The sequence below is a fragment of the Burkholderia sp. Bmkn7 genome, from assembly GCF_041103175.1.
Taxonomy (GTDB): Bacteria; Pseudomonadota; Gammaproteobacteria; order Burkholderiales; family Burkholderiaceae; genus Burkholderia; species Burkholderia cepacia.
Map to the genome: position 1 here is coordinate 396,721 of NZ_JBGCUH010000003.1, position 55,617 is coordinate 452,337.

At 67.5% G+C, this 55,617-nt stretch carries 56 protein-coding genes, 1 tRNA gene, 1 pseudogene and 1 riboswitch (2 of these 59 cut by a window edge); of the genes and pseudogenes, 41 read left to right on the forward strand and 17 right to left on the reverse strand.

Features of this window, described 5'->3' with window-relative positions:
- Nucleotides 1–127 carry the 5' end (the start) of a glycosyltransferase family 4 protein gene (locus tag AB3K92_RS23205; protein WP_021162850.1) on the reverse strand. The gene continues 938 nt to the left of window position 1, outside the view, so only the first 127 of its 1,065 coding nucleotides appear in the window; the start codon lies at nt 125–127; the stop codon falls past the left edge of the window.
- Nucleotides 128–789: 662 nt separating this feature from the next.
- On the opposite strand from AB3K92_RS23205, the gene flhD reads away from it, so the two are divergent.
- The 16 genes from flhD (at nt 790) to AB3K92_RS23285 (ending at nt 15,869) form a co-directional block, all read left to right on the forward strand.
- The gene (gene flhD, locus AB3K92_RS23210; protein WP_027788649.1) at nt 790–1,110 is read left to right on the forward strand and encodes a flagellar transcriptional regulator FlhD; all 321 of its coding nucleotides are present in this window, start codon (nt 790–792) and stop codon (nt 1,108–1,110) included.
- Between the two features lie 96 nt (nt 1,111–1,206).
- Nucleotides 1,207–1,761 carry a flagellar transcriptional regulator FlhC gene (gene flhC, locus AB3K92_RS23215; protein ID WP_011350591.1) on the forward strand — a complete coding sequence of 185 codons (555 nt, stop codon included), beginning with the start codon at nt 1,207–1,209 and terminating at the stop codon, nt 1,759–1,761.
- A gap of 179 nt (nt 1,762–1,940) precedes the next feature.
- Nucleotides 1,941–2,801, forward strand: a complete 861-nt coding sequence (gene motA / locus AB3K92_RS23220) for a flagellar motor stator protein MotA (RefSeq protein ID WP_011350592.1) — start codon at nt 1,941–1,943, stop codon at nt 2,799–2,801.
- A gap of 13 nt (nt 2,802–2,814) precedes the next feature.
- On the forward strand, nt 2,815–3,834 hold the full coding sequence (motB, locus tag AB3K92_RS23225; RefSeq protein ID WP_048025309.1) for a flagellar motor protein MotB: 1,020 nt from the start codon (nt 2,815–2,817) through the stop codon (nt 3,832–3,834).
- Between the two features lie 24 nt (nt 3,835–3,858).
- The gene (locus tag AB3K92_RS23230) at nt 3,859–4,236 is read left to right on the forward strand and encodes a response regulator (protein WP_021164383.1); all 378 of its coding nucleotides are present in this window, start codon (nt 3,859–3,861) and stop codon (nt 4,234–4,236) included.
- A 33-nt stretch (nt 4,237–4,269) separates the two neighbouring features.
- Nucleotides 4,270–6,543 (forward strand): chemotaxis protein CheA, encoded by a 2,274-nt coding sequence (gene cheA, locus AB3K92_RS23235; RefSeq protein ID WP_369465890.1) that lies wholly within the window; start codon nt 4,270–4,272, stop codon nt 6,541–6,543.
- Nucleotides 6,544–6,594: 51 nt separating this feature from the next.
- Nucleotides 6,595–7,110, forward strand: coding sequence for a chemotaxis protein CheW (cheW, locus tag AB3K92_RS23240; RefSeq protein ID WP_021164320.1), 516 nt, complete (start codon nt 6,595–6,597; stop codon nt 7,108–7,110).
- A gap of 37 nt (nt 7,111–7,147) precedes the next feature.
- Entirely contained in the window at nt 7,148–9,115 is a 1,968-nt protein-coding gene (locus AB3K92_RS23245) for a methyl-accepting chemotaxis protein (protein ID WP_059490246.1), read from the forward strand.
- A 3-nt stretch (nt 9,116–9,118) separates the two neighbouring features.
- Entirely contained in the window at nt 9,119–10,111 is a 993-nt protein-coding gene (locus AB3K92_RS23250; RefSeq protein ID WP_369465893.1) for a CheR family methyltransferase, read from the forward strand.
- On the forward strand, nt 10,108–10,887 hold the full coding sequence (gene cheD / locus AB3K92_RS23255) for a chemoreceptor glutamine deamidase CheD (protein WP_059587977.1): 780 nt from the start codon (nt 10,108–10,110) through the stop codon (nt 10,885–10,887). Before AB3K92_RS23250 ends, cheD begins: the two co-directional genes overlap by 4 nt.
- Complete coding sequence (locus AB3K92_RS23260; protein WP_027788644.1) at nt 10,884–11,975, forward strand: chemotaxis response regulator protein-glutamate methylesterase; 1,092 nt, start codon at nt 10,884–10,886, stop codon at nt 11,973–11,975. Before cheD ends, AB3K92_RS23260 begins: the two co-directional genes overlap by 4 nt.
- Nucleotides 11,976–12,042: 67 nt before the next feature.
- Complete coding sequence (cheY, locus tag AB3K92_RS23265; protein ID WP_006485893.1) at nt 12,043–12,438, forward strand: chemotaxis response regulator CheY; 396 nt, start codon at nt 12,043–12,045, stop codon at nt 12,436–12,438.
- 1 nt (nt 12,439) lies between these two features.
- Nucleotides 12,440–13,171 carry a protein phosphatase CheZ gene (gene cheZ / locus AB3K92_RS23270; RefSeq protein WP_021162684.1) on the forward strand — a complete coding sequence of 244 codons (732 nt, stop codon included), beginning with the start codon at nt 12,440–12,442 and terminating at the stop codon, nt 13,169–13,171.
- Nucleotides 13,172–13,439: 268 nt separating this feature from the next.
- Nucleotides 13,440–13,943 (forward strand): DUF2844 domain-containing protein, encoded by a 504-nt coding sequence (locus AB3K92_RS23275; protein WP_048025314.1) that lies wholly within the window; start codon nt 13,440–13,442, stop codon nt 13,941–13,943.
- A gap of 16 nt (nt 13,944–13,959) precedes the next feature.
- Nucleotides 13,960–15,201, forward strand: a complete 1,242-nt coding sequence (locus tag AB3K92_RS23280) for a DUF3443 family protein (protein ID WP_059490240.1) — start codon at nt 13,960–13,962, stop codon at nt 15,199–15,201.
- A gap of 170 nt (nt 15,202–15,371) precedes the next feature.
- On the forward strand, nt 15,372–15,869 hold the full coding sequence (locus AB3K92_RS23285; RefSeq protein ID WP_021162681.1) for a VOC family protein: 498 nt from the start codon (nt 15,372–15,374) through the stop codon (nt 15,867–15,869).
- Between the two features lie 95 nt (nt 15,870–15,964).
- On the opposite strand, the gene AB3K92_RS23290 is transcribed toward AB3K92_RS23285, so the two are convergent.
- Nucleotides 15,965–16,369 (reverse strand): hypothetical protein, encoded by a 405-nt coding sequence (locus AB3K92_RS23290; RefSeq protein WP_060343785.1) that lies wholly within the window; start codon nt 16,367–16,369, stop codon nt 15,965–15,967.
- A 375-nt stretch (nt 16,370–16,744) separates the two neighbouring features.
- Between AB3K92_RS23290 and AB3K92_RS23295 the strand changes: the two genes are divergently transcribed.
- From AB3K92_RS23295 to metF, 9 genes are all read left to right on the forward strand, one after another.
- The gene (locus AB3K92_RS23295; RefSeq protein WP_021162679.1) at nt 16,745–17,125 is read left to right on the forward strand and encodes a DUF805 domain-containing protein; all 381 of its coding nucleotides are present in this window, start codon (nt 16,745–16,747) and stop codon (nt 17,123–17,125) included.
- 372 nt (nt 17,126–17,497) lie between these two features.
- Nucleotides 17,498–18,694, forward strand: a complete 1,197-nt coding sequence (flhB, locus tag AB3K92_RS23300; RefSeq protein ID WP_021162677.1) for a flagellar biosynthesis protein FlhB — start codon at nt 17,498–17,500, stop codon at nt 18,692–18,694.
- The gene (flhA, locus tag AB3K92_RS23305; RefSeq protein WP_021162676.1) at nt 18,691–20,790 is read left to right on the forward strand and encodes a flagellar biosynthesis protein FlhA; all 2,100 of its coding nucleotides are present in this window, start codon (nt 18,691–18,693) and stop codon (nt 20,788–20,790) included. Before flhB ends, flhA begins: the two co-directional genes overlap by 4 nt.
- Nucleotides 20,787–22,562 (forward strand): flagellar biosynthesis protein FlhF, encoded by a 1,776-nt coding sequence (gene flhF / locus AB3K92_RS23310; RefSeq protein ID WP_369465900.1) that lies wholly within the window; start codon nt 20,787–20,789, stop codon nt 22,560–22,562. Before flhA ends, flhF begins: the two co-directional genes overlap by 4 nt.
- Nucleotides 22,555–23,373: a flagellar synthesis regulator FleN gene (locus tag AB3K92_RS23315; RefSeq protein WP_021163904.1), complete on the forward strand. Its 819-nt coding sequence runs from the start codon at nt 22,555–22,557 to the stop codon at nt 23,371–23,373. Before flhF ends, AB3K92_RS23315 begins: the two co-directional genes overlap by 8 nt.
- Before the next feature lie 22 nt (nt 23,374–23,395).
- On the forward strand, nt 23,396–24,130 hold the full coding sequence (locus AB3K92_RS23320) for an RNA polymerase sigma factor FliA (protein ID WP_006484033.1): 735 nt from the start codon (nt 23,396–23,398) through the stop codon (nt 24,128–24,130).
- Nucleotides 24,131–24,229: 99 nt separating this feature from the next.
- Nucleotides 24,230–24,355, forward strand: a riboswitch (S-adenosyl-L-homocysteine riboswitch).
- A gap of 32 nt (nt 24,356–24,387) precedes the next feature.
- Complete coding sequence (ahcY, locus tag AB3K92_RS23325; protein WP_021163903.1) at nt 24,388–25,806, forward strand: adenosylhomocysteinase; 1,419 nt, start codon at nt 24,388–24,390, stop codon at nt 25,804–25,806.
- 162 nt (nt 25,807–25,968) lie between these two features.
- Nucleotides 25,969–26,322: a phage holin family protein gene (locus tag AB3K92_RS23330; RefSeq protein ID WP_006477367.1), complete on the forward strand. Its 354-nt coding sequence runs from the start codon at nt 25,969–25,971 to the stop codon at nt 26,320–26,322.
- Between the two features lie 25 nt (nt 26,323–26,347).
- The gene (gene metF / locus AB3K92_RS23335) at nt 26,348–27,178 is read left to right on the forward strand and encodes a methylenetetrahydrofolate reductase [NAD(P)H] (RefSeq protein ID WP_021164275.1); all 831 of its coding nucleotides are present in this window, start codon (nt 26,348–26,350) and stop codon (nt 27,176–27,178) included.
- An 89-nt stretch (nt 27,179–27,267) separates the two neighbouring features.
- Here the strand turns inward: metF and AB3K92_RS23340 are convergent, their stop codons facing one another.
- Both AB3K92_RS23340 and AB3K92_RS23345 read right to left on the reverse strand, forming a co-directional pair.
- Nucleotides 27,268–28,746, reverse strand: a complete 1,479-nt coding sequence (locus AB3K92_RS23340; protein ID WP_059709501.1) for an amidase — start codon at nt 28,744–28,746, stop codon at nt 27,268–27,270.
- 81 nt (nt 28,747–28,827) lie between these two features.
- On the reverse strand, nt 28,828–29,520 hold the full coding sequence (locus tag AB3K92_RS23345; protein WP_059490231.1) for a dienelactone hydrolase family protein: 693 nt from the start codon (nt 29,518–29,520) through the stop codon (nt 28,828–28,830).
- Between the two features lie 280 nt (nt 29,521–29,800).
- On the opposite strand from AB3K92_RS23345, the gene AB3K92_RS23350 reads away from it, so the two are divergent.
- Complete coding sequence (locus AB3K92_RS23350; RefSeq protein WP_059678254.1) at nt 29,801–30,880, forward strand: nitronate monooxygenase family protein; 1,080 nt, start codon at nt 29,801–29,803, stop codon at nt 30,878–30,880.
- Nucleotides 30,881–31,295: 415 nt separating this feature from the next.
- Entirely contained in the window at nt 31,296–32,438 is a 1,143-nt protein-coding gene (locus AB3K92_RS23355; protein WP_027788629.1) for a branched-chain amino acid ABC transporter substrate-binding protein, read from the forward strand.
- 104 nt (nt 32,439–32,542) lie between these two features.
- Here AB3K92_RS23355 and AB3K92_RS23360 read toward each other — a convergent pair whose 3' ends face one another.
- Nucleotides 32,543–33,760 carry an MFS transporter gene (locus AB3K92_RS23360; protein ID WP_059493946.1) on the reverse strand — a complete coding sequence of 406 codons (1,218 nt, stop codon included), beginning with the start codon at nt 33,758–33,760 and terminating at the stop codon, nt 32,543–32,545.
- 240 nt (nt 33,761–34,000) lie between these two features.
- Here AB3K92_RS23360 and AB3K92_RS23365 point away from each other — a divergent pair, with 240 nt between their 5' ends.
- The 3 genes from AB3K92_RS23365 to AB3K92_RS23375 all read left to right on the forward strand — a co-directional run bounded on the left by AB3K92_RS23365 (nt 34,001) and on the right by AB3K92_RS23375 (nt 36,720).
- Nucleotides 34,001–34,660, forward strand: a complete 660-nt coding sequence (locus AB3K92_RS23365; protein ID WP_226168821.1) for a HugZ family protein — start codon at nt 34,001–34,003, stop codon at nt 34,658–34,660.
- 365 nt (nt 34,661–35,025) lie between these two features.
- Nucleotides 35,026–35,319 carry an H-NS family nucleoid-associated regulatory protein gene (locus AB3K92_RS23370; protein WP_006491875.1) on the forward strand — a complete coding sequence of 98 codons (294 nt, stop codon included), beginning with the start codon at nt 35,026–35,028 and terminating at the stop codon, nt 35,317–35,319.
- A 243-nt stretch (nt 35,320–35,562) separates the two neighbouring features.
- Nucleotides 35,563–36,720 carry a cation diffusion facilitator family transporter gene (locus AB3K92_RS23375; RefSeq protein WP_059649933.1) on the forward strand — a complete coding sequence of 386 codons (1,158 nt, stop codon included), beginning with the start codon at nt 35,563–35,565 and terminating at the stop codon, nt 36,718–36,720.
- A gap of 45 nt (nt 36,721–36,765) precedes the next feature.
- On the opposite strand, the gene AB3K92_RS23380 is transcribed toward AB3K92_RS23375, so the two are convergent.
- The 3 genes from AB3K92_RS23380 to AB3K92_RS23390 form a co-directional block, all read right to left on the reverse strand.
- Complete coding sequence (locus AB3K92_RS23380; protein WP_006477376.1) at nt 36,766–37,236, reverse strand: Lrp/AsnC family transcriptional regulator; 471 nt, start codon at nt 37,234–37,236, stop codon at nt 36,766–36,768.
- Nucleotides 37,237–37,315: 79 nt separating this feature from the next.
- The gene (locus AB3K92_RS23385; protein ID WP_021158625.1) at nt 37,316–37,975 is read right to left on the reverse strand and encodes a glycerol-3-phosphate ABC transporter permease UgpE; all 660 of its coding nucleotides are present in this window, start codon (nt 37,973–37,975) and stop codon (nt 37,316–37,318) included.
- Nucleotides 37,972–38,616, reverse strand: a complete 645-nt coding sequence (locus AB3K92_RS23390; protein ID WP_060229216.1) for an MBL fold metallo-hydrolase — start codon at nt 38,614–38,616, stop codon at nt 37,972–37,974. The genes AB3K92_RS23385 and AB3K92_RS23390 overlap by 4 nt, the downstream gene beginning before the upstream one ends.
- A gap of 657 nt (nt 38,617–39,273) precedes the next feature.
- Between AB3K92_RS23390 and AB3K92_RS23395 the strand changes: the two genes are divergently transcribed.
- On the forward strand, nt 39,274–39,885 hold the full coding sequence (locus tag AB3K92_RS23395) for a septal ring lytic transglycosylase RlpA family protein (RefSeq protein WP_027788623.1): 612 nt from the start codon (nt 39,274–39,276) through the stop codon (nt 39,883–39,885).
- A gap of 108 nt (nt 39,886–39,993) precedes the next feature.
- On the opposite strand, the gene rsmI is transcribed toward AB3K92_RS23395, so the two are convergent.
- Entirely contained in the window at nt 39,994–40,875 is an 882-nt protein-coding gene (gene rsmI / locus AB3K92_RS23400) for a 16S rRNA (cytidine(1402)-2'-O)-methyltransferase (RefSeq protein ID WP_369465911.1), read from the reverse strand.
- A 46-nt stretch (nt 40,876–40,921) separates the two neighbouring features.
- On the opposite strand from rsmI, the gene AB3K92_RS23405 reads away from it, so the two are divergent.
- The 5 genes from AB3K92_RS23405 (at nt 40,922) to AB3K92_RS23425 (ending at nt 43,377) form a co-directional block, all read left to right on the forward strand.
- Nucleotides 40,922–41,350 (forward strand): YraN family protein, encoded by a 429-nt coding sequence (locus AB3K92_RS23405; protein ID WP_042974155.1) that lies wholly within the window; start codon nt 40,922–40,924, stop codon nt 41,348–41,350.
- Nucleotides 41,351–41,476: 126 nt separating this feature from the next.
- Entirely contained in the window at nt 41,477–42,061 is a 585-nt protein-coding gene (locus AB3K92_RS23410) for an SIS domain-containing protein (protein ID WP_042974154.1), read from the forward strand.
- Between the two features lie 17 nt (nt 42,062–42,078).
- Entirely contained in the window at nt 42,079–42,876 is a 798-nt protein-coding gene (locus tag AB3K92_RS23415; RefSeq protein WP_027788619.1) for a BON domain-containing protein, read from the forward strand.
- Nucleotides 42,873–43,235, forward strand: coding sequence for a c-type cytochrome (locus tag AB3K92_RS23420; RefSeq protein ID WP_021158617.1), 363 nt, complete (start codon nt 42,873–42,875; stop codon nt 43,233–43,235). The genes AB3K92_RS23415 and AB3K92_RS23420 overlap by 4 nt, the downstream gene beginning before the upstream one ends.
- A gap of 66 nt (nt 43,236–43,301) precedes the next feature.
- A tRNA-Ala gene (locus tag AB3K92_RS23425) sits at nt 43,302–43,377 on the forward strand.
- A gap of 361 nt (nt 43,378–43,738) precedes the next feature.
- Here AB3K92_RS23425 and AB3K92_RS23430 read toward each other — a convergent pair.
- Nucleotides 43,739–44,236 carry a hypothetical protein gene (locus tag AB3K92_RS23430; RefSeq protein WP_146107316.1) on the reverse strand — a complete coding sequence of 166 codons (498 nt, stop codon included), beginning with the start codon at nt 44,234–44,236 and terminating at the stop codon, nt 43,739–43,741.
- A gap of 656 nt (nt 44,237–44,892) precedes the next feature.
- On the opposite strand from AB3K92_RS23430, the gene AB3K92_RS23435 reads away from it, so the two are divergent.
- Together AB3K92_RS23435 and AB3K92_RS23440 are read left to right on the forward strand one after the other, a co-directional pair.
- Nucleotides 44,893–46,359: a hypothetical protein gene (locus AB3K92_RS23435; protein ID WP_059587997.1), complete on the forward strand. Its 1,467-nt coding sequence runs from the start codon at nt 44,893–44,895 to the stop codon at nt 46,357–46,359.
- Between the two features lie 9 nt (nt 46,360–46,368).
- Nucleotides 46,369–46,626: a PAAR domain-containing protein gene (locus tag AB3K92_RS23440; RefSeq protein WP_081057209.1), complete on the forward strand. Its 258-nt coding sequence runs from the start codon at nt 46,369–46,371 to the stop codon at nt 46,624–46,626.
- 63 nt (nt 46,627–46,689) lie between these two features.
- Here AB3K92_RS23440 and AB3K92_RS23445 read toward each other — a convergent pair whose 3' ends face one another.
- The 3 genes from AB3K92_RS23445 to AB3K92_RS23455 all read right to left on the reverse strand — a co-directional run bounded on the left by AB3K92_RS23445 (nt 46,690) and on the right by AB3K92_RS23455 (nt 49,934).
- Nucleotides 46,690–47,001, reverse strand: coding sequence for a hypothetical protein (locus AB3K92_RS23445; protein WP_059490215.1), 312 nt, complete (start codon nt 46,999–47,001; stop codon nt 46,690–46,692).
- A gap of 126 nt (nt 47,002–47,127) precedes the next feature.
- Entirely contained in the window at nt 47,128–48,531 is a 1,404-nt protein-coding gene (locus AB3K92_RS23450; protein WP_369465916.1) for an enolase C-terminal domain-like protein, read from the reverse strand.
- Between the two features lie 62 nt (nt 48,532–48,593).
- Nucleotides 48,594–49,934 (reverse strand): MFS transporter, encoded by a 1,341-nt coding sequence (locus tag AB3K92_RS23455; protein ID WP_059649924.1) that lies wholly within the window; start codon nt 49,932–49,934, stop codon nt 48,594–48,596.
- Between the two features lie 199 nt (nt 49,935–50,133).
- Between AB3K92_RS23455 and AB3K92_RS23460 the strand changes: the two are divergent.
- From AB3K92_RS23460 to AB3K92_RS23470, 3 genes and pseudogenes are all read left to right on the forward strand, one after another.
- Nucleotides 50,134–50,313: pseudogene (locus tag AB3K92_RS23460) on the forward strand (glutathione S-transferase); the annotation flags it as partial.
- A gap of 123 nt (nt 50,314–50,436) precedes the next feature.
- Nucleotides 50,437–51,063 carry a DUF2239 family protein gene (locus AB3K92_RS23465; RefSeq protein ID WP_369465918.1) on the forward strand — a complete coding sequence of 209 codons (627 nt, stop codon included), beginning with the start codon at nt 50,437–50,439 and terminating at the stop codon, nt 51,061–51,063.
- A gap of 17 nt (nt 51,064–51,080) precedes the next feature.
- Nucleotides 51,081–52,412, forward strand: a complete 1,332-nt coding sequence (locus tag AB3K92_RS23470; RefSeq protein ID WP_369465920.1) for a carotenoid oxygenase family protein — start codon at nt 51,081–51,083, stop codon at nt 52,410–52,412.
- Nucleotides 52,413–52,431: 19 nt separating this feature from the next.
- Here the strand turns inward: AB3K92_RS23470 and AB3K92_RS23475 are convergent, their stop codons facing one another.
- The 4 genes in view from AB3K92_RS23475 to AB3K92_RS23490 are tightly spaced (at most 21 nt apart) and all read right to left on the reverse strand, a layout consistent with a single transcriptional unit that may run on beyond the window.
- Nucleotides 52,432–53,598: an ABC transporter permease gene (locus tag AB3K92_RS23475; protein WP_021158597.1), complete on the reverse strand. Its 1,167-nt coding sequence runs from the start codon at nt 53,596–53,598 to the stop codon at nt 52,432–52,434.
- A gap of 8 nt (nt 53,599–53,606) precedes the next feature.
- Nucleotides 53,607–54,761, reverse strand: coding sequence for an ABC transporter permease (locus AB3K92_RS23480; protein ID WP_124842731.1), 1,155 nt, complete (start codon nt 54,759–54,761; stop codon nt 53,607–53,609).
- A gap of 21 nt (nt 54,762–54,782) precedes the next feature.
- Nucleotides 54,783–55,481: an ABC transporter ATP-binding protein gene (locus AB3K92_RS23485; RefSeq protein WP_027788609.1), complete on the reverse strand. Its 699-nt coding sequence runs from the start codon at nt 55,479–55,481 to the stop codon at nt 54,783–54,785.
- A 7-nt stretch (nt 55,482–55,488) separates the two neighbouring features.
- On the reverse strand, nt 55,489–55,617 hold the 3' end of the coding sequence (locus AB3K92_RS23490) for an efflux RND transporter periplasmic adaptor subunit (protein ID WP_369465923.1). It continues 1,077 nt past the right edge of the window; 129 of the gene's 1,206 nt are visible here — the last part of the coding sequence; its start codon lies beyond the right edge, outside the window; its stop codon occupies nt 55,489–55,491.

The following is a 55,617-nucleotide window of genomic DNA, read 5'->3' on the forward strand; positions in this document are numbered from 1 at the left end:
CGAACAGCGTCACGTCGTGGCCGAGTTCGACGAGCGCCTCGGTGAGGTAGGACACGACACGCTCGGTGCCGCCGTAGAGTTTCGGCGGAACGGCTTCGTAAAGCGGCGCGATCTGGGCGATTCGCATGGGTGTTCTCCTGTTTGATCCGGGGGCACGGTGGTGCCGGTGCGGATCCCGTACAAGGTTGCGGAACTCGCCGACGCACGCGGTTGGCGGTACGTGGCCGTGCCCTGGGCGGGGTGCGCGGGGCGCCGGACGGCAAGCTGCGGGGCGGGCCGGCACGGCTCGCGCCGCCGCCCATTGGAGTCCATTATCGATATCGCCCTGAGGGGTTCGAGTGTTTTTTCAAACACTTAAGGCTTGTTACACGATGAAATACGCAAAAACCCCGAGAAAAAGGGCGCGGAATCAGGAATGGAGACAGATGCAACTATTGTTGCGTCATTGTGAAAAAGCACTATAATTTTTACCGATCCGATTGTCGGCAGCCTTGCCGGCAAGCCTTTCGTCATTGAACCGGGGCCATTGGATCCATCTCGGCCGAACCCGCGTCGGCACTTGCTTTCGCGATTGAAGCTTTCAATTCGCCTTGTCGGAAAAATTCCTACACGGTTTACAGACAAATCCTGCATGGCATACGCCACTTCGCTGATACCGGCATAAATGCCGTTTGGCCAAAATTCGCCCTGTAAGACTATAAACGAGCCGACCGAGCGCCCAGAGCGCTCCGAGCGAGCAAACGTTTTCATAACACGAATGGCCAAAGAAAGCTCTTTAACGGGGGAATCATGAGCGCTACCAGCGAAATGCTCAGTGAGATCAAAGAGGTCAACCTGTCGTACCTCCTCCTCGCGCAACGCCTGCTGCGGGAAGACAAGGCGATGGGCATGTTCCGCATGGGAATTTCCCAGGAACTGGCCGACGTGCTCGGGAACCTCACGCTCGCACAGACCGTGAAACTCGCCGCGTCCAACCAGATGCTGTGCCGCTTCCGCTTCGATGATCACGCGCTGCTGTCGTCGCTCGCCGACAAGGGCCGCAGCGATGTCGTCGCGCACGCCCACTCGGCCATCCTGATGGCCGGGCAGCAGGTCGAAGGCGTCCGCTGATCCATCACCCCGCCTTGCGTTGAGTCCCGGCGTGTCGCGCCGGCGGGCAGCGTACTGGCCATCCATCCGAATCACGTCAAGCGGACGGTTATCACCATGGCAAGCAAAAGCGTCGTGATCGAGGTGAAGGAAATCACCCTCGCCATCGAACTGATCGAACTGGGCGCCCGGCTGCAGTTGCTGGAAGCGGAGACGAGCCTGTCGCGGGATCGTCTGATCAAGCTGTACAAGGAACTGAAGGGCGTGTCGCCGCCGAAGGGGATGCTGCCGTTCTCGACCGACTGGTTCATGACGTGGCAGCCGAACATCCACTCGTCGCTGTTCTACAACATCTACCGGTTCATGCAGGACCACGGCCGCTGCGAGCCGATCCAGTCGATCGTGAAGGCGTACCGGCTCTACCAGGAGCACGTGAACCTGTCCGGCGACGAAGCCGCGCTGAGCCTCACGCGCGCGTGGACGCTCGTGCGTTTCTTCGATTCGGGGATGCTGCAGATGACCCCCTGCACGCGCTGCGGCGGCCACTTCGTCGCGCATGCGCATGATCCGCATCAAGGTTTCGTCTGCGGCCTTTGCCAGCCGCCGTCGCGCGCGGGCAAGACCCGCAAGGCCGCCGCCGCGCGCGCCGAACTGGCCGCCGCCGCGGCCTGAGCGCCGCCGGGCGGGCGCGAGCGGGCCGCGCCGGGCGGTGCGGATCGCCCGCTAATCGTCTGCGAATTGCTGGTAAACACCGTCGGGCCGCCGCCGGGCGGCCGCGAAAGTTTTCCTGCCGACTGCCGTAAACCTGTTTAACGGCGGTCTCCCCGCCGGTCATTCGTGAGGGACAGGCAGTGCTGATTATCGTGGGAACACTCGTGACGCTGTTGTCCGTCTTCGGCGGTTATGCGCTGGCAGGCGGGCATCTGGGCGCGTTGATCCAGCCCGTCGAGATCCTGATGATCGTGGGTGCCGGCGTCGGCGCATTCATCCTCGGCAACGGCGGCAAGACCATCAAGGCGACGCTGCGCGTGCTGCCGACGCTCTTCAAGGGCTCGAAATACACGAAGGATGTCTACATGGAGCTGATGGCGCTTCTCTACGTGCTGCTCGCGAAGGCACGCAAGGAAGGCACGCTCACGCTCGAGGCCGACATCGACGATCCGGAAAAGAGCCCGATCTTCACGCAATACCCGAAGATCCTCGCCGATCACCACATCGTCGAATTCCTGACCGACTACCTGCGCCTGATGGTGGGCGGCAACATGAACGCGTTCGAGATCGAGAGCCTGATGGACGAGGAGATCGAGACGCACCACGCGGAAGGCGAAGGCCCCGCGCATGCATTGATGCGCGTCGGCGACGCAATGCCGGCATTCGGCATCGTCGCGGCCGTGATGGGCGTCGTGCACACGATGGCGTCCGCCGACAAGCCGCCCGCGGTGCTCGGCGCGATGATCGCGCAGGCGCTGGTCGGCACGTTCCTCGGGATCCTGCTGTCGTACGGGCTGATCGGGCCGCTCGCGAGCCTCGCGGAGCAGCGCGTCGCCGAGTCGACCAAGATGTTCCAGTGCATCAAGGTGACGATCCTCGCGACGCTGAACGGTTATGCGCCGGCGATCGCGGTCGAGTTCGGCCGCAAGGTGCTGTTCTCGACCGAGCGCCCGTCGTTTTCCGAGCTCGAAGAGCACGTGCGCCGCGTGAAGGCGAAGTGACGCGGAGCCTCCGATGAGCAAGAGCAAGGATCGCGCAATCGTCGTCAAGCGGGTGGCCCCGGCGAAGAAGGGCCACCACGGCGGCGCATGGAAACTCGCGTACGCGGACTTCATGACCGCGATGATGGCGTTCTTCCTGCTGATGTGGCTGCTGAGCTCGGTCACGCCGGTGCAGCTGAAGGGGATCGCCGAATACTTCAACACGCCGCTGAAGGCCGCGCTGTTCGGCAGCGGCGACCGCAGCTCGCAGGATTCCAGCATCATCAACGGCGGCGGCCGCGACCTGTCGAGCGTCGACGCCGGCACGCTGCGCCGCACCGACGGCATGACGCAGCTCGCCGAGCGTCTCGCGAAAGCGGGCGACGAGAATTCCCGGTCGCAGGCGCAGGGTGCGCAGGACCGGCTCGAGCAGGCGCGCCTGCACGACCTGCAGATCAAGCTGATGGCCGCGATCGAGGCCAACCCGACGCTGCGGCAGTTCAAGCAGCAGATCCGCATCGATTCCACGCTGATGGGGCTGCGCATCGAGATCGTCGATTCGCAGAAGCGGCCGATGTTCGCGATGTCGAGCGACCACGTCGAGCCGTACATGCGCGACATCCTGCGCGAGATCGGCAAGACGCTGAACGACGTGCCGAACCGGATCATCGTCCAGGGCCATACCGACGCCGTGCCGTACGCGGGCGGCGAGGGCGGCTACAGCAACTGGGAACTGTCGGCCGACCGCGCGAATGCGTCGCGCCGCGAGCTGATCTCCGGCGGCATGGACGAGGCGAAGGTGCTGCGGGTGCTCGGCCTTGCGTCGACGCAGAACCTGAACAAGGCCGACCCGCTCGACCCGGAAAACCGCCGGATCAGCGTGATCGTGCTGAACCGCAAATCCGAAGAGGCGCTGATGCGCGACGATGCGACGACCACGACGCTGTCGGCCGATGCGGCCGGCTCGCAGCAGCTCGCGCAGCAGCTGGCCGGCCCGGCGCCGGCCGCGCGGCCGGCGCTCGCGGCGTCCGCCGTCGCCGTGCCGAAACCCTGACGCTTAAAAGATTCCGAGACAGACATGATCCGAACCATTCTCGCCATCGACGACTCCGCGACCATGCGTGCGCTGCTCCAGGCAACGCTGGCGCAGGCCGGCTACGACGTGACGGTGGCGCCGGACGGCGAGGCCGGCTTCGACCTGGCGGCCACCGTGCCGTACGACCTGGTGCTGACCGACCAGAACATGCCGCGCAAGAGCGGGCTCGAAGTGATCGCCGCGCTGCGCAAGCTGACCGCCTATACGGAAACACCGATCCTCGTGCTGACGACCGAAGGCAGCGACGCATTCAAGGACGCCGCGCGCGACGCGGGCGCGACCGGCTGGATCGAGAAGCCGATCGACCCCGCCGTGCTGGTCGACCTGGTCGCGACGCTGTCCGAACCGGCCGCCTCCTGACATTCACGCGACGCATTCAACCCGGGACCGGGCATGACTCTCGACATCACTCAGTTCTACCAGACATTTTTCGACGAAGCGGACGAGCTGCTCGCGCAGATGGAGCAGTTGCTGCTGAACCTCGACGTCGGTTCGCCCGACCCCGAGGATCTGGCCGCGATCTTCCGCGCCGCGCATTCGATCAAGGGCGGCGCCGCGACGTTCGGCTTTTCCGCGCTGACCGATACGACGCACATCCTCGAATCGCTGCTCGACCGCGCACGCAACCATGAGCTGACGCTGACCAAGGAAATGGTCGACGCGTTCCTCGAGACCAAGGACGTGCTGTCCGACCAGCTCGTCGACTACCGCGCGAGCGCGGAACCGGACGCGGCCGCCGCCGCGACGATCTGCGCGAAGCTCGAGCGACTGAAGGCCGAGAGCGGGGCGGATGCGCCGGCTGCCGCTGCCGCGCCGGTCGCCGCTGCCGCTGAACCGGCCGCTCCGGCTGCTCCGGCCGTGGACACGGCCGCCGGCGACGCTCGTGCGCCCGACCACGTGGTCGAGCAGGCTGTCGCGGCTGCGCATCCGGCAGCCGATGCCGGCGCGGACGAAGGCGGCCCGCACCTGAAGATCACGCTCGTGGGCGTCGACGCGAAGGACCAGGAGCTGCTGACCGAAGAGCTCGGCAACCTCGGCCGGATCGTGGGCCGCGAGCAAGCGGGCGCCGACCTGACGCTGTGGGTCGAATCGGACGTGCCGTCCGACGACATCGTCGCCGTGTGCTGCTTCGTGATCGACGAAAGCCAGATCCGTGTCGCGCGCGGCACGGCGCCGGCCGCACCGGCCGCCGCTCATGACGCCGCGGCATCCGCGGTGGAACCGGCCGCCGCTGCAGAACCGGCCGCCGCCGCGCAGCCGGTGCGCGCCGAGGTCTTCGCGCCGCAGGCCGCCGCGCAACCGGCCGCACCGGCATCGGCAGCGCCGCCCGCGCCCGCCGCGCCGGCCGCCGCCGCGCCCGCGCCGCAGCCGGCCCAGCCAGCGCACGCCGACCATGCGCCGCAGGCCGCCGCGCATCACGACGACAAGCGCGCGCGCCCGGCCGCCGCGGCCGCATCGGGCGCCGAAGGCAGCTCGATCCGCGTCGGCGTCGAGAAGGTCGACCAGCTGATCAACCTCGTCGGCGAACTCGTGATCACGCAGGCGATGCTCGCGGAAACCGCGAGCGCGTTCGATCCGGCGCTGCACGACCGCCTGTTCAACGGGATGGCGCAGCTCGAGCGCAACGCGCGCGACCTGCAGGAAGCGGTGATGTCGATCCGGATGATGCCGATGGACTACGTGTTCAGCCGCTTCCCGCGGCTCGTGCGCGACCTCGCCGGCAAGCTCGGCAAGCAGGTCGAGCTCGTCACGTTCGGCCAGGCGACCGAGCTCGACAAGAGCCTGATCGAACGGATCATCGATCCGCTCACCCACCTCGTGCGCAACAGCCTCGACCACGGGATCGAGACGGTCGACAAGCGCGTCGCCGCCGGCAAGGATGCGGTCGGCCAGCTCGTGCTGTCGGCCGCGCATCACGGCGGCAACATCGTGATCGAGGTGAGCGACGACGGCGCGGGCCTGAACCGCGAACGCATTCTCGCGAAGGCCGCGAAACAGGGCATGCAGGTGTCCGACAACATCAGCGACGACGAAGTCTGGCAACTGATCTTCGCGCCGGGCTTCTCGACCGCCGAGACGGTGACCGACGTGTCGGGCCGCGGCGTCGGGATGGACGTCGTGAAGCGCAACATCCAGTCGATGGGCGGTCACGTCGAGATCACGTCGCAGGCCGGCCGCGGCACGACCACGCGGATCGTGCTGCCGCTCACGCTCGCGATCCTCGACGGGATGTCGGTGAAGGTCGGCAACGAGATCTTCATCCTGCCGCTGAACTTCGTGATGGAGTCGCTGCAGCCGTCGAACGACGACATCTACACGGTCGGCAACGGCGAGCGCGTGGTGCGCGTGCGCGGCGAATACCTGCCGCTCGTCGCGCTGCACGAGGTGTTCTCGGTCGATGACGCGCGCACCGACCCGACGCAGGGGATCGTCACGATCATGGAAACCGAGGGGCGCCGCTTCGCGATGCTGATCGACGAACTGGTCGGCCAGCAGCAGGTGGTCGTGAAGAACCTCGAAACCAACTACCGCAAGGTGCACGGCATCTCGGCGGCGACCATCCTCGGCGACGGCAGCGTCGCGCTGATCGTCGACGTCGCGGCGCTGAACCGCGAAACCCGTGCGACGCACGGCGCCCGTGCCGGCGCCGAGCTCGCGATGTTCTGATGTCTCTCGCCATTCAACCGATTGGGGGCAAACGTGTCTGCTGAAGTCCAAATGATCAATCCGGCCGCGGCGAACGCGGCAACGAGCCGCCGCGACGCGGAACAAGGCGACGCGACGGGCCAGGAATTCCTCGTGTTCACGCTCGGCGACGAGGAATACGGGATCGACATCCTGAAGGTGCAGGAAATCCGCGGCTACGACAGCGTCACGCGCATCGCGAACGCGCCGGATTTCATCAAGGGCGTGATCAACCTGCGCGGGATCATCGTGCCGATCGTCGACATGCGGATCAAGTTCCATCTCGGCCGCGTCGAGTACGACCACCAGACGGTCGTGATCATCCTGAACGTCGCGCATCGCGTGGTCGGGATGGTGGTCGACGGCGTGTCGGACGTGCTGACGCTGCAGACCGACCAGATCATGCCGGCGCCGGAATTCGGCGCGACGCTGACGACCGAGTACCTGACGGGCCTCGGCACGGTCGACGGCCGGATGCTGATCCTGATGGACATCGAGAAGCTGATGTCGAGCCGTGAAATGGCGCTGATCGAGACGCTCGGCGGGTAAGCGCGCCGCGCGCGCAGGAATTTCGGGAGAATCTGCAATGTTGCATAACTGGTCGATCCGCACGACGCTCACGGCGGTCGGACTCATCCTGGTGGCGCTGGCCGCAGCCGTCGGCGGGCTCGGCCTGTACGCGCTGAATCACGCGAGCCGCTCGCTCGACGAGATCGCGCACGTCGACCTGCCGGCGATCCACACGCTCGACGACACGGCCGCGCACCTGCTGCGCTCGCGCGTCGCGCTCGACCGCTTCCGCACGCTGACCGAAGCCGGCAACACGGCCGACGCGCCGAAGGTGCTCGACCGCGCGCAGGAGCTGTTCGCGAAGTCGAACCAGAACTGGCAGGCGTTCCAGTCGTTGCCGAAGCTCGGCGTCGAGCAGGCGCTCCTCGACGAGCTCACCGCACGCTACACGACGATCGTGAAGGAAGGCGTCGAGCCGGAATTCGCGGCGGCGCGCGCGGGCGACATGGCGGCGTACCACGCGATTGCCGACGCGAAGATCAGCCCGATGTTCGTCGCGTTCGACCAGACCGCGGCGGCCGTGATCGCGTCGCTGCAGAAGCGCGCGGAAGAACGCCAGGCCGCGACGCAGTCGCAGATCTCGCTGATGATCGGGCTGATCGCGGCCGGCATCGCGATCGCGTTCGTCGTCGTGATCGCGATCCGCTTCGCGCTGCGCGGACTGATCGTGCAGCCGCTCGAGGACGCGATCGCGCACTTCGAGCGCATCGCCGGCGGCGACCTCACGCAGCCGGTGAACGTATTCAGCACCAACGAGATCGGCCGCCTGTTCGGCGGCATCAAGCGGATGCAGGACGCCGTCACGGCGATGGTGCAGGCCGTGCATCGCGGCACCGAATCGATCGACGTCGGCGCGCGCGAGATCTCGACCGGCAACACCGATCTCTCGCAGCGTACCGAGGAGCAGGCCGCGTCGCTGCAGGAAACCGCGTCGAGCATGGAGCAGCTCACGGGCACCGTGCGCCAGAACGCGGAGAACGCGCGGCAGGCGAGCCAGCTCGCGGTGAACGCGTCCGACATCGCGACGCAGGGCGGCGACGTGGTCGGCCAGGTCGTGTCCACGATGCAGGACATCGCGGCGAGCTCGGGCAAGGTCGTCGACATCATCGGCACGATCGAAGGCATCGCGTTCCAGACCAACATCCTCGCGCTGAACGCGGCGGTCGAAGCCGCGCGCGCGGGCGAACAGGGCCGCGGCTTCGCGGTGGTCGCGGGCGAGGTGCGCTCGCTCGCGCAGCGCAGCGCGAGCGCCGCGAAGGAAATCAAGCAGTTGATCGGCGATTCGGCGGAGAAGGTCGAAAGCGGGTCGGCGCTCGTGTCGCGCGCCGGTTCGACGATGGACGAGATCGTGCAGGCCGTGCGCCGCGTGACCGACATCATGGGCGAGATCAGCGCCGCGTCCGAGGAGCAGTCGACCGGCATCGAGCAGGTCAACCGTGCCGTCGGCCAGATGGATTCGGTCACGCAGCAGAACGCGGCGCTCGTCGAGCAGGCGGCCGCCGCGGCCGCGTCGCTCGAGGAGCAGACGCGCCAGATGAAGACGGTCGTCGCAGGCTGGCGCGTCGCGGGCGGCATCGTGCTCGCGCCGTCGCGCGGTGTCGCGCGGCCGGTCGCGCATGAACCGGCGCCTGCGCCGGCGCTGACGTCGGAGCCGCGTTTCGACGCGGCGCCGGTCGCCGCGCTGCCGGCCCCGCCGGCCGCCGCTCAACCCGCACGGCGTGCCGCGCCGGCGCCGCGTGCCGCGGCCGCGTCGGGCGCCGGTCACGAACCGAAGCGCGCGGCCGATGCCGGTGCGCATGCGCCGAAGGACGCGCCGGCTTCCCGTGGCGCCGCCGCGGGCGGCTACGGGCCGCGTCTCGCGAAAACCGCTGCGCCGGCCGGCAAGCCGGCCGCGAAGCCCGCGCTCGTGCGCCCGGCGCTGAACGGCGAGAAGCCGGCGCCGGCCACGTCCGGCACGTCCGATGACGATTGGGAGACCTTCTAAATCATGTCGCACGCGCGCGCGCCGTTTCGACCCGATGCACCGGATGCCTCGCCTCGCGCGGGCGAGCCGGGGCGCGACTTCGCGTTCACGGGCGCGGATTTCGCACGCATCCGCGCGCTGATCCATCAACGCGCGGGGATCTCGCTGTCCGAGCACAAGCGCGACATGGCGTACAGCCGTCTCGCGCGCCGCTTGCGGGCACGCGGCCTCGACACGTTCCGCGACTACCTCGACCTGCTCGAGCAGGAAGACGATCCGCTCGAGTGGGAAGCGTTCACCAATGCGCTGACGACGAACCTGACCGCGTTCTTCCGCGAGTCGCACCATTTCCCGATCCTGGCGGATTTCGTGAAAGGGCGCCCGGCGCCCGTATCGGTCTGGTGTTCGGCGGCGTCGACCGGCGAGGAGCCTTATTCGATCGCGATCACGCTGATCGAGGCGCTCGGCGAATCGGCCGCGCGCGGCGCGTCGATCCTCGCGACCGACCTCGACACGCAGGTGCTCGCGAAGGCGGAGGCCGGCATCTACACGTATGACCAGGTCAAGCACCTGGCGCCGGAGCGGCTGAAGCGCTTCTTCCTGAAGGGCACGGGCGCGCAGGCCGGCCGCGTGAAGGTGCGCCCCGAGCTGCGCGCGATGATCCGCTTCGAGCAGCTGAACCTGACCGATGCGGACTACGGGATCGCGAAGCCGTTCGACGCGATCTTCTGCCGCAACGTGATGATCTATTTCGACAAGCCGACGCAGGGGCAGGTGCTGTCGCGCTTCGAGCCGCTCGTGAAGCCGGGCGGGCTGCTGTTCGCCGGCCATTCGGAAAACTTCACGTACGTCACGCAGGCGTTCCGGTTGCGCGGGCAGACGGTGTACGAACTGACCCGCGACGCCGCGCAGGGCGCGCGGCCGCGCGGCGCGCAGGCGCCCGCGGCGCCCGCGACGGCGTCGCCGGTGCGTGCGCGGGCCGCGGGCGCCGTGCCCGCCTTTGGAGAGCGCGGATGAGCGCACTGCCGATCGCGACCAATCGCTACTTCGACAACCACTTCGGCCTGCCAGGCGTGAAGCTGCTGCCGAACGAGTTCTACACGACGTCCGAGGACATGGTGCTGATGACCGTGCTCGGCTCGTGCGTCGCCGCGTGCATTCACGATCCGTACGCGGGCATCGGCGGGATGAACCACTTCATGCTGCCCGACGACGGCGCCGATGCGGGCGCGGCCGCGTCCGACTCGATGCGCTACGGCGCGTACGCGATGGAAGTGCTGATCAACGAGCTGATCAAGGCCGGCGGGCGCCGCGAGCGCTTCGAGGCGAAGGTGTTCGGCGGCGCGGCCGTGCTGGCCGGCATGACGACGATCAACATCGGCGATCGCAACGCCGATTTCGTGCGCCGCTACCTGGCGCTCGAACGCATCCGCATCACCGCGGAGGACTTGCAGGACGTCCATCCGCGCAAGGTCGCATTCATGCCGCGCACGGGCCGCGCGATGGTGAAGAAGCTGCGGCTGCAGGTGCCGGGCGTGACCGAGCGCGAAGCCGCGCTCGCGCGCGAGGCCGACCGCCTGCGCGCCGCGCGGCCGCGCCCTCACGTCGAGCTGTTTGCGGCGAAACGGCCGGCCGCGCCGCAGCCGGCGCGCCCGCGTATCGAGCTGTTCGGCGCACGCGGCGCGGCGCCGGGCGGTGCCGGCGGCTCCAGCGGCTCCAGTGGCTTACGGGCAGCGAACCCGCAAGCCGGCAGCCCGTATGCGGCGAACCTATCAAGAAAGCAGGAGGCATGACCGCAGTGCAGAAGATCAAAGTATTGTGCGTCGACGATTCGGCGCTGATCCGCAGCCTGATGACCGAGATCATCAACAGCCAGCCCGACATGACGGTGGTCGCGACCGCGCCCGATCCGCTCGTCGCGCGCGAGCTCATCAAGCAGCACAACCCCGACGTGCTCACGCTCGACGTCGAAATGCCGCGCATGGACGGGCTCGACTTCCTCGAGAAGCTGATGCGCCTGCGGCCGATGCCGGTCGTGATGGTGTCGTCGCTGACCGAGCGCGGCTCGGAAATCACGCTGCGCGCGCTCGAGCTCGGTGCGGTCGATTTCGTCACGAAGCCGCGCGTCGGGATTCGCGACGGGATGCTCGACTACGCGGAAAAGCTCGCCGACAAGATCCGTGCGGCGTCGCGTGCGCGCGTGCGCCAGGCGCCGCAGCCGCAGGCCGTCGCGCGCGCGGCGGACAGCCACGCGGCCGCGCCGATGATCAACAACCCGCTCGTCAGTACCGAGAAGCTGATCATCATCGGCGCATCGACGGGCGGCACCGAGGCGATCCGCGAAGTGCTGACGCCGCTGCCGCCGGACGCGCCGGCCGTGCTGATCGCGCAGCACATGCCGCCGGGCTTCACGAAATCGTTCGCACAGCGGCTGAACGGCCTGTGCCGGATCGCGGTGAAGGAAGCCGAGCACGGCGAGCGCGTGCTGCCGGGCCACGCGTATATCGCGCCGGGCCACGCGCACCTGTTGCTTGCGAGGAGCGGGGCGAACTATATTGCGCAACTGTCGGACGAGCCGCCGGTCAACCGGCACCGCCCGTCGGTCGACGTGCTGTTCCGCTCGGCGGCGACGCACGCGGGCAAGAACGCGATCGGGGTGATCCTGACCGGGATGGGCCGCGACGGCGCGGCCGGCCTGCTGGAAATGAAACGCGCGGGCGCCCACACGTTCGCGCAGGACGAAGCAAGCTGCATCGTGTTCGGGATGCCGCGCGAGGCGATCGCGCTCGGCGGCGCGGACGAGATCGCGCCGCTCGCCGACATGAGCCGCCGCGTGATGGCGCGCCTGGCGACGATGGGCGACCGCGTGCAGCGCGTTTGAATGGAATGTCACGGGGCGCGTGCCACGATACGCGTCCCGACGGAAACGAATCTGGAAAGGAACGACGATGGACAAGAGCATGAAAATCCTGGTGGTGGACGATTTCCCGACGATGCGCCGGATCGTCCGCAACCTGCTCAAGGAACTGGGCTACTCGAACGTCGACGAGGCCGAGGACGGCCTCGCCGGCCTCGCGCGGCTCCGCGGCGGCGGCTACGACTTCGTGATCTCGGACTGGAACATGCCGAACCTCGACGGCCTCGCGATGCTGAAGGAAATCCGCGCGGACGCGACGCTCACGCACCTGCCGGTGCTGATGGTCACGGCCGAGTCGAAGAAGGAGAACATCATCGCGGCGGCGCAGGCCGGCGCGAGCGGCTACGTCGTGAAACCGTTTACGGCCGCGACGCTCGACGAGAAGCTGAACAAGATCATCGACAAGATGGCGAAGGCCGGGAGCTGACGTGAACGAGCCGATCCATGCCGCGCTGACGGGCGCCGGGTTCAGCGCCGACGGCCAGGCCGAAGGTGCCGATTACGCGAGCGACCGCATCCTCGCGCGCATCGGCCATGTCACGCGCACGCTGCGCGATTCGATGCGCGAGCTCGGGCTCGACAAGCATGTCGAGCGGGCGGCCGAAGCCGTGCCCGATGCGCGCGACCGGCTGCGCTACGTCGCGACGATGACCGAGCAGGCCGCCGAGCGCGTGCTGAATGCGATCGAGGTGGCCAAGCCGATGCAGGCGCGCCTCCAGAGCGAAGCCGAAGCACTCGACGCGCGCTGGGCGCAGTGGTATGCGGCGCCGATCGAGCACGCGGAAGTGCGCGAGCTGATGGACGATACGCGCACGTTCCTGCGCACGCTGCCCGAATCGACGTCGGCGACCAGCGCGCAACTGCTCGAGATCATGCTCGCGCAGGATTTCCAGGACCTGACCGGGCAGGTGATCAAGAAGATCATGGACATGGTCTACCTGATCGAGCAGCAGCTCCTCACGGTGCTCGTCGAGAACATCGCGCCCGAGCGGCGCGAGCAGTTCGCGGCCACCGCGGCCGCGCTCGCCGCCGAGCAGATGAGCTCGACCGGCAGCCCCGAGTCGCTGCTGAACGGCCCGCAGATCGCGCCGGAAGGCAAATCCGACGTGGTCCAGGACCAGGGGCAGGTCGACGACCTGCTCGCCAGCCTGGGCTTCTGACCCTGCCGCGTGCATCGGCGCGCCTCCGTTTCGCGGGGCTGCGCGATGCATGCGTCGCACCGTTTCCACAACGTCCACCACGTTTACCCGGGCTAGCCGCCTGCGCACGCGCCGGTCGGCCTGCGTCGAATTGACACTTCGACACACTCAGCAGGCATACTACGCGTCAGCAGCAACGAAGCGTCATTCATACGACTCATACGTCGGCAGGCGGCGCGGGCACGATCGCCGCGCACGCTGCCACGAAGCCAGTCCCGTGGGAGGGAATGTGAAGCTGAAACGCTTGGGCCGCGCCGTCGCGCACGCGACGGCTGCAACGGGTGTGCTGTGGGCCGTCCACGCGCACGCCGAACTGGGCGGCGCACCGATGTCGCCGCCGGCGGACGATCAGGCCGCAAGCGTGCGTGCGCTGCAGCGCGCGATGCGTTCGGCGGACGGCGTGCAGGCGAGTGCCGCCGCCTATACCGTCCGCGAAATCACGCTCGGGTCGGGCACCGTCATTCACGAATACACGTCGGCCGCCGGCAGCGTGTTCGGCCTCGCATGGCAAGGGCCGACGATGCCGGATCTCGCATCGCTGCTCGGCAGCTATTTCCCGCAGTACACCGCTGGCGTCCAGGCGGCGCACAAGGCGCGCGGCTGGCGCGCGCCCGTGTCCGTCGACACGAGCGGCCTCGTGATCCGGACGGGCGGCCACATGGGCGCCTTCTCGGGCCAGGCGTGGCTGCCGGCGGCGCTGCCTGCCGGCGTGGCCGGCACCGACATCCAGTGACAGCGGGAGAGCGACCTTGAGCATTCCTCGTACATTCAAGCGCTGGCTCGGCGTGCTGGGCCTCGCGGCGGCGACGGCCATCCTCGTGACCGCATGCGGTGGCGGCGGCGACGGCGGCGGCAGCAGCAACTCGGGCAACAACGGCAACAACGGTTCGGGCGGCTCGGACGGCAATTCCGGGAACACGGCCGTCATCAACGTCAACGCCGGCGTGGCGAACGTGATCAACATCCCGACCATCAGCGTGAAGGTCTGCGCGCCGGGCACGTCGAACTGCCAGGTGGTCAACAACGTGCTCGTCGATACCGCGTCCTACGGGCTGCGGCTCGTCGGCAGTGCGGTGTCGGGCGTGCTCGGCAGCCTCCCGCAGGTGACGAGCGGCGGCGCGCCGGTCGCCGAGTGCGGCAAGTTCGTGTCGAGCTATACGTGGGGTTCGGTGCGCACGGTCGACCTGTCGATCGGCGCCGAGCAGGCGCGTTCGCTGCCCGTGCAGATCATCGGCGACCTCGGCACGACGAACGTGCCGGCCTCGTGCACGAACGGCGGAGCGTCGGCCAACTCGGCGAGCGCGCTCGGCGCGAACGGGATTCTCGGCATCGGGCCGGCGCCGGTCGACTGCGGCACGACCTGCGCGACGTCGACGTCGTCGAGCAACAACTACTACGCGTGCCCGAACGGCGACAACGCGAGCTGCGCGGTCGCGCTCGTGCCGGTGGCGCAGCAGGTGGCCAACCCGGTGCATCGTTTCGCCGACAGCAGCGGGGTGAGCGTGACGATGCCGAGCATCTCGAACAGCGGGCAGGCCAGCGCAACCGGGACGCTGACGTTCGGCCTGCCCGACCTGACCGGGAAGACCGTGATGACGTCGACCACGACGGGCGACGTCAACGCGACGTTCCTCGGGCGCAACGTGACCGCGTTCTTCGATACGGGCTCGAACGCGTATTTCTTCAACGATTCGTCGGCGAACGGGACGGCATGCACGAGGAACACGCAGTTTTACTGCCCGGCGACTACGGTCAATGACTCGGCGACACTGACCGGCCAGAACGGCGTGTCCGGCACTGTGCCGATCACGTTCATGAACGCGGATTCGCTGTTCTCGAACCCGTCGACATACGCGTTCAACGACATCGCGGGCCCGTTCGGTTCGTCCAGCTGGCTCGACATCGGCATGCCGCACTTCTACGGCAGGACGATCTACTTCGGGATGGACAAGACCTCGACCGGCGGCGCGGCGCCTTTCGTCGCGTTCTGACGCGGCAGGGCCGCACGCTGAAGGGAACGGGGGCGAGAAATCGCCCCCTTTTTTTATCCGGCGGCCGCGCACGGCACGACCGGCCGGGCCGGAGCGCCGCCGCGTGCGGGAAGAGCGCCTACGATGTAATACCGGCGGCCGTGCCGGCACGACATCGAGGAGGCAGCGCCATGAGCCCGCGCATACAACGCATCACCCCGTTCCTTTGGTTCGACCGCGACGCCGAGGCGGCCGCCGGTTTCTACGTGTCGGTGTTCGACAACGCGCGCATCGTGCACGTCGCGCGTTACGGCAAGGCCGGCGCGCACGCATCCGGCAGCGCGGAGGGCGCGGTGATGACCGTCGCGTTCGAGCTCGACGGGCAGGCGTTCATCGCGCTGAACGGCGGCCCCGTGTTCCAGATCACGCCGGCCGTGTCGTTCGTCGTCAACTGCCGGGACCAGGACGAAATCGACCGCTATTGGGCGCGCCTGTCCGAAGGCGGCGACGAGCGCGCGCAACAGTGCGGCTGGCTGCGCGACCGGTTCGGCGTGTCGTGGCAGGTCGTGCCGGTGCAGCTGCCGGAACTGATGGCGGGCGATCCCGCGCGCGCCGAGCGCGTGATGGCGCAGGTGATGACGATGAAGAAGCTCGATCTCGCCGCGCTGCAGCGGGCGGCGGCGGGCTAGGCGCGTGCGCCGGCCCGTTGTCGGCGTGAACGGGGCCTCGCCGGCCCCATAGCCGGCAGGGGGCCGGGAAAGCCCGTGATCGGCGTATACGGGCGCTAGACCGGCGGCCGGCCGGCACGCCTCAGCTGCGTATGGTCGAGGAAGCGGTGGCCGGGCCCGTAGGCGGTGCTTTCGATCCGGACGGCGTCGGCCGGCGCGACCGGGCGCCCGGCGGCATCGACCGACACCGATTCGATCTCGACGACCGGCACGCACCAGGCCGCGCGGGCGCGCTCCGAGGGTTCGCCGCGCGCGTCGGCGCAGCGGAAAGCGACGCTCGCGGGGACATCCTGCGCGCGCAGGGTTTGCGTCGACCCGTTCCACGCATGGTGCAGGGCGATCGTGCCGGGATGCGGTGCGTCAGGCGCCTGCGCGCCGGGCGGCAGGGCCGGCGTGCCCGCGCAGCCGGTTGCCAGCGCGCAGGCGAGCGACAGCGACGGAACGAATGGACGACGGAGCATGGTGCGGTTCGGCCGGAATCGGGAATGACGAAGCGTAGCGCGCCTTGCGCGCCGGCGTAATATCGGCCGGTTAATCGAATGCGTCACTCGCAGCGATTATCGATCGTACCGGGTTTCATTCGGTTGTAATCAAGTGCCGGATTATCCGGGGCTGTCGTTTATGTCAGGTGTTAAAGATTATTAAAATGACGCGGCATGCAAGCCTGTGGCGCCGCATTCCGCTGCGGTATCCGTTCCCGCGCCGTACTGGCATGCGCTGCAGCCGGGCGAACGCATCACCTGCCATGCCAAAATAGATTGGAGTCCGCCGAAATTCAAACATATAATGCCGGCGTTGTTTCCGGGGTCGTCAATATAAAACAGGAGGGTAATAAGATGAATTTTTCAGAAGCCGTTCGTTCCGTACTCAATAAATACGCGACCTTCGAAGGCCGCGCGCGCCGTGCCGAATACTGGTATTTCGCGCTGCTCACCTGCGTGCTGTCGATCGTCGCGCAGGTCGTCGGCGCGGCGGGCCACGACGCGGGCCTGATCACGCTGCTGCTGCTCGTCGTGCTCGGCCTGATCTCGCTCGCGCTGATCATTCCGAGCATCGCGGTCAGCGTGCGCCGGCTGCACGATACGGGCCGCTCGGGCTGGTTCCTGCTGCTGGCGCTGATCCCGATCGTCGGCGGCATCCTGCTGCTCGTGTGGATGTGCTCGCGCGGCACCGAAGGCCCGAACCGCTTCGGCGCGGACCCGATCGCGGCGGCCTGACCAACGCCTGCCCCGACGTGCGACGCTGTCGCGTCGGGGCCTGGTTTCGCGCCGCACCCCCTGGACCGCTATACCCGCGTCAGCGCTTCACCAACCGCTTCACCATTTTCCCGCTTCGCGCCGTCGTCGCTCGGCCCGAAGCCCCGCGCTCACCCCCACCCCCGCCATCGCACCGGCCGGCCCGTTTCGCCGCCGCGCCGCACCCCGTTCCGTCCCTCTTCCGGCCCCGTCCGGCCGCGTTTGCACCGGCTCGCCCGATTCCCCGAAATACCCCCCTTTCCCGGCTTTGCTCGACCGATCGGTGTTTGACGCCTCCATGAATAATCGGTGTCACTGGAAAGCGGCATTCCGCCGTACCCGACTGGAGGCCCCGTGGCAGACGAGAGCGATCTCGACAAGACCGAAGCCGCCACTCCCAGGCGCCGCGAGAAGGCGCGCGAGGAGGGGCAGGTCGCGCGTTCGCGCGAACTGGCTTCGTTCGCGCTGCTCGCGGCCGGGTTCTACGGTGCGTGGCTGCTCGCGGGCCCGTCGGGCGGCCATCTGCAGGCAATGCTGCGTGGCGCGTTCCTGTTCGATCGCGCGACCGCGTTCGACACGAACCGGATGCTGTCGGCGGCCGGCAGCGCGAGTCTCGAAGGCTTCGCCGCGCTGCTGCCGCTGCTCGCGCTCACCGGTGTCGCCGCGCTGCTCGCGCCGATGGCGCTCGGCGGCTGGCTGATCTCGCAGAAGACGTTCGAACTGAAGTTCGACCGCCTGAACCCGATCTCGGGCCTCGGCCGGATCTTCTCGATCCAGGGGCCGATCCAGCTCGGGATGTCGCTCGCGAAGACGCTGGTCGTCGGCGTGATCGGCGGCGTCGCGATCTGGCGCAGCAAGGACGAGCTGCTCGGTCTCGCAATGCAGCCGCTCGGCGTGGCGCTGCCCGATGCGCTGCACCTGGTCGCCGTGTGCTGCGGCACGACGGTCGCCGGGATGCTGGTGGTCGCCGCGCTCGACGTGCCTTACCAAATCTGGCAGTACAACAAGAAGTTGCGCATGACGAAGGAAGAAGTGAAGCGCGAGCATCGCGAGAACGAAGGCGATCCGCACGTGAAGGGGCGGATCCGCCAGCAGCAGCGCGCGATCGCGCGGCGCCGGATGATGGCGGCCGTGCCGAAGGCCGACGTGGTCGTGACGAACCCGACGCACTTCGCCGTCGCGCTGCAATACACGGACGGCGAGATGCGCGCGCCGAAGGTCGTCGCGAAGGGCGTGAACCTCGTCGCCGCGCGCATCCGCGAACTCGCGGCCGAACACAACGTGCCGCTGCTCGAAGCGCCGCCGCTCGCGCGTGCGCTGTATCACAACGTCGAACTCGAACGCGAGATTCCCGGCTCGCTGTACTCGGCCGTCGCCGAAGTGCTCGCGTGGGTCTACCAGCTCAAGCGCTTCCGTTCGGAAGGCGGCGCGTTCCCGGCGGTGCCGGTCGACCTGGACGTGCCGGCCGACCTCGACAAGGGCGCGTCGGTCTCCGCCGACGACGAACGCGAGGAAGCCGAAGACACGCTCGGTAACGGAGGCGCGGCATGAGCACCCCGACCGGCCTGTTCGCGAAGCGCCAGAATCCGTTCGCGGGCACCAACCTGCGTGCGCTCGCGGGCCCGATCCTCATCTGCATGATCCTGGGGATGATGATCCTGCCGCTGCCGCCGATGCTGCTGGATCTGCTGTTCACGTTCAACATCGCGCTGTCCGTGATGGTGCTGCTCGTCAGCATGTACACGATGAAGCCGCTCGACTTCGCGGCGTTCCCGAGCGTGCTGCTGTTCTCGACGCTCCTGCGCCTGTCGCTGAACGTCGCGTCGACGCGCGTCGTGCTGCTCGAGGGCCACACCGGGCCGGACGCGGCCGGCCAGGTGATCGAGGCGTTCGGCCACTTCCTCGTCGGCGGCAACTTCGCGGTCGGCATCGTCGTGTTCGTGATCCTGATGATCATCAACTTCATGGTGATCACGAAGGGCGCGGGGCGGATCGCCGAAGTGTCCGCGCGCTTCACGCTCGACGCGATGCCCGGCAAGCAGATGGCGATCGACGCCGACCTGAACGCGGGCCTCATCAACGAAGAGCAGGCGCGCAAGCGTCGCCTGGCCGTCTCGCAGGAAGCCGAGTTCTACGGGTCGATGGACGGCGCGTCGAAGTTCGTGCGCGGCGACGCGATCGCCGGCCTGATCATCATGGCGATCAACGTGATCGGCGGGCTGATCGTCGGGATGGTCCAGCACGACATGACGTTCGCCGCGGCCGGCACGAACTACACGCTGCTGACGATCGGCGACGGCCTCGTCGCGCAGATCCCGTCGCTCGTGATCTCGACGGCGGCCGGCGTGATCGTGTCGCGCGTCGCGACCGACGAGGACATCGGCACGCAGATCACCGGCCAGCTGTTCACGAACCCGCGCGTGCTGAACATCACCGGCGCGATCATCGTGCTGATGGGACTGATCCCGGGCATGCCGCACTTCGCGTTCCTCGCGCTCGGCGGCGGCGCGATCTGGCTGGCCCGCACGCAGACGAAGCGCGCGGCGGCCCGCAAGGCGGCCGGCGACCTGACCGACATCGCACCGCCCGCCGTGCTGCCGTCCGACAGCCACGAGGCGACCTGGGACGACGTGCAGCTGATCGACCCGCTCGGCCTCGAAGTCGGCTACCGGCTGATCCCGCTCGTCGACAAGAACAGCGACGGCGAACTGCTCAAGCGCATCAAGAGCATCCGCAAGAAATTCGCGCAGGAAATCGGCTTCCTGCCGCCCGTGATCCATATCCGCGACAACCTCGAGCTGCGGCCGAACGCGTACCGGATCGCGCTGAAGGGCGTCGAGATCGGCGTCGGCGAAGTGTTCCCGGGCCAGTGGCTCGCGATCAACCCCGGCCAGGTGACGGCCGCGCTGCCGGGCGCCGTCACGCAGGACCCCGCGTTCGGGCTGCCGGCCGTGTGGATCGACGTCGCGATGCGCGAACAGGCGCAGGTATACGGCTACACGGTGGTCGACGCGAGCACGGTCGTCGCGACGCACCTGAACCATCTGGTCGTCCAGCACGCGGCCGAGCTGCTCGGCCGCCAGGAAGTGCAGGCGCTCGTCGAGCGCACCGGCAAGGACGCGCCGTCGCTCGTCGAGGACCTCGTGCCGAAGACGATCTCGCTGACGACGCTGCAGAAGGTGCTGCAGAACCTGCTCGAGGAAGGCGTGCCGATCCGCGACATGCGTACGATCCTCGAGGCCGTGTCCGAACATGCGGGCCGCGGCGACGCGTTCGAGATCACGGCCGCGGTGCGGCTCGCGCTCGGCCGCGCGATCACGCAGCAGTGGTATCCGGGCGCGGGCGAAATGCAGGTGATGGGCCTCGACGCGAATCTCGAGCGCGTGCTGTCGCAGGCGCTCGCCACCGGCGCGAACCCGGGCCTCGAACCCGGCCTCGCGCACAACCTTCTGACCGGCACGCAGCAGGCGATGCTGCGTCAACAGAATCTCGGGCTGCCGCCCGTGCTGCTCGTGCAGCACGCGCTGCGCGCGATGCTCGCGCGTTTCCTGCGCCGCAGCCTGCCGCAATTGAAAGTGCTGTCGTACGCCGAAGTGCCGGACACACGCACGATCAAAGTCGTTAACGTCATCGGGGGTTCCGCTTGAACATTCGCAAATTCACCGGCGCAACGAGCCGCGACGCACTTCGTCTCGTGCGCGAGGCGCTCGGCGCCGACGCGGTCGTGCTGTCGAACCGCACGCTCGATGACGGCAGCGTGGAAATCGTCGCCCTCGCCGATTCGGACCTGGCCGCCGTGACGCCGCCGGCCGCGGCGCGCGCACGCATGGCCGCGCCGCGCGTGCCGGAATCGGTGCCCGCCGCCGCGGTGCCGGGCATCGTGTCGCGCCCGGGCGCGGCGCTCGCCCGCCCGGCCGTCAATCCGTATGCGGCAGGCGAAGGCGGGTTGCCGGACGTGTTCTCGTCGATGTTCGGCGCAAGCGCCGATACGGACGCGGGCTCGGACGACACGGCCGCGCCCGCTTCGACGCTCGATGCGGACCCGCTGGCCGGCATGCCGGCGGCCGCCGCCGCTCCCGCCGCCGGTGCGCCGGCCGCGGCTTCCGAACCCGCACCGTGGCTGGTCGAGCACGCGAAGCGCCTGACCCAGCAGCGCGATGCGCTGATGGCGCGCACGCAGGCGGCGCCTGCCGCGCCGCAGCCGAGCCCGCCGGCCCCGCAGGCCGCCGCGAGCGCGACGCCGCCCGGCTGGGCGCGCGACATCGTGCGCGACGCCGAACGCCGGATGCCGGCCGCCGCGACCCGCGCGCCGGACCCGGGCGCTGCGCAGGCCGCGAAGGCGGCCGAGCGCACGCGCCTGTCCGCCGACGCCGCCGCCGCGGTGGCCGATGCGGTGAAGTCGCGCATCGAGCGGATCGTCAACGATACGGTGATGCAGGAGCTGGGCGAGCTGCGCGGGATGATGGAAGAGCAGTTCGACAGCCTGATGTGGCACGACCGCCAACGTCGCAGCGCCGTGCATGGCGCGCTGACGAAGCACCTGTTCGCAGCCGGTTTCTCCGCGCAGCTCGTGCGGATGCTGGTCGACAACATGCCGTCCGGCGACGGCGCGCAGAGCTTCGAACAGGCGGCCGAATGGGCGCAGTCGGTGCTCGCGGCGAACCTGCCGGTGCTCGACAGCGAGGACGCGCTGATGGAGCGCGGCGGCGTGTTCGCGCTGATGGGGCCGACGGGCGTCGGCAAGACGACCACCACCGCGAAGCTGGCCGCGCGCTGCGTGATGCGCTTCGGCGCGAGCAAGGTCGCGCTGCTGACCACCGACAGCTACCGGATCGGCGGCCACGAACAACTGCGCATCTTCGGCAAGATCCTCGGCGTGCCCGTGCACGCGGTGAAGGATGCGGGCGATCTCGCGCTCGCGCTGTCCGAGCTGCGCAACAAGCACATCGTGCTGATCGACACGATCGGCATGAGCCAGCGCGACCGCGCGGTATCCGACCAGATCGCGATGCTGCACGGCGCGAACGCGCCGGTGCAGCGCCTGCTGCTGCTCAACGCGACGAGCCATGGCGACACGCTCAACGAAGTCGTGCAGGCGTACCGCAGCGCGGGCGAGCATCCGCAGGCGGCATCCCCGGACCTGGCCGGCTGCATCCTCACGAAGCTCGACGAGGCGACCCACCTCGGCGGCGTGCTCGACACGGTGATCCGCTACAAGCTGCCGATCCACTACGTGTCGACCGGCCAGAAGGTGCCGGAGAACCTGTACGTCGCATCGACCCGATTCCTGCTGAAGAGCGCGTTCTGTGTGCCGCGCGACGGCTCGCCCTTCGTGCCGCAAGACGAGGACATGCCGACGCTGCTTTCCGCACTGACCGCACGTTCCACCGCCGAGCTGCACGAGGTGCGATTTGGATAAACGAATCATCGACCAGGCCGAAGGGCTGCGGCGCCTGCTGGCCGGGCGCGCGTCGCGCATCGTCGCGGTGACGGGCGGGCCGGCGGGTGTCGGCTGCACGTCCACCGTCGTGAACCTCGCGGCGGCGCTCGCGTCGCTCGGCAAGGACGTGCTCGTCGTCGACGAGCGCGCCGACGTGCATTCGGCCAGCGCGACCCTCGCGGGCGCGTGGCTGCGTGACGGCGAGCGCACGCGGGTCGCGGCCGGCTTCGGCCTGTGCGCCGCCGCGCGGCTCGCGCGTGCCGGCTACACCGACGCGCAGCTCAGCGATTTCATCGACGGGCCGGCCGACATCGTCCTCGTCGACGCGCAGCTCGGCGCCGACGGTTCGTTCTCGGCGCTCGCCCGCGAAGCGCACGACGTGCTGGTCGTCACGCGGGTCGCCGCGCAGGCGATCACCGAGGCATACGCATGCATGAAGCGGCTGCATTTCGCGCACGCGCTCGCGCAGTTCCGCGTGCTGACCAATCACGTCGGCAGCCACGCGGATGCGAAGGTCGCGTTCGACAACCTCGCGGGCGTCGCGAGCCGCTACCTGACGGTGTCGATCGACGATGCGGGCTGCGTGAGCGCCGATCCGCTCGTCGAGCATGCGCGCGAGCTGACGCGCGCCGCGGTCGACGCGTTCCCGTCGTCGGCCGCCGCGCGCGACTACCGGCAGATTGCCGCCGACCTGCTGTACTGGCCGATGCGCCCGCGTTCGGGTGCGGGCCGCGCCGTGCACGCGGGCGGCAAGCCGTCGTATGAGGCGGGCGCGGCACACGCCGCATGAGCGCCACCGGAAGGAGAGAGCCATGATGTACAACGCTCAAGGAAAGATGTCCCAGGCCGACGTGCTCGCGCAATACGCGCCGCTCGTGCGTCGCCTCGGGCTGCAGCTCGTCGCGAAAATGCCGGCGAGCGTCGACCTCGACGACCTGATCCAGGCCGGCATGATCGGCCTGATGGACGCGGCCGGCCGCTACAAGGAAGACCAGGGCGCGCAGTTCGAGACCTACGCGACGCAGCGCATCCGCGGCGCGATGCTCGACGAGCTGCGCAGCAACGACTGGCTGCCGCGCAGCCTGCGCAAGACGTCGCGCGAGGTCGAGCACGCGGTGCACCAGGTCGAGCAGCATCTCGGCCGCTCGGCGAGCGAGACCGAGATCGCGCAGCACCTGAACATGCCGCTCGACGAGTACCAGGGGATGCTGCAGGACCTGCACGGCAGCCAGCTGATCTACTACGAGGATTTCGACCGCGCGGCCGACGACGAGCCGTTCCTCGACCGCTACCGCGTCGACCACGCCGACCCGCTGTCGGCACTGCTCGACGAGCACCTGCGCGAAGCGCTCGTGGAGGCGATCGAGCGGCTGCCGGAGCGCGAGAAGCTGCTGATGTCGCTGTACTACGAACGGGGTCTGAATCTGCGCGAGATCGGCGCGGTGCTCGAAGTGAGCGAATCGCGCGTATGCCAGCTGCACAGCCAGGCCGTCGCGCGCCTGCGCGCGCGGCTGCGCGAACAGGCGTGGGTCGGCGCGGAATCCTGACCCTTTACCGTTCCTGACGGCCGCGCGCGTCGACGCCGCGCGTTCGGCATCTGCATCCGTGTGCGCATTCTGCGCGCCGATTTGCTACAATCCCCTCCGTTTTCCGAGGAGCGTTGCGACGGACCCCTGCGTCCGCCAGGCTCGGAAAGCTTCACCAAGCAGCCGTGCGGCGCGCGTATCGCGACCGTCGCACCGGCCCCGCTTCCTGAACGGCGCTCACGTCACCAATCTAGAAACTTTTTAGAAAGGAGGGCGTGATGAACGCCATTATCGATTCCAAAGCCTCCAACGATTTCGTCGTCGCCGACATGGCGCTGGCCGGCTGGGGCCGCAAGGAACTGAACATCGCCGAGACCGAAATGCCGGGCCTCGTGCAGATCCGCGACGAATACAAGGCGCAGCAGCCGCTGAAGGGCGCGCGCATCGCGGGTTCGCTGCACATGACGATCCAGACCGGCGTGCTGATCGAGACGCTGAAGGCGCTCGGCGCCGACGTCCGCTGGGCATCGTGCAACATCTTCTCGACGCAGGATCACGCGGCTGCCGCGATCGTCGAAGCCGGCACGCCGGTGTTCGCGTTCAAGGGCGAATCGCTCGACGAATACTGGGAGTTCTCGCACCGCATCTTCGAATGGCCGAACGGCGAATTCGCGAACATGATCCTGGACGACGGCGGCGACGCAACGCTGCTGCTGATCCTCGGCGCGAAGGCCGAGAAGGACCGTTCGGTGATCGCGAAGCCGACCAACGAGGAAGAAGTCGCGCTGTACAAGTCGATCGCGAAGCACCTCGACGCGGACCCGGCCTGGTACTCGACGCGCCTCGCGCACATCAAGGGCGTGACCGAAGAAACCACGACCGGCGTGCACCGCCTGTACCAGATGGAAAAGGACGGCCGCCTGCCGTTCCCGGCGTTCAACGTGAACGACTCGGTCACGAAGTCGAAGTTCGACAACCTGTACGGCTGCCGTGAATCGCTGGTCGACGGCATCAAGCGCGCGACCGACGTGATGATCGCGGGCAAGGTCGCGGTCGTCGCGGGCTACGGCGACGTGGGCAAGGGCTGCGCGCAGTCGCTGCGCGGCCTGGGCGCGACCGTGTGGGTCACCGAAATCGATCCGATCTGCGCGCTGCAGGCGGCGATGGAAGGCTACCGCGTCGTGACGATGGAATACGCGGCCGACAAGGCCGACATCTTCGTGACGGCCACCGGCAACTACCACGTGATCAACCACGATCACATGAAGGCGATGCGCCACAACGCGATCGTCTGCAACATCGGCCACTTCGACTCGGAAATCGACGTCGCGTCGACCCGCCAGTACCAGTGGGAAAACATCAAGCCGCAGGTCGACCACATCATCTTCCCGGACGGCAAGCGCGTGATCCTGCTGGCCGAAGGCCGCCTCGTGAACCTCGGCTGCGCGACCGGCCACCCGTCGTTCGTGATGTCGAACTCGTTCGCGAACCAGACGCTCGCGCAGATCGAACTGTTCGTGCGCGGCAACGAGTACGAGAACAAGGTGTACGTGCTGCCGAAGCACCTCGATGAAAAGGTTGCGCGCCTGCACCTCGCGCGCATCGGCGCGAACCTGTCCGTGCTGTCCGACGAGCAGGCTTCGTATATCGGCGTGCAGAAGGACGGCCCGTTCAAGCCGAACCACTACCGCTACTGATCCGATGCGCCGCCGCCGCGGTGCCGTGCGCGCGTCGCCGACGCGCACCCGGCACGGCGGCACGGCGCGGGATCGCCGGCTGCCGCGGCGCGCCTTCGGGCACCCGCGGCAGCCGGCGGCGGCCACTGATCGTACCGATCGACAACCGAACCGGAGCACTCCATGAGCGTCATCCTCACCTGGGTCATCAACGCGCTCGCGCTGCTGATCATCACGTACCTCGTGCCGTCGATCCACATCAAGAGCTTCGGCACGGCGCTGATCATCGCGGTCGTGCTCGGCCTGATCAACACGGTGATCCGCCCGGTGCTGATCCTGCTGACGCTGCCCGTCACGATCGTCACGCTCGGGGTGTTCATCCTCGTCGTGAACGCGTTGTGCTTCTGGTTCGCGTCGTCGCTGCTGAAGGGCTTCGAGGTGTCGGGGTTCTGGTCCGCGTTCTTCGGTTCGATCCTGTACAGCATCGTGTCGTGGCTGCTGTCCGCCCTGATCTTCGGTCAGCGCGACATCGGCTGAGGCCTGAGCCTGTTCCCACCGAATCATGAAACCGATCGAACTCTCGTTTGAATTCTTCCCGCCGAAGACGGCGGAAGGCGTCGAGAAGCTGCGCGCCACGCGTGCGCAACTGATGCCGCTGAAGCCGAAATTCGTCTCCGTGACGTTCGGCGCCGGCGGCTCGACGCAGCAGGGCACGCTCGATACCGTGCTCGACATGCAGAAGGACGGCCTCGAGGCCGCGCCGCACCTGTCGTGCATCGGCTCGTCGCGCGACAGCCTGCGCGCGATCCTCGACCAGTACCGCTCGTACGGCATCCGGCACATCGTCGCGCTGCGCGGCGACCTGCCGTCCGGGATGGGCGCGGTCGGCGAGCTGCGCTATGCGTCCGAGCTCGTCAGCTTCATCCGCGCCGAGCATGGCGACTGGTTCCACATCGAGGTCGCCGGCTACCCGGAGTACCACCCGCAATCGCGCTCGCCGAAGGCCGATCTCGAGAATTTCGCGCGCAAGGTGAAAGCCGGCGCGAATTCCGCGATCACGCAGTACTTCTTCAACGCCGACGCGTATTTCCGCTTCGTCGACGATGCGCGCAAGCTGGGCGTGGACGTGCCGATCGTGCCGGGCATCATGCCGATCACGAACTTCTCGCAGCTGATGCGCTTCTCCGAGATGTGCGGTGCCGAAGTGCCGCGCTGGGTGGCGCGCCGGCTCGAGAGCTTCGGCGACGATCGCGAGTCGATCCGCGCGTTCGGCGCGGACGTCGTCACGGGCCTGTGCCAGCGTCTGGTCGACGCGGGCGTGCCCGGGCTGCATTTCTATACGCTGAACACGGCAGCCGCGACGCGGACGATCTGTGAACGGCTCGACGTGTAGGCGCGCTCACGTGGCTGCATGTGCGAAAGCCCCGCCGGTTTCTGCCGGCGGGGCTTTTTTTCGAGGGTTGCGGAGCGGGGCCGCGTGCGTCAGCGCTGCGCCTGCATCAGCGGCGGGCGGCGGTCGAACCACGGCCGCGCCTGTTCGAGCTGCCGTGCCAGCCTGAGCAGCAGCGCGTCGTCGGTGTGGCGCGCGGCGAACTGCACGCCGATCGGCAGCCCGCGCGCGTTCCAGTAGAGCGGCACCGACATCGCCGGCTGGCCGGTCAGGTTGAACAGCTCGGTGCAGCCGGCCCACGTGAACGCCTTTTCCGACGACCTCGCGAGCATTTCCTTCAGCAGCGGCTTCACCGGCAGCGCGGCGAGCACCTTCATCTGCGCCGATTCGAACGGCGTCGGCTGCAATTCGCCGATCTTCACCGGCGGCCCCGCGAGCGACGCGCACAGGATCGCGTCGTAACGCGACACGAGGCCGGAGACCTGCACGGTGAGCTGGCGCTGCCATTCGAGCACGTCCGGCAGGCGGGTGCGCGCGAGGCGCCGGCCGACCACGGCCATCGCCCACGTCGCGGCTTCGAATTCGCCGCGCTTCGGCGTGCGGCCGGTCAGCGCGCGTGCGCCGAGCACCATCTCCTCGGCGATCGTCGCCCACAGCGTGAGGAAGGTTTCGGCCGTGCGTGCGTAGTTGACGTTCAGCGTCGCCGGCTCGACGTGGTGGCCGAGCGATTCGAGCAGCGCGGCCGCGTCGTCGAGCGCCGCGCGGGTGTCGTCGGCGAGCGCCGGCGCGAGCATCGGGTCGAGCACGAGGCCGATCCGCAGCGGGCCGGGCGGCGTGTCGAGCTCGCCGAGGAACGTGCCGGGCGCGCCGGCCGGCAAGGTCTGGCCGGTCGTCACGTCGAGCAGCAGCGCGCTGTCGCGCACGCTGCGCGTGACCGCATGCTGGACCACCAGCTCGCCGTTCGACGGCCGGTCGACGAGGACCGGGTTGCGGGTCGGCTTCAGGCCGAACAGCCCGCAGCACGACGCCGGAATGCGGATCGAGCCGCCGCCGTCGGACGCATGCGCGAGCGGCACGATGCCGGCCGCGACGGCCGCGGCCGCGCCGCCGCTCGAGCCGCCGGGCGTGTGGTCGAGATTCCACGGATTGCGGCACGCGCCGAACAGTTCGGGTTCCGTGTACGGCATCTGGCCGATTTCCGACGTGTTGGTCTTGCCGAACACGTTGAGCCCGGCCGCGCGGCTTCGCGCGATCACCGGCGAATCGTCGTCCGGCACGAAATACCGGTAGTGCCGGCTGCCCATCGACAGCGGCAGTCCGGCCACCGCCGCGCCGAGATCCTTGACCAGATACGGCACGCCGGCGAACGGCGCGTCGGCGCCGCCGTCCGGCGTGGCGACCGCACGCTGGCGTGCGGCTTCGTAGTCCTGCAGCACGATCGCGTTGATCGCACTGTTGACCGCTTCGGCCTGGCCGATCGCGGCGTCGAGCAGTTCGCGCGGGCTCGCCTTGCGTTCGCGTACCAGTGCGGCGAGGCCGATCGCGTCGTGCGCGAGATAGTCCGAGTGCATCGCAGTCACCCCCGTTGTGACGCGTGGCGATGTCGGCAGCATAACGCGGGCCCGCTGCGAGGGGCCCGCTGCCGGCCGCTTTTAGAGGTGCTCGGCGAGGAAGGTCAGCGTGCGGCCGTGCGCGAGCGCCGATGCGCGCTGGTTGTACGACGCGCGATCCGTGCAGTTGAAGCCGTGCTCGGCGCCCGGATAGACGTGGAACGACGCATGGCCGTGGCCGGCGAACGCGGCCTTCACCTGGTCGACGGCCGTGAGCGGGATGCCGTGGTCGTTTTCGGCGTAGTGGAACAGGATCGGCTGCGTGACCTTGCCGGCGAGGTCGAGCGCGTTCTGGATGCCGCCGCCGTAGTAGGCCACGGCCGCGTCGATCTTGCCGGTCGCGGCCGCGCGGTACGCGAGCTGGCCGCCGAAGCAGTAGCCGATCGCGGCGATCTTGCCGGCCACTTCGGGGCGCGCGCGCAACGCATCGGCGGCCGCGCCGATGTCTGCGACCGCGAGGCCCACGTCGGTCTTTTTCATCAGCTCGATGCCCTTGTCGCGGTCCGCGCCTTCATAGGTCAGCTCGACGCGCGGCTGCGTGCGCCAGAACACGTCCGGCGCGAGCGCGACGAAGCCGTCGGACGCGTACTGTTCGGCGACTGCGCGGATGTGCGAGTTCACGCCGAAGATCTCCTGGATGATGATGACGGCAGGGCCAGTGCCGCGCTTGGGCAGCGCGAGATAGCCGCCGAAGCTGTCGTTACCGGTCGGGATGTCGATCCATTGGGCAGTCACGTTCTGAACTCCTGGCGAACGGGGTGCGCGATGCGCGCCCCGGGGTGAAAGAGGCGGCCTAGTGTGCCATCGATCGTGTGACGGTGCAGGAAGCGCCGCCGGGTGAGAGGGGCGGCCTCATGTGCCGCCGATCGTGTATCGGCGCAGCACGCGCGCCCGCTTCTCGCGCAGCGATCGTTTCGATCTCGATTATTCATTTTTCGGTGCGGCGCCGCTTCGATAGAGTCGATGTGCCAGCCTTTACAAAGCGCTTTCGCGCATCGTCATCGAAGGATTCGCCATGTCTGCCCGCCTGTTTTCCACGCCCTTTTCCGAACGCTTCGGCCTGCGCGTGCCGCTCGTGCAGGCGCCGATGGTCGGCGCGACCACGGCCGAGATGGTCGCCGCCGCATCGAATGCCGGCGCGCTCGGCAGTCTCGGCGCCGCCGCGTTCGCGCCCGAGCGCCTCGCGACCGAAGTCGAGGCCATCCGCGCGGCGACCGCCCGCCCGTTCGCGATCAACCTGTTCGTACTGCCGGACGCGACGCCCGACGCGGCGACCGTCGCGCGTGCGCTGGCCGCGATCGACCCGCTGAACGCAGCACTCGGATTGCCGCCGGGCACCGCGCCCGCGCGCTACGCGCCGGATTTCCGTGCGCAACTCGATGCGCTGGTGGCGCTGCGCGTGCCCGTTGCAAGCTTCACGTTCGGCGTGCTCGACGCGGCCGACGTCGCGCGCCTGAAGGCCGCCGGCACCTACGTGATCGGCACGGCGACGCACGTGGCCGAGGGGCTCGCATGGCAGGCAGCCGGCGCCGACGCGTTGTCCGCGCAGGGCGCCGAGGCGGGCGGCCATCGCGGCACGTTCATCGGTTCCGCCGACGACGCGCTGATCGGCACGTTCGCGCTCGTGCCGCAACTGGTCGACGCGACGGGCCTGCCCGTGCTCGCCGCCGGCGGCATCATGGACGGCCGCGGGATCGCGGCCGCGCTTGCGCTCGGCGCACAGGGCGCGCAGCTCGGAACCGCGTTCCTCACCTGCGCGGAAAGCGCGATCGCGGCGGACTGGAAGGCGCGCCTGCTCGCGAGTACCGATACGTCGACGCAGGTCACGCGCGCGATCACCGGCCGCCACGCGCGCGGGCTGCGCAATACGCTGATGGCGCGGCTCGGCGAACGCGTGGCCGACGTCGCGCCGTACCCGGTGCAGAACGCGCTGACGCAGCCGCTGCGCCAGGCCGCCGCGCGCGCGAACGACGGCGACTACCTGTCGCTGTGGGCCGGGCAGGGCGCGCCGCTCGCGCGGCGGCGCGGCGATGCGCTGACGACGTCGCAGCTCGTCGCCGCGCTCGATGCCGAATGGCGTGCGGCGGCTGCCTGAATCGTTCATGCCGGACGACGAAACGCGCGCTGTCACGCGCGTTTCATTCAATGATCCCGGGCACAAAATACCGAATCGAAATGCCCCGGGAATACTTTGAAGCGACCTTTCGGCGAAGCCTCTGGAATTAGCGGAAACCCTTATCCGGCGGGGCTTGCAGCGATATTCGAGTAGTCGTTCCAAAGTGCGCATATCGGTAGTGTTACCACTACCCCAAAAAAGTCCCACAAATTAATTTGATCACCTACACTTGCGCGCAAGTACGGACGGGCGGCTGCTAAAAGCGGCGGTTTTCACGTGCTTGAGGCCAAGTGCATGAACGATGCATCCGGCGAATCGTCCAGTGATTGCAAACACAGGGATGGCAGCGGGGCACCGGGCGATGGCGTTTATTGGGACCGAACTGGAGACTTACATGAATATCAAGATGCAAAAGCTGTTGCCGATCACCGCCGCAGCGATGCTGTGCGCTGCAGCTGCAAGCAACGCGTCAGCCGATCAAGTCGTCAAGATCGGCCACGTCGCGCCGTTGACGGGCGGCATTGCACACCTGGGCAAGGACAACGAAAACGGCGCGCGTCTCGCAGTCGAGGAGATCAACGCGAAGGGTCTCACGGTCGGCGGCCAGAAGATCACGCTGCAACTCGACCCGCAGGATGACGCGGCCGACCCGCGCCAGGCCACGCAGGTTGCGCAGAAGCTCGTCGACGACAAGGTCGTCGCGGTGGTCGGCCACCTGAACTCGGGCACGTCGATCCCGGCCTCGAAGATCTACAGCGATGCGGGCATCGTGCAGATCTCGCCGTCGGCCACGAACCCGGCCTACACGCAGCAGGGCTTCAAGACCACGTACCGCGTGGTGGCCACCGATGCGCAGCAGGGCCCGGCACTCGCGAACTACGCGCACTCGAAGGGTATCAAGAGCGTGGCGGTGGTCGACGATTCGACCGCGTACGGCCAGGGTCTCGCGAACGAGTTCGAGAAGAAGGCCAAGGCGCTCGGCCTGAAGGTGATGTCGCATGACGCGACGAACGACAAGGCGGTCGACTTCCGCGCGATTCTGACCAAGATCAAGGGCGAGAATCCGGACGCGATCATGTACGGCGGCATGGACGCCACCGGCGGCCCGTTCGCGAAACAGGCGAAGCAGCTCGGCCTGCGCGCGAAGATCTTCGCGGGCGACGGCGTGTGCACGGAAAAGCTGGCCGACCTGGCCGGCGACGCGACCGACAACGTGGTGTGCTCGGAAGCCGGTGCCTCGCTCGAGAAGATGGCGGGCGGCGCGGCGTTCAAGGCGAAGTACGAGAAGCGCTTCGGCCAGCCGATCCAGATCTACGCACCGTTCACGTATGACGCCGTGTACATCATCGTCGACGCGATGAAGCGCGCGAACTCGACGGATCCGGCGAAGATCCTCGCCGCGATGCCGGCGACGAACTACTCGGGCGTGATCGGCACGACGACCTTCGACTCGAAGGGCGACCTGCAGCACGGCGTGATCTCGCTGTACAACTACAAGGGCGGCAAGAAGTCGCTGCTCGACGAAGTGAAGATGTAACGCAACAGGCGGTCAACAGAAGGGGTGAAAGCGCGCATGCGGCAACGCATGCGCGCTTTCTTTTTGTTTCCCTTCGGCCGTTCGGCCCGGCGAGCGCCGTACCGTCAGATCTTCAGATGGGCGAGCACCTTCGGCGCGACCAGCGCGACGAGCGCCGCGCACAGCGCGACGACCGACAGGCCGATCGTCAGGTTCGCGGCCTGCGCGACCGCACCGATCACGACCGGGCCGAACAACAGCCCGAAATACGCGAGCCCCGCCACGTGCGCGAGCCCTTCGGCCGCGTGGATGCCTTTCACGCGCGCGGCGGCCGCGAACAGCACGGGCATCATGTTCGCGAGGCCGAGGCCCATCAGCGTGAAGCCGGTCAGCACCGCGACCGGGTTCGGCAGCAGCAGCGCGCCGATCATCCCCGCGCATGCGAGCGACGCGCTCGCGAATACGAGTTGCGGCGCGCCGAAGCGCGCACGCACGGCGTCGCCCGCGAAGCGCGCGATGGCCATCCCGCCCGAGAATGCCGCGTATGCTGCGCTCGCGAGCGCGGGGCTCGCCGCGACGACGTCGCGCATGTAGACCGTCGCCCAGTCGTACATCGCGCCTTCGGCGACCAGTGCAATCAGCGCGATGCCGCCGAGCATCCACAACGCGGGCGAGCGCCAGCGGTTGCCGCCGCCATGCGCGTGTTCGTGGTGCGGCACGTGCGGCAACACGGCCGGGCTGGCGGCCACGAGCACCGCGGCGCTCACGGCTGCCGCGAGCGCGAGATGCACGACCGGCGCCATGCCGGCCGACAGCAGCGCGCCGCCGGCGGCCGCGCCCGCCATCCCGCCGATGCTGAACATCCCGTGCAGCGACGACATGATCGGCTTGCCGAGCGCGATCTCGACGGCGCTGGCCTCGGCGTTCATCGCGACGTCGAGCGTGGCCATCGAGAAACCGAACAGCGCGAGCACCGCGAGCAGCATCCAGTAGTCGGGCACGACGAGGATCAGCGCCGCGCACGCGGACATCACGAGCCCGCCGGCGAGGCACGCGGTGCGTGAGCCGACGCGGGTGATCCAGCGCGCGATGGTCAGCATCGCGGCGATCGAGCCGCCGGCGACCGCGAACAGCGCGATCGACAGCAGGCCGGGGCTCAGCGCGAACTTGTCGCGCACGGTCGGCACGTGCACGCCCCAGGACGCGTACATCATGCCGGCGACGAAGAACAGCGCCATCGACGCCGTGCGCGCGCGCTGGCGGGCCGGCAGCGGCAGCACGCGATGCGCGTCGGGCGGCGCGGCGAACGGGGACGACGATTCGGGGGAGGAGGATTCGGACACGGAAAGGCTCGTCAAAGGAAATGCGCGGACGCACGCGGCGCCCGTCGGACCCGTCCGATTCTATCGAACCGCTTACGATCCTGCCGGGCGATGGCCGTTTGGCCGATGTCCGGGCGGTCGTGGTGCCCTCCGGTATTCGCCGCATTGGCCGTTCGACCGATGCGCGGCGTGCCGCGCCCGCGGGTAACATCGAAGCGCATGGCGTGCCCGGCGCGCCGCCCTTCGACCGCAGGAGTCCTCTTGAACATCGATCCCGCTCTCGCCCTGCATCTGCTGCACCGCTGCCCGCTCGGCACGCTCGCCACCCATGCGCGCGATCCGCAGGGCTTTCCGTATCCGACGGTCGTTCCGTTTGCACCCGATGCAAGCCATCGTCCGGTGATCCTCGTGAGCGGCCTCGCGGAGCACACGCGCAACCTGGCCGCCGATCCGCGTGCGGGCTTCCTCGTGGTCGACGCGTCCGGCGGCGACGTGCTGAACGCCGAGCGCGCGACGCTGCTCGGCCGGTTCGTGCCGCTCGGCGACGATCCGCACGTCACCGCGCGCTACCTGCGCTACGAGCCGGACGCCGCGCGTTATCTGGCGCTCGGCGATTTCACGTTCTGGGCGCTCGACGTCGAGCGGCTGCGCTATATCGGCGGTTTCGGGCGCATGGGCTGGGTCGACGGCACGCATCTCGATGCGCTGCCGCCGCTCGCCTTCGACGAGGAACAGGCGTTATGGGACGCGTACGACGGCGGCGCGGCGCGGCGCGACGGGCTCGAATTGCTCGGCGTCGATCGTCACGGCGCCGACTGGCGACACGACGGCCGCCGCGTGCGCACGCCGTTCGATACGCCATTGGCCGACGCGGGCGCGTTGCACGAGCGGCTGATTGCATGCGCGCGGGATGTGACGTGACGTCGCGGTGCGGGCTTGTCCGCGGTTTGTCCGTTTAGCGTGTTGCGCCGTCCGATTTTCGTAAAACTGTCGTCCGATGAAAGCTTCTATTTTTCCGAATGCAGGGTAATTGCGTATGTTGATAGACCTAATAGCCAATGGCTAATGTCCTAATCTCTGTGTAGGAACGTAAAAATTTGAGAAAAGGCCGCGACCGGTCAAAATGACACGAGTGAATTTCAATTGATCTCGGGATTTTCATGAATCTCGCTTCTATCAAATCTTTTTTGTGCTAATCTCTGCCTTCGAAAATCCGAGGCACATATATTTCATGAATGGTGAGCTGGCTGCAGACCGGCGCCATTAGTCAGATAGAAAGGGAAACTATGTCTTCTTACAAGGACCTGCTGGCCCAGCGGGAGAAGCTGGAGAAGCAAATCGAAGAAGCGAAGTCGCGTGAATACGCTGAAGTGCTGAATGACGTGAAGCAGAAAATTGCCGACTACGGCTTTTCGCTCGCCGAACTCGGTCTCAGCCGCGCGAAGGCAGGCAAGGTTGGCCGTCCGCGCGCTGGCGTCGCCGCGAAATACCGCGATCCGGAAACGGGCGCGACGTGGTCGGGCCGCGGCAAGCCGCCGCGCTGGATCGCGGGCAAGAACCGCGAACAGTTTGCGATTTAAACGTTTGTTTAAGTCGCCTGCGCTTCAAAAGAGCCGCGTGTCCGTTCAGGAGCGCGGCTTTTTTGTTTTCAGCGGCCGCCGCGCGCATGGCGTTGTCATGAAAATGTAATGATAGAGGGTGCGAATGGAAATACGACCTGTTCGCATAAGCGATTGATTTGAATAAGAAATTTGTGGGTATTGGCGGGATTCGCGGGGCACCCTTGATAGAATTGCGTACCGCACACCGATATCTCATATTTCATGTCCACGTTTTCCGGCGACGCGCAGAGCGCAGATAAGCACGCGGTTGCACGCAAGAGCACGTTCGTCAGTATTGTGCTGAATGTCGTGCTTGCGACATTTCAGATCGTCGTCGGCACGATTGCGCATTCGCAAGCATTGATTGCCGACGGGGTGCATTCGATTTCCGATTTGATCTCGGATTTCGTCGTGCTGGTTGCGAATCGGCATAGCGGCGCATCGCCGGACGCCGACCACAATTACGGGCACAGCCGCTACGAGACCGTCGCGTCGCTGTTTCTCGGCGCAATCCTGATTGCAGTCGGCGTCGGCATGCTGTGGCGGGCCGGCGACCGTCTCGTTAATCTCGAAAATATTCCGGCGGTACATTTTTCCGCGCTGGTCGTCGCGCTGACGGTGCTCGTGTCGAAAGAGGCGCTGTTTCGCTACATGCTGCGCGAAGCGCGGCGCGTGCGCTCGGCGATGCTCGTCGCGAACGCGTGGCATGCGCGTTCGGATGCCGCCTCGTCGCTCGTCGTCGCGATCGGCATCGTCGGCAGCCTGGCCGGCGTGCGGCTGCTCGATCCGATCGCGGCGGCGATCGTCGGCTTCATGGTCGCGCGCATGGGCTGGACGTTCGGCTATGACGCATTGCAGGATCTCTCCGACCGCGCGCTCGATACGACCGACACGGCCGAGATCCGCGCGCTGCTCGCCGCGACGCCGGGCGTGCGCGACGTGCACGACCTGCGCACGCGCAAGATGGGCGATGCGGCGCTCGTCGACGCGCACATCCTCGTCGATCCGATGATCTCCGTCTCCGAAGGGCATTACATCGCGGAAACCGCACGTGCACGCGTGCTGCGCGACCCGCGCGTGCTCGACGCGCTGATCCACGTCGACCCCGAGAACGATGCGGCGCGCCGTCCGGCGCTCGCGCTGCCGCCGCGCGGCGAGATCGCGGCGCGGCTCGAGGCCGCGCTCGCGCAGCGCGGGCTGCATGCGGCGGCGATCAACCTGCATTACCTGAGCACGGGGCTCGAGATCGACGTGACGCTGGCGTGCGATCCGCACGACACCGATGCGGCGCTGGCCGGCCGGCTCGACGTCGACGCGCTGAAGCGCGAGTTCGGCGCGCGCCGGATCGGCTTCACGCGCACGATGCCCGCCCGGGCGTGACCTGCCGCCGGCGGGCCGCCCGCGCGGGCGTGTGCGTTACAGCCGTTACAGCGGCAGCTGCGTGTCGAACTTGATCTCGCGCAGCACGACACTCGTGCGCACTTGCGATACGGCGGGGATCTTGAAGATGCGTTCGTGCAGGAACACGTCGTAGGCCTTGATGTCCGGCGCGACGATCTTGAGGATGTAATCGGCCTCGCCGGTCGTGCTGTAGCACTCGGTGACTTCCGGGCAGGTCGCGATCTCGCGCTCGAACTGCTCGACGCCGCCTTCGTTGTGGCGGGTCAGGTGCACGTGCGCGAGCGCGCAGACGTGCAGGCCGAGCTTCTCGCGATCGAGCAGCGCCGTGTAGCGCTGGATCACGCCCGACTGTTCCATGTCCTTGATGCGGCGCCAGCACGGCGTGCTCGACAGGCCGACCTGGTCGGAAATTTCCTGAACGGAACGGCGCGCGTCGAGCTGCAACAGGCGAAGGATTTTTTGCGAAAAGGAATCGAGCGTCACCTGCGCCTCCATGCGGCAGCAACAACATGCTGAATGTTAGAGGGCCGGGAAAGGAAAGGCAATCTGGCGTCGCGTTGCTGAGCGAGATTCGCTAATTTGCTCGCGGATCCGTGGGGTTTTGTCCCGCCCCCGCGTTTTCCGACCGATCGGTGTCCGACACCGCGAGGCCCGCGAGCGCGGCCTGCTGGCGGCGCAGGTCGGCGAGCATGTTGCAGAACAGCGCGCCTTGCTCGATCGCGTCGTCGAGCGCGACGTGCGTGTGCGGATGGTCGTCGAACCAGTGCTTCGGAAAACGCGGCTTGATCGCCTTGCGGTACGGCAGGCCCGTCATCGCGAACGCGAGCGTCTTGATGTCGAGCGCCGACCACGAGAACGGGCAGCGCCCGGCGAAGCGCATCATGTACCAGAACATGAACGTGAAATCGAAGCCGGCCGGCATCGCGACGAACACCGGCTTGCCGGGCAGCGCCTCGACCCAGTCGACGTACGCGACGAGCGCCGCCTCGGGCGCCTGCAGGTCGCGGCGGCACGCGGCCCATGCGTCGGGCTCGGTCTTCCACCACGCTTCCTGCACCGGGTGCGCCTGCGCGCCCGGCAGCGTCTCGAGGTTGGCCGAGAAGGTCGCGATCAGCTGCTTGTCCTCGGTATAGGCGGCCGACGCGAAGCTCAGCATCGAGTGCGGGCCGGGAATCGGGCCGTCGGCCTCGACGTCGGTGCTGACGTAGATTTCCGGGATGGCGGTCTGGTTCATCCGAATACCTTGTCGGACACGAACGGGTTCGTGCGGCGCTCGTCGCCGAACGTCGACACCGGGCCGTGGCCCGGCACGAACGTCACGTCGTCGCCGAGCGGCCACAGCTTCTCCTTGATCGAGCGAACGAGATCCTCGTGATTGCCGCGCGGGAAATCGGTGCGGCCGATCGAACCGGCGAACAGCACGTCGCCGACGATCGCGACGCGATGCGCGCGACTGAAGAACACGACGTGGCCGGGCGTGTGGCCCGGGCAGTGATAGACCTCGAGCGTCTCGTCGCCGAACTGCACGGTGTCGCCGTCGTTCAGCCAGCGATCCGGCTCGAAGGTTTCGGCGGCCGGAAAGCCGAAGCGCTCGCTCTGCATCGGCAGCTTCTCGATCCAGAAGCGCTCTTCTTCCTGCGGCCCCTCGATCGGCACGCCGTAGTGCGTCGCGAGCGTCTTCGCGCCCGCGCAGTGATCGATGTGCCCGTGCGTGAGCAGCACCTTCTCGACCTGCACGTTCTGCCGCGCGATTTCCTGCTGGATCCGGTCGAGGTCGCCGCCCGGATCGACGACGGCGGCGCGGCCCGTCTTCTCACAGACGAGCAGCGAGCAGTTCTGCTGGAACGGCGTGACCGGAATGAGCGTGACTTTCATGGAGGCACCGGCGGCTAAAAGGAGCGATTGTACCGGTCGCGCGTGCCGCTTGCCGGCCGCGCGACGCGCGTCGCGGTGCGCGCCTCCGGGCATTCCCGGAGCATGTCGATTGTTACAGCCATAGTGAGAATCAATGGTCCGCCGGCGGTGCTTTTCAGGACAGCGTTTTGATTTATGTATAATGCGCTCCATTGCGCGTGAATTTCACGCCATTCGCTGGTGTTTCGGCCCCGTTGAAAAGGGGTGTCGGAAGCACCGTCAAGCATCAGCCGCCGGGGAGTCCGGCGGTGTATCCAGCACCGAGCATTCGGTGCTCACGTCTTGTCCGGCCGGGTGCTGCGCGCCCGCCTGCGGCCCTGCTGCCGCGCCGCCGGATGAGGCCTGTGCCGCCGTTCCTGTGCGTTGGTCGTTTCGACGCGCGCGAACGTGAAAGCCATGTTCGATGGCGGCATGTGGGGTCTGGTCAGGCTGTTGGGGACAGGTTGCGCCAGACGTGAAAGCTAATCAGGACGGTTGCGGCATAGACGAAAGCCGCGCCCATGCTAGCCGCCTGCTCGCATCCGAGCGGGGCGTGCACGCATTTGCCGTCCGGGCCGCGTGTCCGCGCTGTGAAGCAGCGTGACGAAGGAGCGGCCCGAACCAGAAGGCGACACGTCGATGAACGTACGATTTCCGACTCGTTTCGGGACCATTGCATTATTTTTCGCGTTGACGGGCTGTGCGGTGCCACCCAGCCAGACCACCGGAAGCGCGAACCAGAAGAACGCGGTCGACAAGACGGCCGGTGCCGCGAAGGCGGACAACGACAAGCAGCAACTGAATTTCGATTCCGCACTGGCGTCGATGCCGGCTGCCGACGCCAAGGACGCGAAGAAGTCGTCGCTGGCGGACGCCGAGCCGATCGACGGCAAGGATGTGTCCGACTTCCGTCAGACGGGCCGCGCATCGTGGTACGGGCGGGATTTCCACGGCCGCCGCACCGCGAACGGCGAGCGCTTCAACATGAACGCGCTCACCGCCGCGCACCGCACGCTGCCGCTGTCGTCGTACATCAAGGTGACGAACGCGTCGTCCGGCAAGTGGGTCGTCGTGAAGGTCAACGATCGCGGGCCGTTCAAGCGCGGCCGTGTGCTCGACCTGTCGTATGCCGCTGCCAAGATGATCGGCCTCGTGCACGCCGGCACGGGCCGCGTGAAGATCGAAGGGCTGTCGCCGCAGGAAGCGCGCGAAGCACGCGACGAAATGCTCGCGTCGGTCTCGACGAAGTAACGCGGCGGATCGACCGCTCATGCAAAAGGGCTGCCCGAGGGCAGCCCTTTGTCTTTCCTGCACGGCGCGACGTCGGCACCGGTTTCCCGGTGCCGGCCGGCTCGCGCGTCAGTTTTCATCCTTCAGCGCGAGCGCCCGCGCATACAGCGTGTTGCGCGACGCGCCCGTCAGCGCGGCCGCGAGCTTCGCCGCGCTCTTCACCGGCACCTCTTCCAGCAGCAGCCTGAGCAGCGCGTCGTGCGCGGTGTCGTCGGCTTCGCCGCTCGTCGCCGGCGCGCCTTCGACGACCAGCACGAATTCGCCGCGCTGCCGGTTCGCATCGCCGGCGAGCCAGGTCTGTCCTTCGGCCAGGGTGCCCTGGAACAGCTGCTCGTGTAGCTTGGTGAGTTCGCGCGCGATCAGCAGCCGGCGCGCGGGGCCGAATGCGTTGGCGAGCGCGGCGACGGTTTCGGCGATCCGGTGCGGCGCTTCGTAGAACACCAGCGCATACGGGTGCGATACCAGCGCCTGCAGCGCGGTCGCGCGCTGCCTGGCCTTCGGCGGCAGGAAGCCCGCGAACGTGAACGCGCCGGCCCAGTCGCCGGCCACGCTCAGCGCGGTCACCGCCGCGCTCGCGCCCGGCAGCGGGATCACCGCGAAGCCGGCGGCGCGCACCGCGTCGACGAGCCGTGCGCCGGGGTCCGAGATGCCGGGCGTGCCTGCGTCCGATACGTAGGCCACGCGTTCGCCGCCGCGCAGCAGTTCGATCACGCGCTGCGCGGCTTCGCGTTCGTTGTGCTCGTGCACGGCGACAAGCGGCTTCGACATCCCGTAGCGGGCGAGCAGCTGGCCCGTGTTGCGGGTGTCTTCGGCCGCGATGCGGTCGGCGAGGCCGAGCACGTGCAGCGCGCGCAGCGTGATGTCGGCGGTGTTGCCGATCGGCGTGGCAACCACGTAGAGCGCGGCTTCCGGGTAGTGCTGCGTTTGCGCGAGTTCGAGGAGGGCAGTCATGGCAGGCAATGCGCGCAATCGCGGCGCAAGCGGAACAAGGACGGCATTGTGCCACGCGGCGCCGGCGCGGCCGGGTGACGGGCGCGGTTTGCCGCGCGCCGGCGACAACTTTTCCGGCACGGCGCGATCCAGGCCGGTCGGCGCGGCGTTCGAGCAGCGTGCGCGGCAGTTTCTCGAACGCCGCGGCCTCGTGTTCGTCGCGGCGAACGTGACGATGCGCGGCGGCGAGCTCGATCTCGTGATGCGCGAGGCCGACGGCATGCTCGTGTTCGTCGAGGTGCGCGCGCGGCGCAGCGTCCGGCATGGCGGCGCGGCCGCGAGCGTCGGCTGGCGCAAGCGGCGGCGCCTGGTGGCGGCCGCGCTCCAGTTCTGGGCGCGCCACGGCGCCGGTGCCGCGTGCCGCTTCGACGTCGTCGCGTTCGAGGCCGGGCGGCTCGAGTGGCTGCGCGACGCATTTCGTGCCGACGATGCGTAGCCGCGAGCTGTGACGAGATGTAAAGAGTTCTTGCCGGACCCCCGGAGAGCGTGCCGGAGTACGGTAAACTCGCCGCACCCACGATGTCGCGCGATGCGTGCCGCGCGCCCAGTTCACCAGGAATCGATGTCAGTCGAACGTATTCAGCAACATTTCCACGACAGCGCCGCGCTTCACGCCGAAGCGGCCGACGCACTGTCGCTGCCGATCGCAGCCGCGGTCGATGCGATGTTCGCCGCGCTGGCGAACGGCAACAAGATCGTCGCGTGTGGTGACGGCCCGTCGGCCGCCGCCGCGCACTACCTCGCCGTGTCGCTCGTCGGCGGCTTCGAGCGCGAGCGTCCGGGCCTGCCCGCGATCGCGCTGGCCACCGATGCGTCGCAGGGCGGCCTCGCGGGTGCGGTGTCCGCCGAGCAACTGTTCGCCCAGCAGGTGCGCGTGCTCGGCCAGACCGGCGACATCCTGCTGGTGCTCGATCCGGGTGGCGCGTCGCCGCGCGTGCTGGCGGCGATCGACGAAGCGCACGAGCGCGAGATGACCGTCGTCGCGCTGACGGGCGGCGACGGCCATGCGGTCGCGGCCGCGCTGTCCGACACCGATATTCCGATCAACGTGCCCGCCGCTCGTGCGGCGCGCGTCCACGAAGTCCATCTGCTGACCATCCACTGCCTGTGCGACGGCATCGACGCGATGCTGCTGGGTGAGGATTGAACGAAGGAGAGCCGTCGATGAATCAAAGCCGCGTCAAACAGACGCTCGTCAGAACCACGCTGCTCGCCGCGCTGACGGCGGGCCTCGCCGTGTCGCTGCAGGGTTGTGTGCTCGGGATCGTCGGCGCAGCGGCCGGCGGCGGCGCGCTGGTCGCGACCGACCGCCGTACGCTCGGCGCGCAGACGGAGGACCGGGAGATCCAGGTCAAGTCGCTCACGCAGATCAACAACGGGCTGCCCGACCAGTCGCACGTGAACGTCACGGTGTTCAACCGCCGCGTGCTGCTGACGGGCGAGGTGCCGAACGACGCGTCGAAGCAGCGCGCCGAGGAAATCGTGCGCGGCATCAACAACGTGAACGGCATTGTCAACGAGTTGTCGGTCGAGCCGGCGTCGTCGCTGTCGTCGCGCGCGAACGACTCGTACCTCGAGGGGCGCGTGAAGTCGGAGCTGATCGCGACGAAGGGCATCTCGGCGAACTACTACAAGGTGGTCAGCGAACGCGGCAACCTTTACCTGATGGGGCTCGTGACGGTCGACGAGGGCAATCGCGGCGCGGAAGCCGCCAGCCAGGTGCCCGGCGTCGAGAAGGTCGTGAAGGTGTTCCAGTACGTGAAGCCGCAGGACGCGCAGGCGCTGCAGGCGGCGTCGCCCGCGAGCGGCGCGTCCGGTGCGCAGGCCGCCGCGCCGGCGGATACCGCGACGGTGGGCGCCGTGCCCGACGCGTCGGTGCAGTCCACGCCGCTGCAGCCGCCCGCGCCGATCTCGAATTCGTCGAGCGTGCACCCGGGTAACCCGAAGGCACCGTCGCAATGAAGAGCATGCAGATGAAGCAATTGAAACCGTGGATGATGCAGGGCGCCGCAGCCGCGGCGCTCGTGGCGGGCACGCTGGGCGCCGCGCATGCGGATGTCGGTGACGGCCTGAAGGTGGCGCGCGGCAATGCGTGCATGGGTTGCCACGCGGTCGACCGCAAGCTCGTCGGCCCGTCGTTCAAGGAAATCGCCGCCCGCTACAAGGCCGATCCGCAGGCCGTGGCAAAGCTGTCGAAGAAGGTGAAGGAGGGCGGCTCCGGCGTCTGGGGCGCGATTCCGATGCCGGCGCATCCGCGCATGAGCGACGCCGACGCGCGTTCGGTGGTCGAATGGGTACTGGCTGGGGCGCCGTCAAAGTAAGGTATCGGGGGTGACTCAACCCCTATTGCCAAGCGCAGAAATGCGTGTGTATGATGGTCGACTGTTGGGGCGGTAGCTCAGCTGGGAGAGCGTCGCGTTCGCAATGCGAAGGTCGGGAGTTCGATCCTCCTCCGCTCCACCAACGGAATCCGAAAGGCTCGATCGTCTGAGACAGGAAGGGTAATTTTGCACTAGATGCAAAGATATGCTTCTGTTGACAAAGTGCAGCCTTATGCTTCGCATGCAAAGCCGGCCTTGTGCCGGCTTTGTTGTTTTTGAGCGACTTGCAATGACCCGCTCGGGCTAAGTATTTGCTGGATCTGATGTGGAACCGCCGCCATGGCCCCCTATCAATTCACGGAGGTGCATGTTGCGGCGTAAACCGCACGTTGATCGGCAGACTTCGCCTCGGAGATTCGGCGCCCGCTAAACGCGGGACGTTACCGACGGCATGGCGCTTCCAAGATGGTTGTTGTGATTTTGCATCGTGTGTACTTTGATGCTCAGACCCGGTCGTAGCGCTCAACCCCAAGTTTGATTCGCTCGAAAAGTTTCTGCCAAGTCTCTCCAGGTACCTTGGGGTCCATCAAGAACTCGATCTCATTCCACTGACGATGAGCGCGCACGCGCGAGGCGGTTTTGCCTCGAATTTTCGAAAGCGCAAGCTTCTCAACGGTGTCGTAGCCCTCGCGCACGCAGCTGCCAAGCTTTTCGAGTTCAACCGAGGCAAGGTCGTCCATGTCGAAGGACAGCTCTTCTGCCGCCAAGTGTCGCCGTACAAGTTCCGGGAGCGAGAAGATGTAAGCGAGTTCCGGGAGAACGCGCAAGACGAAGCGTCGAGCTTGCTCGCAATGCTTCGGATGTTGGATTGTAGGCTTCAACTTCTGAATTTCCGTCAGCGTTTGACCGCTGATCCACGCCTTCAGGGCTGCCAGCACGATGTCGATGGCGAGCTTGCCTCGCTCCTCCTCGTCTTCAAGTGATTTGAACGGCTCACCCATGTATCCGTCCAAGCTCTCGCGTCTGGTCATTCTCGGGATAAGAACGGGGCGCTCTTTCAGCCACGTTGCTGTCCAGATGAACCAATCTACCGTTGAACGCTCGACAGGGGGAGACGTCTCGAGTCGAGCCCTAAGCTCGCGTAGCACGTCCGACGGCGTACCGTAATTGGCAGCCATCTTGTCTGCCCAATCCGGTTCTTCGTCCAACTCTTGTAGCTTCCTGCGTGCGCGCAATGCGTGGTCGATGCGGTCATTCAGTTGGCTTCATTCCCTGCGCCAGCGTCGACGTTGCGACTAGCACCGACACGCCGTCCGGACGCTTGAAGAGAGACTCGTGCAGTTGCCGCTCAGTTGGTAGAAGAAGTCCATGATGGCAGAGGCTTGGCCAACGCACGAACTTTCCTTCGATAGCATCAATGTAGAGGGCCGACTCGTCGCCCAGCTCATCGAGCGTTAAGTTGTACAGGTGCCGTTCATCTTCTGTGAAGGCGATGTTTGCCTGCCCCAGATGCTCGCCTGCGGCTTACTTCGAGAAAGGAAAGATGAATGGGGACTTTTTGCAGAATTGGGTGCTTAAAGACCCCGAAGCGACTCTGCCTGAATCGATAAACGACAAGCGTCAGGGGGGGGGTGTTGCTCGGTATGGGGAGAGTCGGATGAGATCACTTTTTGCCTCCCGGTCACGACGTCTTGCACTGGCATTGGTTGGAGTACTACTTGTGATAGGTGTCGTTGCTATCGAAGCGATTGGTCACGGTTCACAGACGCGAAGCATGGGAGAGGAAATGACACGATGGATTGGATTGCCGGCCCTGGCTGGGATCGCTGTTTTTGCATTTGCCACGGCTTGGTCATCTTCGACCGCGGAGGCCGCTCAGCCTGTTTCTGTGCCGACACCTTCTGCACCTGCCCAGGAGAAGCCGTTTCTCGCACAGGTGGTCGGTCTGGAATGGCTCAATCCTCTCCAACGCCGTGACTATCCGACGGAATGGCAATTATTGTGGACGTTGGGGCTCGTCAAGCCAAACAAGAATGACGATATGGTCAGAAAGGACCCCAAGGCGTTCGGTACTGTTCGCCCTGTCGCTGGAGTTGCCTATGGCAACAACGGAGCGGAAAGCTTCGACGGGTTCTATGAAAAATATATCTCTAAGTTTCTGGGTTTGTTTGCCGAGAAATATGTGATGAATGGTCACTATTTCTATACAGTCCAGCCACACGACCCGCATCAATGGCGAGAGCTGGCGGGTATTCGTGTCGAGTTTGCGATACCGCAGCGACTTGGGGTGAAGGAGGCGAAAGACTATTTGGCCTATCAGATCAAGGATTATTTCGAAATTGGCAATCAGTCCGCAAAGGATCTATGGAGCAAGGATCTGCCTTCTGACATTCAGATCCATGTCGGCGGTGCAAATGCCGGCTTCACGTCGCTGAACGCTGCACTCGACTATCTGCAGAAGCATCCGCAAGAAAGCGTGTGGGTGATGAACTGGGACGCGCCGAGCTTTCCACCCAGGGATGCGCAGATGAACGAAAACCTTACCGTGTTGTTTCTGGCCGGCCCTGATCTGAAGACCGACCGTGAGCCACTCGCGTGGATCGGCAAGGCGGCAACGGGCAAGGTTAGCGACTACGAGGCGAAGGCGGGCACGACGCGTGCGGTCCAGGCATGGAAGGCGACGATTGCGCAGGCTGCTCAAAACGCAAACGTCGACACTTCAAGCATCCAGTTCGTCGTGCACGATGCAGGCAAGGGCAGCGACGCGGCATCGGCCCGTCTGGCCTCGCTGTCGCAGACGCTCACGGAAACGCTGCCGGAATTCGACTACACGAAGCAGGTCTTCAACACGCCTGCGCTGCTTGGCGACATGGGCGCGGGCACGGCGCTGACGGACGTTGCACTCGCGATCGGCCGGATCAACCATTTCGGCGGCAATGCACTGGTTGCGGGTACGATGGACGCCGGTCACCCGACTGCGGTTGTCGTGCTGCCGCCGTCGAAGCTCACACCAATCAACCCGGACGGAGACTGGTTCCGTGCGCGCGGCGAGAACAATGCCTATCTGCTGTGGTGGGGACGTCGACACGACACGAACTACGGCATCCAGGGTTACTCGTACTGAGGAGCATCCATGCGCGGGATCATTCGGGTAGGCGATGTGCATAGCCATGGCGGCCGTGTGGAAACCGGCGCGGCAACCAGTGAAGTCATGGGACGCGCAGTCGCCCGTCAGGGAGATCGCTGCACGTGCCCGCTGCATGGCGAGGTCGTGATCGTCGACGGCGAGGCCGGTTTCGATGTGGAGGGGGCGCCCGCGTCGTTCGATGGACACAAGACATCGTGCGGAGCTGTGCTCATTTCGTCGGTGCCCACCTCGGGGCTTTCCTGAACGGGTCGCGTTATTCCGGTTTTCGAAGTAATGCGGCCAGTGTATTGCGACGACCGACGGCGATCAGGTCAACAACTCGTAGATCAACCTGACCGCCGGCACCGACATCACGGCGAAGGCCACCGTGATGGCCGCGAGAATCGCAATCCTCTTCCGCAGTAGCGCGAAGAGGGCGATCGAGAGTCCGTAGAACACACCGGTCAGAATGATGATCCACCAAAGCGCTGCGTAGCCTGCGCCGCCTTCGAAATTCGACACGTTCTGCGTGATCCGGGTCGCGGCATAACCAGCAACGGTCATGCTCGCGGGCAGGCACAGCACCGAATACAGGACGAAGACGATGATCTGTCGCGGTGTCGGATCGGGAGACGTCATGGCGAGCGCTTTTCCTTCGAGTGGACGGGGAGCCCGACCGTCCGCCGCGCGGGCCCGTTCAGGCAGCCGGCAGGATGCGGGCGTTTTCCGCGTTTGACAACAACCACCCGCCATCCAGCATTCCCGTTACCCCCGCCCGAAACTCGGCCGCTTCGGATTGTAAGTCCACCCCGGCACGAGAAACCGCATCGCGACCGCGTCATCGCGCGCCGTACCGCCCACCTCCTTGTACAGCGCATGCGCGGCCTCGACCTGCGCCATGTCGATCTCGATCCCGAGCCCCGGCCGCTCCGGCACGGCCACCTGGCCGTCGACGATCTCGAGCGGCTCGCGCGTGAGCCGCGCATCGCCTTCCTGCCAGATCCAGTGCGTGTCGATCGCGGTGATCGTGCCGGGCGCGGCCGCCGCCGCATGCGTGAACATCGCGAGCGACACGTCGAAGTGGTTGTTCGAATGCGAGCCCCACGTGAGCCCCCAGTCACGGCACAGCTGCGCGAGCCGCACCGAGCCCTGCATCGTCCAGAAATGCGGATCGGCGAGCGGGATGTCGACCGCCTGCAGCCGCACCGCGTGATCCATCTGCCGCCAGTCGGTCGCGATCATGTTGGTCGCGGTCGGGATCCCCGTCGCGCGGCGGAATTCGGCCATCACCTCGCGGCCTGAATAGCCGCCCTCCGGCCCGCACGGATCCTCCGCATACGCAAGCAGGTGGCCTTGGCCGCGGCACAGCGCGACAGCCTCGTCGAGCGACCACGCGCCGTTCGGGTCGAGCGTCGCGCGTGCGTCGGGAAAGCGCGCCTTGATCGCGGCGATCGCTTCCATCTCGTCTGCGCCGGCCATCACGCCGCCCTTCAGCTTGAAATCGGCGAAACCGTAGCGCTCGACGGCGGCTTCCGCCTGCCGCGCGATCGTGGCCGGCGTGAGCGCTTCCTCGTTGCGCAGCCGGAACCACGCGTCCGACGCGTGCGTTTCGTCGCGATATGGCAAATCGGTGCGCCGTCGGTCGCCGAGGTAGAACAGGTAGGCGAGCATCGGCACCGCGTCGCGCTGCTGGCCTTCGCCGAGCAGCGCGGCGACGGGCACGTCGAGAAACTGCCCGAGCAGGTCGAGTAGCGCCGCCTCGATCGCGGTGATCACGTTGTCGAGCCGCAGGTTGATTTCGTGCGGCTGGCGCAGTACCGCCGCCTCGCCCGCCGACGTCACTTCGTGCCGGATCGTGCGGCCCGCACCCGCACCCGGGCCCGTGCCGGACAGCGCCGCGCGCACTGCGTTGAGGGTGGCCTGATAGCGTCCGATCGACTGGCCGACCACGAGATCCGTCATGCGCTCGAGCGCATGACGGATGCCTTCGCCGCCCGGCACTTCGCCGACGCCCGTGTGCCCGCTGCTGTCGTCGAGGATCACGAGGTTGCGCGTGAAATACGGCGCGTGCGCACCGCACAGGTTGAGCAGCATGCTGTCGCGGCCGGCAACGGGAATCACCCGCATGCGTGTGACGCGCGGGGTGCCGGCATGGCGGGATTCGGACATCGGTTCGCTCCTGGTTCCGGTGGTGCACGGGCCGCCGGCTGAGCCGGTGCGGCCCGCGCCGTTCATCGAAGCTCGACGCGGCGAATCTCGCCGACGACGAACACGTAGCAGATCACCGCGACGAGCGCGTGCGCGACCACATAGACGAGCGCGCCGTTGAACGAGCCGCTGCGGTCGACGATGTAGCCGATCGCGATCGGCGTCGTGATGCTGGAGAGGTTGCCGCACGTGTTGAGCAGCGCGCCGCTCAATCCCGCGATCTGGCGCGGCGCGGTGTCGGCGTTGACGGCCCAGCCGAGCGCGCCGAGTCCCTTGCCGAAGAACGACAGCGCCATGAACAGCACGACGAGCACGTGCGAATCGGTGTAGTTGCAGACGATCATCGACATCGACAGCAGCATGCCGAACACGATCGGCACCTTGCGCGCGACCGACAACGAGCGGCCCTGCCTGAGCAGCGCATCGGACACGATGCCGCCGAGAATCCCGCCGAGGAACCCGCACACGGCCGGGATCGACGCAACGAGCCCCGCGTTGAGGATCGACATCCCGCGCGCCTGCACGAGATAGACGGGAAACCACGTGATGAAGAAATAGGTGAGCGCGTTGATGCAGTACTGCGCGACGTACACGCCGATCAGCATCCGGTTTCCGAGCAGCGCCTTGACGTGGCGCATCGACGGGCCGCCGTCGCGGCCGCCCGTCGCCTGGTCGATGTTGACGAGCGCACCGCCTTCGGCGAGGTAGTCGAGTTCCGCGCGGTTGATGGCCGGGTGGTCCTTCGGGTCGTACATCGTGCGGTTCCACACCAGGACGAACGCGAAGCCGAGCACGCCCATCACCGCGAACACCGACTGCCAGCCGAACGCGTGCACGAGCCAGCCCATCAGCGGCGCGAATACGACGGTCGCCGCGTACTGCGCGGCATTGAAGATCGCCGATGCGGTGCCGCGTTCGGCGGCCGGGAACCACGCGGACACGATCCGGCTGTTGGCCGGGAAGGAAGGCGCTTCGGCCGCGCCGACCAGGAAGCGCAGCCCGAACAGCAGCGCGAACGCGGCCGCGCCGCCGAAAAAGCCGATCGTGCCCTGCAGCAGCGTGAACAGCGACCAGAAGAAGATGCTGAACGCATAGACGATGCGCGATCCATAGCGATCCAGCAGCCAGCCGCCCGGCAGTTGCGCGACCACGTACGACCAGCCGAATGCGGAGAAGATGAAGCCGATCTGTACGTGGCTCAGGTGCAGTGCGCGGGCGAGGCTCGGGCCGGCGATCGCGATCGCGGCGCGATCTGCGTAGTTGATCGTCGTGACCGCGAACAGGACGGCCAGCACCAGCCAGCGCACGCGGGTGCGCCGGGCCGTTGCCGACGCGGACGCCGGCAGCGCGTGAAGCGGATTCATGACTGTCTCCTCCGAAGGGCGGAAGGTGCCGTCGTGCGGCTGGCGCGTCGAAAGCGCGCGTTTCTGGGTGACGGTGCTGCCGGCCGGAGGCCGGACGCCGAGGCCCGTGCGGGCCCGAGCGGGGCGTCCGGATCATTCTGTCATGTCGATATTTGCGCTTTCATGCCAATTACTGACTTGATCGATTCAGCCTTTGAATCGATCGGCCGCGACGCGCGGGGCGCGGCTGGCCGACGATGCCGGCGTGCAATTCGCGCACGCAGTCGAGGAAGGCCTGCCGCTGCCGGCTTCGTCGGCGTTCGGCGGCCATGTGTCGCTCGACGACGTGCTCGCGAGCGTGCGCGGCGCGGCGACGCCGGCATTGGCGCTGAAGAACTGACCGCGCCACGCGGTCGCCCGCCCGGCGGGATGCTGGCGATATTTTTACCCGGATGATATTGACATCCAATTTATACCCGGATGAAAATAGCGCCATTCCGATTCCTGCCTGCGGGCGACCACGATGACAATCTCCACGCTTCTTCCTTCGTACACGGTGTTCGACGGCCACCGGCGGCTCGCGACGGGCCCGCTCGCGTCGGTCGCGCTCGCGGCCCGGCAGGCCGGCGACGCGAGCGCCGGCACGATCCTGATCTTCGACGACGCGACCGGCCGCTCGATCGACCTCGACCTGCGCGGCACGCCGGACGAGATCCGCGCGCGCTTCGCGCCGCCGTCGGGCGACGACGTATCCACAACGGTCGGCGAGCCGGCCGGGGCGGGCGAACCGCGCGGCCGCGGCCGGCCGAAGCTCGGTGTCGTGTCGCGCGAGGTCACGCTGCTGCCGCGTCACTGGGAATGGCTTGCCGCGCAGCCGGGCGGCGCGTCCGTCGCATTGCGCAAGCTCGTCGAGGACGCGCGGCGCACGCATGCGGCGGCCGATCGTCTGCGCGACGCGCAGGCGCGCGCCTACCACTTCATGTCGGCGATGGCGGGCGACCTGCCCGGTTTCGAGGAGGCCGCGCGCGCGCTGTATGCGAACGACCTGGCGCGGCTCGCCGGGCTGATCGCCGGCTGGCCGGACGACGTGCGCGACCATGCGCTCGCACTGGCGCGCGGCGATCTGCCGCCGTCCACCGACGACTGCTGAAAGGAGCTTCCGACGCAATGACCGTATTCGACCTGAACCGCGGCGCGATCGCGCCGGTGGCCGACGAGGCCGATCTCGTCGACCTGCGCGTGACCGGTGCCGTCCCGCACGATCTCGACGGCACGTTGCTGCGCAACGGCCCGAATCCGCCGGGCGGCCGCTTCGAAGGGAACGACGTGCTGTCGTGGTGGCCGGAAGCCGCGATGCTGCACGCGATCGCGTTCGAAGGCGGCCGCGCGACCGGCTACCGGAACCGCTGGGCGCGCACGCAACGCTGGGCCGCCGTGCATGCACCCGGGCAGGCGCCGCATCTTCCCGACACCAATCCGAACGTGAACGTGCTGCAGCATGCGGGCGAATTGCTTGCGCTGGCCGAGGGCGGCGCGCCGCTCGCGATCACGGCCGCGCTCGATTCGCTCGGCGCGCCGGCGCGGCACGCGGGCTTCGGCGGCGGGATGACCGCGCATCCGAAGGTCGATCCGGTAACGGGCGAGCTGATTTCCTTTCGTGCGGACTGGCGTGCGCCGTGGCTGCGCTACGGCGTGGCCGACGCGGAGGGCGTGCAGCGCGTCGAGATCGAAATCGACCTGAACGCGCCGTCGATGATGCACGACCTCGCGATCACCGAAACCCGCAGCCTGCTGCTCGACCTGAACGTCGGCTACGACTTCTCGCTGCTGAAGCAGGGCCACCGGATGCCGCTGCGCTGGCACGACGACCGGCCCGCGCGCATCGGCGTGATCCCGCGCCACGGCGGCGCGGTGCGCTGGTTCGGCATCGAGCCGTGCTTCATCCAGCACGTCGTGAACGCGTACGACTGCGACGCATCGTGCATCGTGCTCGATGCGGTGCGTTATCCGTGGTTCCTGCGGCTCGACGCGCGCACGGGCCGCTTCGCCGACAACCCGGTCGGCGAGCTGTGGCGCTACGTGATCGATACGGCGAACGGGCTGATCGACGAAGGGCCGCTCGCCGACGGCGGCATCGAGATGCCGCGCATCAACGAAAGCCGCACGGGGCGCCGCTACCGCTACCTGTATGCGGTGGAACAGCCGAACAATGCGGAAATGCGCGGCGTGATGCGCTTCGACCACGCGAGCGGCACGACGACGCGCTATGCGGTGCCGGCCGGCGACCAGAACAGCGAGCCGGTGTTCGTGCCGCGCCCGGGCGGCGTCGACGAGGACGACGGCTGGCTGCTGGTGATGGTCTACCGCGCGGCGACCGACACCAGCGACTTCGTGATCCTCGATGCGCGCGCGATCGACGCGGGGCCGGTCGCGACCGTGCACCTGCCGCGCCGCGTGCCGGCCGGGTTCCACGGCGCGTGGGTGCCGCGCGAGCGTTGAACGTGCGCGGCGGCGCGCGTCACTGCGCGCGCAGCGCGTCGACGATCTTCAGCCGCGCGGCGCGCATCGCCGGCAGGAATCCGCCGACGAGCCCCATCACGAGCGAGAACAGCAGCGTCTTCACGACGATCGCGGGCGTCAGCACGAAGCGGAACGACAGGTCCGCGAAGGTCTGGAAGTTGGTCGTCGAGAACGACGCGAACTGCATCAGCGACGCGCACGCGAGCCCCGCGACGCCGCCGACGAAGCCGAGCAGCAGCGCTTCCAGCAGGAACGCGGCGAGCACGTTCGTGCGCTTGAAGCCGAGCGCGCGCAGCGTGCCGATCTCGGCGACGCGGTTCGCGACCGATGCGTACATCGTGATCATCGCGCCGATCATCGCGGCGATCGAGAAGATCGTCGACAGCGTGATGCCGAGGATGTTGATGAACTTCGACAGCGCCTTCGACTGGTCGCCGTAGAAAGTCTGCTCGCGTTTCGCCTCGTCGGTCAGCCGCGGGTCGACGTCGATGTCGGCCTTGAAGCGCGCGAAGCCGTCGGCGCCCGGGATGCGCAGCACCATCGACGAATAGCTGGTGCGCCGGAACGACTGCATCAGCTGGTCGACGTCGCCCCAGATCTCCGAATCGAAGCCGCTGCCGCCCGCGTCGAAGATGCCGACGATGGTCCAGTCGCGCTGCGCGAAATGCAGGCTGTCGCCGAGCTGCGTGCCGCTGAAGCCTTTCGCGATCGCGCTGCCGACGATGATTTCCGACGAGCCGGGCGCGAACATGCGGCCGGCGGCGAGCGTCACGTGCGGGCGCAGCGCGAGGCCGGCCGGCGACACGCCGCGGATCACGACGTTCGAAGGCTTGCCGGTCGATGTCTTCACCAGCGAGATCAGCACGACCGCTTCCTTCGACACGAGCGGCCGGCCGTCGGGGCCGGGTGCGACGGCCGGGTGCATCTCGAGCGCGTTGGCCTGCTGATGGTCGATCGAGCTCTGGATCTCGGTTTCGGCGCCCTTGCGGATCACCACCGCGTTGTCGGGTTCGCCGGTCGAGACGAGCGTCTTCGTGAGCCCCGCGTCGAGCATCTGCACCGTCGCGAACACGAAGATCACGAGCGCCATCCCGCCGGCGGTCAGCGCGGTGGTGAGCCGCCGGGTCCACAGGTTGCGCGCGATGTAGTTGAGCGGGATGGCCATGCGTGTCGTTACCCGATTGCCCGCAGGCCTTCGACCACGCGCACGCGCGCCGCCTGCCACGCCGGCACGATCGCGGCCGCGAAGCCGACCGCGACCGAGCACGCGGCCTGCAGCGCGACCGTCCCGGTCGACACCTTGAACACCGGGAAGATGCCGCCTGCCGCCTGCTTGAACAGGCTCGCGGCGGGCGGTGTCGCGAGGATCCCGAGCCCGCCGCCGGCCACTGCGATCACGACCGATTCGCCGAACACGATCAGCGCGAGGAACCCGGGGCCGAAGCCGAGCGCCTTCAACGTCGCGTATTCGGCCGTGCGTTCGCGCGCGCTCATCGCCATCGCGTTGGCCATCACGGCCATGATGATCAGGATCACCACGTACGACACCACGCGGATCGCCGCGATGATCTGGTTCGACATCGCGACGAAGCCGAGCTGGAACGCCTGCTCGGTTTCGGTCAGCGTCTCGGCGAGCGAGTTCCTGAACACCGCGTCGACGTTGCGTGCGATCGCCGCGCCGTCGTCGGGGTTCGCGACGCCGAGCACGAATACGCCGACCTGGTCGGCCTGCTTCGGCGTGCGCTGCCGCACCGTCTCGTTCAGGTATTCCCAGTGAAACACCAGCTGGCGCGTGATCGTCGAATCGTCGCGGCCGTCGAGAATCCCGCGCACGACGAAGTCCCACGTACCCGGATAGATCGTGCCCTTCAGCGGGATCACGTCGCCGACCTTGAAGCCGAACTGATCCGCGAGCTGGCGCCCGACCAGGCAGCCGCGCCGGTCGCGGTTGTAGTCGGCGCGCTGCTGCCCGGGCACGATGAATTCCGGGTACAGGTCGAGGTAGTTGTCCGATACGGCGAAGCTCGCGAAGAAGTTCTTCGGGTCGCGGTAGATGCCGCCGAACCAGTTGGAGCGCACCACGGCCGTTACGCCTTCGACGCCGCGGATCCGGTTCTCGTAGCTCACCGGCAGCGGAAACACGAGCGAGATCGCGTTGCGCGTGACGAGCCGCCCGCTGGACGCGGCGGCCGCACCCGCGTACCACGCGTCGACCACCGTATGCAGCAGCCCGAACGCGAGCACCGCGATGGTGAGCCCGAGCACGGTCAGCAGCGTGCGCAGCCGGTGCCGCAGCGCGTTGCGCGCGATCAGCTTCAGCACGTACATCGCACGCGCTCCCGCAGCCGGTCAGCCGGCGTGCCCATCGATCAGCTCCCCTTTTTCCAGGTGCACGAGCGAGCGCGCGGCGCCGGCCGCGTGCGCGTCGTGGGTCACCATGATGATCGTCTTGCCGAGCTCGGCGTTCATCCGCTGCAGCATCGCGAGCACGTCGGTGGCCGACGCGCGGTCGAGGTCGCCGGTCGGCTCGTCGGCGACGATCAGCACGGGGTCGGTGATCAGCGCGCGCGCAATCGCGACGCGCTGCTGCTGGCCGCCCGACAGCTCGGACGGGTAGTGGCTCGTGCGGTCGCCGAGGTTCACCATGTCGAGCACGAGCTCGACGCGCTCGCGCCGCTCGCGGCGCGACAGGTGCGTGAGCATCAGCGGCAGCTCGACGTTCTCGAACGCGGTGAGCACCGGCATCAGGTTGTAGAACTGGAAGATGAAGCCGACGTTCGCCGCGCGCCACTCGGCCAGTTGCGCCTCCGCGAGCAGCGAGATGTCGAGCCCGCCCACGCGCAGCTCGCCGCTGTCGGGCCGGTCGATGCCGGCCACGAGGTTCAGCAGCGTGCTCTTGCCGGAGCCGGACGGCCCCATCAGCGCGACGAAGTCGCCTTCGCCGATGTCGAGCGTGATGTCGGTCAGCACGGGCACGATCTGGTTGCCGCGCCGGTACGACTTCGCGACGTGGCTGAGCTCGACGAGGGGCGGCGGGGCGTCGTTCACGCGTGCGTTACTTCTTCGCGACGGTCACTTTCGCGCCGTCGTTCAGCTTCGTGCCCGGCGCGAGCACGACCGTGTCGCCGGGCTTCACGCCGCGGATCGCGACGAGCTCGCCGATCCGCATGCCGGCGGTCACGGC

What these genes read in the sequence shown, in the direction of transcription:
- flhD (WP_027788649.1), top strand. Translation starts at nt 790, where the DNA reads ATGAGCGCTACCAGCGAAATGCTCAGTGAGATCAAAGAGGTCAACCTG.
- flhC (WP_011350591.1), top strand. Translation starts at nt 1,207, where the DNA reads ATGGCAAGCAAAAGCGTCGTGATCGAGGTGAAGGAAATCACCCTCGCC.
- motB (WP_048025309.1), top strand. Translation starts at nt 2,815, where the DNA reads ATGAGCAAGAGCAAGGATCGCGCAATCGTCGTCAAGCGGGTGGCCCCG.
- AB3K92_RS23230 (WP_021164383.1), top strand. Translation starts at nt 3,859, where the DNA reads ATGATCCGAACCATTCTCGCCATCGACGACTCCGCGACCATGCGTGCG.
- cheA (WP_369465890.1), top strand. Translation starts at nt 4,270, where the DNA reads ATGACTCTCGACATCACTCAGTTCTACCAGACATTTTTCGACGAAGCG.
- cheW (WP_021164320.1), top strand. Translation starts at nt 6,595, where the DNA reads ATGATCAATCCGGCCGCGGCGAACGCGGCAACGAGCCGCCGCGACGCG.
- AB3K92_RS23245 (WP_059490246.1), top strand. Translation starts at nt 7,148, where the DNA reads ATGTTGCATAACTGGTCGATCCGCACGACGCTCACGGCGGTCGGACTC.
- AB3K92_RS23250 (WP_369465893.1), top strand. Translation starts at nt 9,119, where the DNA reads ATGTCGCACGCGCGCGCGCCGTTTCGACCCGATGCACCGGATGCCTCG.
- cheD (WP_059587977.1), top strand. Translation starts at nt 10,108, where the DNA reads ATGAGCGCACTGCCGATCGCGACCAATCGCTACTTCGACAACCACTTC.
- AB3K92_RS23260 (WP_027788644.1), top strand. Translation starts at nt 10,884, where the DNA reads ATGACCGCAGTGCAGAAGATCAAAGTATTGTGCGTCGACGATTCGGCG.
- cheY (WP_006485893.1), top strand. Translation starts at nt 12,043, where the DNA reads ATGGACAAGAGCATGAAAATCCTGGTGGTGGACGATTTCCCGACGATG.
- AB3K92_RS23285 (WP_021162681.1), top strand. Translation starts at nt 15,372, where the DNA reads ATGAGCCCGCGCATACAACGCATCACCCCGTTCCTTTGGTTCGACCGC.
- AB3K92_RS23290 (WP_060343785.1), bottom strand. Translation starts at nt 16,369, where the DNA reads ATGCTCCGTCGTCCATTCGTTCCGTCGCTGTCGCTCGCCTGCGCGCTG.
- AB3K92_RS23295 (WP_021162679.1), top strand. Translation starts at nt 16,745, where the DNA reads ATGAATTTTTCAGAAGCCGTTCGTTCCGTACTCAATAAATACGCGACC.
- flhA (WP_021162676.1), top strand. Translation starts at nt 18,691, where the DNA reads ATGAGCACCCCGACCGGCCTGTTCGCGAAGCGCCAGAATCCGTTCGCG.
- AB3K92_RS23320 (WP_006484033.1), top strand. Translation starts at nt 23,396, where the DNA reads ATGATGTACAACGCTCAAGGAAAGATGTCCCAGGCCGACGTGCTCGCG.
- ahcY (WP_021163903.1), top strand. Translation starts at nt 24,388, where the DNA reads ATGAACGCCATTATCGATTCCAAAGCCTCCAACGATTTCGTCGTCGCC.
- AB3K92_RS23330 (WP_006477367.1), top strand. Translation starts at nt 25,969, where the DNA reads ATGAGCGTCATCCTCACCTGGGTCATCAACGCGCTCGCGCTGCTGATC.
- metF (WP_021164275.1), top strand. Translation starts at nt 26,348, where the DNA reads ATGAAACCGATCGAACTCTCGTTTGAATTCTTCCCGCCGAAGACGGCG.
- AB3K92_RS23340 (WP_059709501.1), bottom strand. Translation starts at nt 28,746, where the DNA reads ATGCACTCGGACTATCTCGCGCACGACGCGATCGGCCTCGCCGCACTG.
- AB3K92_RS23350 (WP_059678254.1), top strand. Translation starts at nt 29,801, where the DNA reads ATGTCTGCCCGCCTGTTTTCCACGCCCTTTTCCGAACGCTTCGGCCTG.
- AB3K92_RS23355 (WP_027788629.1), top strand. Translation starts at nt 31,296, where the DNA reads ATGAATATCAAGATGCAAAAGCTGTTGCCGATCACCGCCGCAGCGATG.
- AB3K92_RS23370 (WP_006491875.1), top strand. Translation starts at nt 35,026, where the DNA reads ATGTCTTCTTACAAGGACCTGCTGGCCCAGCGGGAGAAGCTGGAGAAG.
- AB3K92_RS23375 (WP_059649933.1), top strand. Translation starts at nt 35,563, where the DNA reads ATGTCCACGTTTTCCGGCGACGCGCAGAGCGCAGATAAGCACGCGGTT.
- AB3K92_RS23380 (WP_006477376.1), bottom strand. Translation starts at nt 37,236, where the DNA reads ATGGAGGCGCAGGTGACGCTCGATTCCTTTTCGCAAAAAATCCTTCGC.
- AB3K92_RS23385 (WP_021158625.1), bottom strand. Translation starts at nt 37,975, where the DNA reads ATGAACCAGACCGCCATCCCGGAAATCTACGTCAGCACCGACGTCGAG.
- AB3K92_RS23390 (WP_060229216.1), bottom strand. Translation starts at nt 38,616, where the DNA reads ATGAAAGTCACGCTCATTCCGGTCACGCCGTTCCAGCAGAACTGCTCG.
- AB3K92_RS23395 (WP_027788623.1), top strand. Translation starts at nt 39,274, where the DNA reads ATGAACGTACGATTTCCGACTCGTTTCGGGACCATTGCATTATTTTTC.
- rsmI (WP_369465911.1), bottom strand. Translation starts at nt 40,875, where the DNA reads ATGACTGCCCTCCTCGAACTCGCGCAAACGCAGCACTACCCGGAAGCC.
- AB3K92_RS23410 (WP_042974154.1), top strand. Translation starts at nt 41,477, where the DNA reads ATGTCAGTCGAACGTATTCAGCAACATTTCCACGACAGCGCCGCGCTT.
- AB3K92_RS23415 (WP_027788619.1), top strand. Translation starts at nt 42,079, where the DNA reads ATGAATCAAAGCCGCGTCAAACAGACGCTCGTCAGAACCACGCTGCTC.
- AB3K92_RS23420 (WP_021158617.1), top strand. Translation starts at nt 42,873, where the DNA reads ATGAAGAGCATGCAGATGAAGCAATTGAAACCGTGGATGATGCAGGGC.
- AB3K92_RS23430 (WP_146107316.1), bottom strand. Translation starts at nt 44,236, where the DNA reads ATGGGTGAGCCGTTCAAATCACTTGAAGACGAGGAGGAGCGAGGCAAG.
- AB3K92_RS23435 (WP_059587997.1), top strand. Translation starts at nt 44,893, where the DNA reads ATGAGATCACTTTTTGCCTCCCGGTCACGACGTCTTGCACTGGCATTG.
- AB3K92_RS23440 (WP_081057209.1), top strand. Translation starts at nt 46,369, where the DNA reads ATGCGCGGGATCATTCGGGTAGGCGATGTGCATAGCCATGGCGGCCGT.
- AB3K92_RS23445 (WP_059490215.1), bottom strand. Translation starts at nt 47,001, where the DNA reads ATGACGTCTCCCGATCCGACACCGCGACAGATCATCGTCTTCGTCCTG.
- AB3K92_RS23450 (WP_369465916.1), bottom strand. Translation starts at nt 48,531, where the DNA reads ATGTCCGAATCCCGCCATGCCGGCACCCCGCGCGTCACACGCATGCGG.
- AB3K92_RS23455 (WP_059649924.1), bottom strand. Translation starts at nt 49,934, where the DNA reads ATGAATCCGCTTCACGCGCTGCCGGCGTCCGCGTCGGCAACGGCCCGG.
- AB3K92_RS23465 (WP_369465918.1), top strand. Translation starts at nt 50,437, where the DNA reads ATGACAATCTCCACGCTTCTTCCTTCGTACACGGTGTTCGACGGCCAC.
- AB3K92_RS23470 (WP_369465920.1), top strand. Translation starts at nt 51,081, where the DNA reads ATGACCGTATTCGACCTGAACCGCGGCGCGATCGCGCCGGTGGCCGAC.
- AB3K92_RS23475 (WP_021158597.1), bottom strand. Translation starts at nt 53,598, where the DNA reads ATGGCCATCCCGCTCAACTACATCGCGCGCAACCTGTGGACCCGGCGG.
- AB3K92_RS23480 (WP_124842731.1), bottom strand. Translation starts at nt 54,761, where the DNA reads ATGTACGTGCTGAAGCTGATCGCGCGCAACGCGCTGCGGCACCGGCTG.